Origin of the sequence: Pseudomonas maioricensis, assembly GCF_022790535.1 — a bacterium.
In the GTDB taxonomy this organism is placed as follows: Bacteria; Pseudomonadota; Gammaproteobacteria; order Pseudomonadales; family Pseudomonadaceae; genus Aquipseudomonas; species Aquipseudomonas maioricensis.
In genome coordinates this window covers 142,273-199,943 of record NZ_LOHG01000010.1, presented here as the reverse complement: position 1 = coordinate 199,943, position 57,671 = coordinate 142,273, and the positions used below count along the sequence as shown (strand labels likewise).

General features: G+C 56.7%; 43 protein-coding genes (1 of these 43 running past the window's edge). 18 read left to right on the top strand and 25 right to left on the bottom strand.

Translation table 11 applies throughout. The features are described 5' to 3' along the window. From AUC61_RS17210 to AUC61_RS17195, 4 genes are all read right to left on the bottom strand, one after another. Window positions 1-980 carry the 5' portion of an amidohydrolase gene (locus AUC61_RS17210; protein WP_122662126.1) on the bottom strand. The gene continues 859 nt to the left of window position 1, outside the view, so the window shows 980 of its 1,839 coding nt (coding positions 1-980); it begins with the start codon at window positions 978-980; its stop codon lies off the left edge, out of view. Between the two features lie 151 nt (window positions 981-1,131). Then, window positions 1,132-1,761: an antibiotic biosynthesis monooxygenase gene (locus AUC61_RS17205; protein ID WP_243247398.1), complete on the bottom strand. Its 630-nt coding sequence runs from the start codon at window positions 1,759-1,761 to the stop codon at window positions 1,132-1,134. Then, window positions 1,754-2,185, bottom strand: coding sequence for a DoxX family protein (locus AUC61_RS17200; RefSeq protein WP_243247397.1), 432 nt, complete (start codon window positions 2,183-2,185; stop codon window positions 1,754-1,756). The genes AUC61_RS17205 and AUC61_RS17200 overlap by 8 nt, the downstream gene beginning before the upstream one ends. A gap of 268 nt (window positions 2,186-2,453) precedes the next feature. Next, a complete protein-coding gene (locus AUC61_RS17195; protein WP_243247396.1) occupies window positions 2,454-3,371 on the bottom strand; it encodes a LysR substrate-binding domain-containing protein in 918 nt (305 codons plus the stop codon). Between the two features lie 375 nt (window positions 3,372-3,746). Between AUC61_RS17195 and AUC61_RS17190 the strand changes: the two genes are divergently transcribed. Next, window positions 3,747-5,066 carry an OprD family porin gene (locus tag AUC61_RS17190; RefSeq protein WP_243247395.1) on the top strand — a complete coding sequence of 440 codons (1,320 nt, stop codon included), beginning with the start codon at window positions 3,747-3,749 and terminating at the stop codon, window positions 5,064-5,066. On the opposite strand, the gene AUC61_RS17185 is transcribed toward AUC61_RS17190, so the two are convergent. Next, the gene (locus tag AUC61_RS17185; protein ID WP_243247394.1) at window positions 5,067-5,753 is read right to left on the bottom strand and encodes a helix-turn-helix domain-containing protein; all 687 of its coding nucleotides are present in this window, start codon (window positions 5,751-5,753) and stop codon (window positions 5,067-5,069) included. A gap of 238 nt (window positions 5,754-5,991) precedes the next feature. On the opposite strand from AUC61_RS17185, the gene AUC61_RS17180 reads away from it, so the two are divergent. Further along, the gene (locus AUC61_RS17180) at window positions 5,992-6,813 is read left to right on the top strand and encodes an alpha/beta fold hydrolase (protein ID WP_243247393.1); all 822 of its coding nucleotides are present in this window, start codon (window positions 5,992-5,994) and stop codon (window positions 6,811-6,813) included. Window positions 6,814-7,021: 208 nt separating this feature from the next. Here AUC61_RS17180 and AUC61_RS17175 read toward each other — a convergent pair whose 3' ends face one another. From AUC61_RS17175 to AUC61_RS17160, 4 genes are all read right to left on the bottom strand, one after another. Further along, window positions 7,022-12,565: a trifunctional serine/threonine-protein kinase/ATP-binding protein/sensor histidine kinase gene (locus AUC61_RS17175; protein ID WP_243247392.1), complete on the bottom strand. Its 5,544-nt coding sequence runs from the start codon at window positions 12,563-12,565 to the stop codon at window positions 7,022-7,024. Between the two features lie 9 nt (window positions 12,566-12,574). Next, on the bottom strand, window positions 12,575-12,937 hold the full coding sequence (locus AUC61_RS17170) for a response regulator transcription factor (RefSeq protein ID WP_243247391.1): 363 nt from the start codon (window positions 12,935-12,937) through the stop codon (window positions 12,575-12,577). Between the two features lie 97 nt (window positions 12,938-13,034). Beyond that, the gene (locus AUC61_RS17165) at window positions 13,035-13,649 is read right to left on the bottom strand and encodes a response regulator transcription factor (protein ID WP_243247390.1); all 615 of its coding nucleotides are present in this window, start codon (window positions 13,647-13,649) and stop codon (window positions 13,035-13,037) included. A 24-nt stretch (window positions 13,650-13,673) separates the two neighbouring features. Beyond that, complete coding sequence (locus tag AUC61_RS17160; protein WP_243247389.1) at window positions 13,674-15,248, bottom strand: ATP-binding protein; 1,575 nt, start codon at window positions 15,246-15,248, stop codon at window positions 13,674-13,676. A gap of 344 nt (window positions 15,249-15,592) precedes the next feature. On the opposite strand from AUC61_RS17160, the gene AUC61_RS17155 reads away from it, so the two are divergent. Together AUC61_RS17155 and AUC61_RS17150 are read left to right on the top strand one after the other, a co-directional pair. Continuing rightward, complete coding sequence (locus AUC61_RS17155; RefSeq protein WP_243247388.1) at window positions 15,593-16,498, top strand: LysR family transcriptional regulator; 906 nt, start codon at window positions 15,593-15,595, stop codon at window positions 16,496-16,498. 148 nt (window positions 16,499-16,646) lie between these two features. Then, on the top strand, window positions 16,647-17,846 hold the full coding sequence (locus AUC61_RS17150) for an MFS transporter (RefSeq protein WP_243247387.1): 1,200 nt from the start codon (window positions 16,647-16,649) through the stop codon (window positions 17,844-17,846). Between the two features lie 159 nt (window positions 17,847-18,005). Here AUC61_RS17150 and AUC61_RS17145 read toward each other — a convergent pair whose 3' ends face one another. The 3 genes from AUC61_RS17145 to AUC61_RS17135 all read right to left on the bottom strand — a co-directional run bounded on the left by AUC61_RS17145 (window position 18,006) and on the right by AUC61_RS17135 (window position 21,033). Next, the gene (locus AUC61_RS17145; RefSeq protein ID WP_243247386.1) at window positions 18,006-18,875 is read right to left on the bottom strand and encodes an AraC family transcriptional regulator; all 870 of its coding nucleotides are present in this window, start codon (window positions 18,873-18,875) and stop codon (window positions 18,006-18,008) included. A 131-nt stretch (window positions 18,876-19,006) separates the two neighbouring features. Further along, window positions 19,007-19,999, bottom strand: coding sequence for an MBL fold metallo-hydrolase (locus AUC61_RS17140; RefSeq protein WP_243247385.1), 993 nt, complete (start codon window positions 19,997-19,999; stop codon window positions 19,007-19,009). A gap of 128 nt (window positions 20,000-20,127) precedes the next feature. Continuing rightward, entirely contained in the window at window positions 20,128-21,033 is a 906-nt protein-coding gene (locus AUC61_RS17135) for a LysR family transcriptional regulator (RefSeq protein WP_243247384.1), read from the bottom strand. Between the two features lie 117 nt (window positions 21,034-21,150). On the opposite strand from AUC61_RS17135, the gene AUC61_RS17130 reads away from it, so the two are divergent. Then, entirely contained in the window at window positions 21,151-22,581 is a 1,431-nt protein-coding gene (locus tag AUC61_RS17130; RefSeq protein ID WP_243247383.1) for a mechanosensitive ion channel family protein, read from the top strand. A gap of 133 nt (window positions 22,582-22,714) precedes the next feature. Here AUC61_RS17130 and AUC61_RS17125 read toward each other — a convergent pair whose 3' ends face one another. After that, the gene (locus AUC61_RS17125; RefSeq protein WP_243247382.1) at window positions 22,715-23,755 is read right to left on the bottom strand and encodes a histone deacetylase family protein; all 1,041 of its coding nucleotides are present in this window, start codon (window positions 23,753-23,755) and stop codon (window positions 22,715-22,717) included. Window positions 23,756-23,786: 31 nt separating this feature from the next. Then, window positions 23,787-25,112, bottom strand: coding sequence for an MFS transporter (locus AUC61_RS17120; protein WP_243247381.1), 1,326 nt, complete (start codon window positions 25,110-25,112; stop codon window positions 23,787-23,789). A gap of 158 nt (window positions 25,113-25,270) precedes the next feature. Here AUC61_RS17120 and AUC61_RS17115 point away from each other — a divergent pair, with 158 nt between their 5' ends. Then, window positions 25,271-26,212: a LysR family transcriptional regulator gene (locus tag AUC61_RS17115; protein WP_243247380.1), complete on the top strand. Its 942-nt coding sequence runs from the start codon at window positions 25,271-25,273 to the stop codon at window positions 26,210-26,212. A gap of 63 nt (window positions 26,213-26,275) precedes the next feature. Here the strand turns inward: AUC61_RS17115 and AUC61_RS17110 are convergent, their stop codons facing one another. After that, window positions 26,276-26,605, bottom strand: coding sequence for a DUF2790 domain-containing protein (locus tag AUC61_RS17110; protein WP_243247379.1), 330 nt, complete (start codon window positions 26,603-26,605; stop codon window positions 26,276-26,278). 253 nt (window positions 26,606-26,858) lie between these two features. On the opposite strand from AUC61_RS17110, the gene AUC61_RS17105 reads away from it, so the two are divergent. Then, entirely contained in the window at window positions 26,859-27,068 is a 210-nt protein-coding gene (locus AUC61_RS17105) for a hypothetical protein (protein WP_243247378.1), read from the top strand. Between the two features lie 318 nt (window positions 27,069-27,386). Here AUC61_RS17105 and AUC61_RS17100 read toward each other — a convergent pair whose 3' ends face one another. The 3 genes from AUC61_RS17100 to AUC61_RS17090 all read right to left on the bottom strand — a co-directional run bounded on the left by AUC61_RS17100 (window position 27,387) and on the right by AUC61_RS17090 (window position 33,179). Further along, window positions 27,387-30,530 carry a CusA/CzcA family heavy metal efflux RND transporter gene (locus AUC61_RS17100; protein ID WP_243247377.1) on the bottom strand — a complete coding sequence of 1,048 codons (3,144 nt, stop codon included), beginning with the start codon at window positions 30,528-30,530 and terminating at the stop codon, window positions 27,387-27,389. 24 nt (window positions 30,531-30,554) lie between these two features. Continuing rightward, complete coding sequence (locus AUC61_RS17095) at window positions 30,555-31,889, bottom strand: efflux RND transporter periplasmic adaptor subunit (protein WP_243247376.1); 1,335 nt, start codon at window positions 31,887-31,889, stop codon at window positions 30,555-30,557. A gap of 66 nt (window positions 31,890-31,955) precedes the next feature. Continuing rightward, window positions 31,956-33,179: a TolC family protein gene (locus AUC61_RS17090; protein WP_422765459.1), complete on the bottom strand. Its 1,224-nt coding sequence runs from the start codon at window positions 33,177-33,179 to the stop codon at window positions 31,956-31,958. 320 nt (window positions 33,180-33,499) lie between these two features. Between AUC61_RS17090 and AUC61_RS17085 the strand changes: the two genes are divergently transcribed. Together AUC61_RS17085 and AUC61_RS17080 are read left to right on the top strand one after the other, a co-directional pair. Further along, complete coding sequence (locus tag AUC61_RS17085) at window positions 33,500-34,174, top strand: heavy metal response regulator transcription factor (protein ID WP_243247374.1); 675 nt, start codon at window positions 33,500-33,502, stop codon at window positions 34,172-34,174. Then, window positions 34,171-35,562, top strand: a complete 1,392-nt coding sequence (locus AUC61_RS17080) for a heavy metal sensor histidine kinase (protein ID WP_243247373.1) — start codon at window positions 34,171-34,173, stop codon at window positions 35,560-35,562. The genes AUC61_RS17085 and AUC61_RS17080 overlap by 4 nt, the downstream gene beginning before the upstream one ends. Before the next feature lie 21 nt (window positions 35,563-35,583). Here the strand turns inward: AUC61_RS17080 and nfsA are convergent, their stop codons facing one another. The 3 genes from nfsA to AUC61_RS17065 all read right to left on the bottom strand — a co-directional run bounded on the left by nfsA (window position 35,584) and on the right by AUC61_RS17065 (window position 38,949). Then, window positions 35,584-36,411: an oxygen-insensitive NADPH nitroreductase gene (nfsA, locus tag AUC61_RS17075; RefSeq protein ID WP_243247372.1), complete on the bottom strand. Its 828-nt coding sequence runs from the start codon at window positions 36,409-36,411 to the stop codon at window positions 35,584-35,586. A 566-nt stretch (window positions 36,412-36,977) separates the two neighbouring features. Then, on the bottom strand, window positions 36,978-37,988 hold the full coding sequence (locus tag AUC61_RS17070) for a hypothetical protein (protein WP_243247371.1): 1,011 nt from the start codon (window positions 37,986-37,988) through the stop codon (window positions 36,978-36,980). Window positions 37,989-38,148: 160 nt separating this feature from the next. Beyond that, window positions 38,149-38,949 carry an Abi-alpha family protein gene (locus AUC61_RS17065; RefSeq protein ID WP_243247370.1) on the bottom strand — a complete coding sequence of 267 codons (801 nt, stop codon included), beginning with the start codon at window positions 38,947-38,949 and terminating at the stop codon, window positions 38,149-38,151. Window positions 38,950-39,341: 392 nt separating this feature from the next. On the opposite strand from AUC61_RS17065, the gene AUC61_RS17060 reads away from it, so the two are divergent. The 4 genes from AUC61_RS17060 to AUC61_RS17045 all read left to right on the top strand — a co-directional run bounded on the left by AUC61_RS17060 (window position 39,342) and on the right by AUC61_RS17045 (window position 44,049). Next, entirely contained in the window at window positions 39,342-40,376 is a 1,035-nt protein-coding gene (locus AUC61_RS17060) for a LacI family DNA-binding transcriptional regulator (protein ID WP_243247369.1), read from the top strand. Between the two features lie 151 nt (window positions 40,377-40,527). After that, complete coding sequence (locus tag AUC61_RS17055; RefSeq protein ID WP_243247368.1) at window positions 40,528-41,898, top strand: MFS transporter; 1,371 nt, start codon at window positions 40,528-40,530, stop codon at window positions 41,896-41,898. A 25-nt stretch (window positions 41,899-41,923) separates the two neighbouring features. Next, window positions 41,924-43,279 (top strand): glucarate dehydratase, encoded by a 1,356-nt coding sequence (gene gudD / locus AUC61_RS17050; RefSeq protein ID WP_243247367.1) that lies wholly within the window; start codon window positions 41,924-41,926, stop codon window positions 43,277-43,279. Window positions 43,280-43,629: 350 nt separating this feature from the next. Then, on the top strand, window positions 43,630-44,049 hold the full coding sequence (locus AUC61_RS17045; RefSeq protein ID WP_243247366.1) for a GFA family protein: 420 nt from the start codon (window positions 43,630-43,632) through the stop codon (window positions 44,047-44,049). A 50-nt stretch (window positions 44,050-44,099) separates the two neighbouring features. Here the strand turns inward: AUC61_RS17045 and AUC61_RS17040 are convergent, their stop codons facing one another. The 3 genes from AUC61_RS17040 to AUC61_RS17030 all read right to left on the bottom strand — a co-directional run bounded on the left by AUC61_RS17040 (window position 44,100) and on the right by AUC61_RS17030 (window position 48,981). Then, window positions 44,100-47,186 (bottom strand): efflux RND transporter permease subunit, encoded by a 3,087-nt coding sequence (locus AUC61_RS17040; RefSeq protein ID WP_243247365.1) that lies wholly within the window; start codon window positions 47,184-47,186, stop codon window positions 44,100-44,102. After that, window positions 47,183-48,292 (bottom strand): efflux RND transporter periplasmic adaptor subunit, encoded by a 1,110-nt coding sequence (locus tag AUC61_RS17035; RefSeq protein WP_243247364.1) that lies wholly within the window; start codon window positions 48,290-48,292, stop codon window positions 47,183-47,185. The genes AUC61_RS17040 and AUC61_RS17035 overlap by 4 nt, the downstream gene beginning before the upstream one ends. A 74-nt stretch (window positions 48,293-48,366) precedes the next feature. Further along, the gene (locus AUC61_RS17030; RefSeq protein WP_243247363.1) at window positions 48,367-48,981 is read right to left on the bottom strand and encodes a TetR/AcrR family transcriptional regulator; all 615 of its coding nucleotides are present in this window, start codon (window positions 48,979-48,981) and stop codon (window positions 48,367-48,369) included. Between the two features lie 273 nt (window positions 48,982-49,254). On the opposite strand from AUC61_RS17030, the gene AUC61_RS17025 reads away from it, so the two are divergent. Then, window positions 49,255-50,472 (top strand): multidrug effflux MFS transporter, encoded by a 1,218-nt coding sequence (locus AUC61_RS17025; RefSeq protein WP_243247362.1) that lies wholly within the window; start codon window positions 49,255-49,257, stop codon window positions 50,470-50,472. Window positions 50,473-50,500: 28 nt separating this feature from the next. On the opposite strand, the gene AUC61_RS17020 is transcribed toward AUC61_RS17025, so the two are convergent. Then, window positions 50,501-51,493, bottom strand: a complete 993-nt coding sequence (locus AUC61_RS17020; RefSeq protein WP_243247361.1) for an aldo/keto reductase — start codon at window positions 51,491-51,493, stop codon at window positions 50,501-50,503. A gap of 665 nt (window positions 51,494-52,158) precedes the next feature. Between AUC61_RS17020 and AUC61_RS17015 the strand changes: the two genes are divergently transcribed. From AUC61_RS17015 to AUC61_RS17000, 4 genes are all read left to right on the top strand, one after another. Continuing rightward, a complete protein-coding gene (locus AUC61_RS17015) occupies window positions 52,159-53,484 on the top strand; it encodes an OprD family porin (protein WP_243247360.1) in 1,326 nt (441 codons plus the stop codon). Window positions 53,485-53,894: 410 nt separating this feature from the next. Next, a complete protein-coding gene (locus AUC61_RS17010) occupies window positions 53,895-55,169 on the top strand; it encodes an MFS transporter (RefSeq protein WP_243247359.1) in 1,275 nt (424 codons plus the stop codon). Between the two features lie 154 nt (window positions 55,170-55,323). Next, window positions 55,324-56,277 (top strand): 2-hydroxyacid dehydrogenase, encoded by a 954-nt coding sequence (locus AUC61_RS17005; protein WP_243247358.1) that lies wholly within the window; start codon window positions 55,324-55,326, stop codon window positions 56,275-56,277. Window positions 56,278-56,634: 357 nt separating this feature from the next. Next, entirely contained in the window at window positions 56,635-57,459 is an 825-nt protein-coding gene (locus AUC61_RS17000) for an HDOD domain-containing protein (protein ID WP_243247357.1), read from the top strand. Window positions 57,460-57,671: the final 212 nt, after the last annotated feature.

The following is a 57,671-nucleotide window of genomic DNA, read 5'->3' as shown; positions in this document are numbered from 1 at the left end:
ACGGGTTCCAGATCCTGCTCCATACCCGGTGGCAGATCAGGGCGTGGCTCCAGGAAGTCTTCGAAGTCTGCGGCCGAGAACGCAAGCATTTCACCGGCGCCGTTGTGACGCAGGAAGTCATCACCCTGATGCAACTTGACCGAACTGGTCCAGTTCTTGAAGTCAGCCAGTTCTTCTTTCGGCTTCTGGGTGAACAGGTTGTAGGCAATGCGCACCGTCAAATGCTTCTCACGGGCCAACTGCTCAATGACGGCGTAATCATCCGGGTAGTTCTGGAAACCACCGCCCGCATCGATCGCACTGGTGACGCCCAGACGATTGAGTTCACGCATGAACTGCCGCGTCGAGTTGACCTGATACTCAAGCGGCAGCTTCGGCCCTTTGGCCAGTGTCGAGTACAGAATCATCGCGTTGGGCTTGGCCACCAGCATGCCGGTCGGATCGCCATTGGAGTCGCGAACGATTTCGCCACCCGGCGGGTTTGGCGTATTGCGGGTGTAGCCAGCCACACGTAGTGCGGCACGGTTGAGCAAAGCACGGTCGTAGAGGTGCAGGACGAAAACCGGGGTATCCGGTGCTGCCTGATTGAGTTCTTCCAGGGTCGGCATGCGTTTTTCAGCAAACTGGAATTCGTTCCAGCCGCCAACTACACGCACCCACTGCGGGGTCGGTGTACGGTCAGCCTGATCCTTGAGCATGCGCAACGCGTCCGCCAGTGACGGCACGCCTTCCCAGCGCAGTTCGAGGTTGTAGTTCAACCCGCCACGAATCAAGTGCAGGTGGGAGTCATTGAGGCCCGGGATAACAGTGCGTTTTTGCAGGTCGATGACCTGAGTCGCACTGCCCCGCAGCGCCATGACTTCAGCATCGGTACCAACCGCCACGAAGCGGCCACCGCTGATGGCGACGGCGCTGGCCTTGGGTTTTTCACGATCGACAGTATGCAGTTGGCCGTTATAGAGAATCAGTTCGACGTTCATTGCAGTTCCTTCGACAGAGTATTGAGAGGCACCGGCATAGCCAGCGAAGGGGAAAGAGGGAAAGATCGCTGCAGCAGCGCTGAGCAACGTGCTTTTGGCCAGAAAGCGGCGGCGTTCCTGATCGGGGTCTTTATCGTCATTGCTCATCGCATCACTCCATGGGAGGCTGTTTCTGCGCGGCGTTCAGCCAAGGTGCAAACAGCCGGGTTGCGGCGGGCATCATCACGTAGCAAACCAGCAAGACGATGGTCACCGTGACCAATGCGGTGCTCACCACGTAGTTGGCGAGCAGCGGACTCAAAGCGAAAACCGGGCCCCAGATCAATGGGATCAACAGCGTCAGCGGACAGATGACCAGAAAGGTCACGCAGGCTTGTTTCCAGCGCGGCGGCTGCGGCGCGGACGCTTCGGACGCCGGCGTAAACCAGAACTCGTTGTGCGGATTGACTTCAGTCTGGTCGCCATCGGCGAGCATCGGATGGGCTTCTTTGACCAACTGGCTGCGCTCGTCAGAATCCAGCCAGCGCTGCATGGCATCGGTCGAATGAAAGCGTAGTACGCAGGTAAACAAATGCAGGCCACCCGAGTTGCTGCGGATCACGTCGACGCCCAAATGGCCTGGGTATCCGGATGCGATCCCGACAATGCGGCGCAACCACGCTTCGTAATCAGCTTCCATACCCGCGCGAATGCGGTGCTTGATCACCAGCGTCACAACCTCATTGAATGCTGGCTGGTTGACCACGACCGCTTCCTGGGCCAGAGAGTTTGAATCAGGCATAACGAACCACTCCGTTGAAACGTGCGTTAAGCGCGAGCCGTCCTGGCCCGGCGATAAACACAGAGGTAAAAATGATCAGTAGCAACCAGCCGAACTGACCCTGCTCCAGCGTCCACTCCGGGTGGACCACGATGAGGGCAACCAGCAACAAGAACAGAATGGGCAGGCAGGCAAGACGCACAAAGATCCCCGCCGCGATCAGCAGCGGGCACAGGACTTCGGCAAAGATCGCGAGAATCAGGGTCAACTGCGCGCCCATATGGAACGGGTCTTCGATAAGCGTCAGTTGGTTGTTGAAATCGAGCAGCTTGGGCAGGCCATGCACGGCCAGGAGAAAAGCAGCGCCGGTGATCCTGAGAAACAGCAGACCGAGGTCGCGGGCCCGGTTCTCAAGGGATAAATTTTCTAATGTCGAATCAATCATCACGCACCCACGAAATTGGGAAATGGCCAAGACAGCGGGTCTGCATGTACTGGCCAACTCTGGATTCGATAGTGCCGCGTTAAAGCTAAATGATAATTGAATGCTTGTGCTTTATTGGATCAGCCGTGCCCAAAAACACGGCCAGGGATGTTCGAGACAGCGACCCGCCATGTGGGAGCTGAGCTTGCTCGCGATGAGGCTGGACGCGATCTAACGTAAATCGCGTCCAGCCTCATCGCGAGCAAGCCCAGCTCCCACATAGACCGTCTCAACTCACGTCAGGGGTTTTGGACATGTGCTGACTGACGCGTGAGCGCAACCAGCGTTCAGCGGGATCATTGTCGTGCACCCCGCTCCAGACCATCGACAACTCGGCCGGGACAATCGGGAACGGCGGATCGTCAGCACGTAACGCGCAGCCTTCAACCAGAGCACAGGCAGCGTAATCCGGCACAGTAGCGATCAGTTCGGTCCCTGCCAGCAAGGCACGCAAGCCATTGAACTGCGGCACGCCCAGCACCACTTTGCGGGTGCGCCCTACTTTGGCCAGATCCAGATCGATGTTGCCGGACAGGTCCCCGGAGAACGACACCATTGCGTGAGGCCGTTCGCAGTACTCGTCGAGCGTCAGCGCACCTGGGCGAGAATCTCCACGCAGCACCTTGCAATCGATGTCGCGTAACTTCTTGCGTTTGGCATTGGCGGGCAAATCGGTGGTATAGCTGACGCCCACCGAGATCTCTCCCGACGCGAGCAATGCGGGCATCAACAGGTAGTTGGCGCGCCGAACCACCACGATGATGCCAGGCGCTTCTTCCCGCAGTTGATGCAGCAAAGGTGGCAGCAGACCAAACTCGGCGTCATCGGACAAGCCGATACGAAATACGTCACAACTGGTTGAAGGATCGAAATCCTTGGCGCGACTGACCGCACCGGAAATCGTATCCAGTGCTGGCTGGATTTCCTTGAGGATGTCCAGCGCCCGCACCGTCGGCTCCATTCCGCGGCCGCTACGCAATAGCAGCGGGTCGTCAAACAGATCGCGCAAACGAGACAACGCAGCACTGACGGCGGGCTGCCCCATGAACAGCTTTTCCGCGACCCGGGTCAGATTGCGCTCAAACATCAATGCTTCAAAAATCACCAACAGATTGAGATCGACTCGGCGCAGGTCATTGCGATTCATGGGAAAAGGTCCGGATCTGAGGAATGAAAATAGCCAAGGCTTACCTGATGGCAGGTAAGCACGGTTGTCGGCGTCCTGCCTTGTAGTTTTGTGCTTTATGTTACCTGCAATCGCAATTCCCGCAGGACATCACACCGCCTCCCTGACACCGGGCTGCCGCGCAGCAAACATTGGTGTCTGTAGGAGCTGCCGGAGGCTGCGATCGCGGTGTGTCAGGAGAAATGCATCGCAGCCTTCGGCAGCTCCTACAGAAAATGCATTTCAATCCAGTGGTTTGCATGTCGTTCATCCCATGAAAACATTTGCGCACACCCAATCAATTCCTCCCGCCCCACACCTGCCAGCCTGTGCGCCTCACAGAAAAAGGGCAGGCTTATGCACGTTCGTTTCACACTGGTTGCCGCGCTGGCAATCCTCGGCTCCACCAGAGCGATGACGGTCAGCGCTGAAGAGCATGGCTTTGTAGAAGATACGACCCTGAACCTGCTCTCGCGCAATTTCTTTCTGCACAACGACTACCGCACCGGCCATAACGGGCAAAGCTATCGCCAGGAATGGGCGCAGGGCTTCATCGCCAATCTGAAATCAGGCTTTACTCAGGGAGACGTCGGTGTCGGTATCGATGCTCACGCTTTTTATGGGCTGAAACTGGACGGTGGACGCGGACATGCAGGTGCCGGTCTGCTGCCGCTGGACAGCGATGGTCGTGCTGAACACGACTACTCCAGCGGCGGCGCAGCACTCAAGTTGCGTTATTCGAAAACAACGCTGAAGTTTGGCGAGATGGAGGTTGAAACGCCGGTGTTCGACACCGCAGACAAGCGCTTGCAACCGGAATACGCCACCGGCTTTTTCCTCGACAGCGAAGAAATTGAAGGCCTGCGAATGGTCGCCGGACACTTCACGGCCTTCAAGAATCAGAACGCCTCCAGCACTCACGACGACTTCGACGGTTACGGCGCAACCACGCGCAATAAGAGCATCAGTCTGGCCGGGATCGAGTTTTCAGGTGACGGGCCATTGGGCGGTTCGCTCTACGCGTCGCAACTGTCTGACACCTGGCAGCAGTACTACGGCAACCTGCACCTGAATCAAGCGCTTTCGGCCAACAGCTCTTTACTGCTGGATAGCAATGTCTACCGGACTCTGGACAGTGGCAATGCAGATGCCGGATCGATCAACAACACGGCCTTCAGCCTGTCGGCAAAATACCGCTTTGGCAGCCAGGCACTGACGGTTGCGTGGCAGAAAATCGACGGCGACAGCCCTTTCGACTTCGTGGGAGGCGACTCTATTTATCTGGCGAACTCAATCAAGTACGCAGACTTCAATGGCGCCCATGAACAATCATGGCAAGCACGATACGACCTGGATTTCGCGACGCTGGGAGTACCAGGGCTTAAATTCATGACCCGTTACGTCACCGGTGACAAAATCGATGGTACTCACGCCGCTCAGGGCGGGGCCTATAACCCGTTCGACAGTGATACCGGGCGTTACCAGCCCATTCAGGGCAAAGGCGGTCGACACTGGGAACGCGATATTGACCTCAAATACACCGTACAGTCGGGACCGGCCAAAGACCTGTCGCTGAACGTTTCCCATGTCTCTCATCGAGCCAATACGGCGCAGGCCGGGGACGATATCGATCGGCTTTATCTGGTTATCGAATATCCGCTGGACCTTCTCAACTGATCAACCCGCCTGACGGCCTTGCGTAGACAGGGAGCGTCTCCAGTTGAAAGGCGTCAGGCCTGCGACCCGGGTAAACACACGAGTGAAATGAGACTGATCGGCGAAACCACAGTCAAGGCTGATACGCGAAATGGAAATACTGGTCTCGGTCAGCAATGCCTTTGCCTTGTCCAGACGGACCTGCAGGAACCAGTCTCGCGGAGAGTAACCGGTGTTTTTCTTGAATGCCCGGGAAAAATGGCTGCGTGACAACGAGCACTCGGTAGCGATCTGGGCGATGGACAGGCCGCGATCCATATGGCTGGACATCATTTCCTTGGCACGGCGCTCCTGCCAGGGCGACAGGGCGACTTTCTCGCAAGGTTGCGGCGCGGCCTTGGGTGTTTCGAAGCGCGTGGACAAATGCGAACAAAGCACCAGCATCGCACGCTCGACAGAGTCGTCATGATCAGCCTGACGGTCACGCAAGGCTGGCAGCAGCGAGCAAATCAATCGGTAGGCCAACGGATCAATGCCCGGGGTTGTAACGCTGCTTTCCAGCAGTTTCAGACTCGCTTCACGGGTGGCGTCAACCGATGCAGACTTCATCAGTTCTTCTACGGCGGACGACAAGGTGTCGAAAGATGGAACCTGACTGACCGCAGCTTGTTCGATATGACGGATGGATAACGGGCTGAACGCATTCATTACAGACTCTCCTGCTCAGAGGTGTATGGCAGGGATCGAGTCTGGTGATGGCGACCCTTAAAGTCCTTTGCAAAACATTAAACGTTCTGAAGCGCAGGTTAATCAGCGCCACCCTGACCATCAGGCTCACAGGCAGGTTAAGAACGTTTCAGACGATGCCAAAGACTTGAACTGCATCGAAGCCTAACGTCAGGGCTCAACTTGCAAACCTTTGTTCAAGCCCACCCCGGAGAAGATCATGCCTACGATTACCACCACTGACGGCACCCAGATTTACTACAAGGATTGGGGCAGCGGCCAGCCCATCGTTCTGTGTCACGGTTGGCCGTTAAATGCCGACATGTGGGAATACCAGATGAACTTCCTGGCCGAAAACGGCTTTCGGGTCATCGCTCATGACCGCCGTGGATTCGGCCGTTCCAGCCAGCCATGGACAGGTTATGACTACGACACCTTCGCTGACGATCTGCAGGCGCTGATCACTTCGCTGAATCTCACCGACGTGACGCTGGTAGGTTTCTCGATGGGCGGTGGCGAGGTTGCGCGTTACATCGGCCGTCATGGCAGCGAGCGCGTTTCCAAAGCAGTGCTGGTGAGCGCGGTCACGCCATTGATGATTCGTCGCGAAGATCACCCGGAAGGCATGGACCCGGCTATTTTTGACGGTATCCGCTCGGGCGTACTGAATGACCGTGCAGCGTTCCTTGATGCTTTCGGCCCGATCTTCACGGGCAGTGATCAACCGGGTTCTTCGGTAGGCAAGCCCATGCTGGACTGGACGCAGGGCATGGCGCTGCAAGCCGGCATCAAAGGCACTCTGGACTGCGTCGGGGCATTCTCGGAAACTGACTTCCGTCCAGATCTGGCGAAGTTTGATGTGCCGACGCTGGTCATTCACGGGGACGGCGATGCAGTGGTCAATTTCGACGTCACCGGTAAAGCGGCAGCCGCGCTGATCCCGGGCGCGCAACTCAAGGTCTATCCTGGCGCACCGCACGCGGTGTACTTCACGCACAAGGATGAGTTGAACAAGGATTTGCTGGAGTTTGCGCGGGGTTGAATCAGCCAGGATCAGCTCTCATCAAAAAATATGACGACCTGATTTGGGATGCTTTTCTGTAAGAGCTCACGAGCACCGCGAGGCAGCGATGGCGTCCTGCCTGATGCACCGCCATCGCGGCCTCGCGGTGCTTATGCGCTCCTACAGGCCCAAACTTTGCTGCGCGACAACGCAGCGGCTGCATTCCGCTGATACAGGCGCTCAGGTCTCATTGCCCTTGCCTCACCACCGGCAAGGTAAACACAAACACCGCCCCGCTCGACCGTCCGGAAAACGCACGCAGCATCCCGCCATGGGCGTCGATGATTGACCTGCAGATCGCCAGCCCCATGCCCATGCCTTTTTCCTTGGTGGTGAAAAATGCATCGAACAACCGCTCCAGGTGCACCGGATCAATCCCGAAGCCATTGTCCTGAACACTGACTACAACGTACTCACCCGCCACGGTATCGCAACTGATCGCCAGTCGCCGCGGCCGGTCATGGAGATCGCTCATAGCATCCACTGCATTCATGATCAGATTCAGGATCACTTGCTGCAACTGCACGGCATCCCCTTCCACCTGCAACTGAGGTTCACTGACCGCCTTGTAGAGCAATACCTGACGCTGCTCAATCTCGCTGGCAGTCAACAACACGACCTGTCGAATCACTTCGTTGATGTACAACGGCTCACGATTGAGCGGGGCTTGCCTGGCCAGCGACTGCAACGCACGCACAATATCGGCAGCACGTTTGCCATCATTGACGATGTCCCCCAGCCCGGCCAGCGCCTCGTCGACCACCGGCACTTGCCGACTCAACCAGCGCATGCTGGCACTGGCATTGGAAACAATCGACGCCAGCGGCTGATTGATTTCATGAGCGATCGACGCCGCCAATTCACCCATGGTCGTTGCCTGGGACACCCTGCCCAATTCCGCACGGGCAGTACGCAAAGCAGTTTCAGTATTCTTGCGCTCGGTGACATCGCTGACCACACCGACAAAAAACTGATCACCGTCGGGCTCTCCGAGCAGTTCAAGGTGACGAACCGCGCCATCAGGCCTGACAATCCGGAACGTGTGCTCAAACGCACTGGAGCTGCGCAATGCCCGCGACAACATCGACGAGAAGGCTTGCAGGTCTTCGGCGTGAATCATCGGTTCCAGTTCGGGCAGTGAGGGCGCAGTGGCACTCACCGGCAGCCCCCAGACCGCGAACAACTCGTCGGACCATTGCGCCTCGTCGATGACCGGATCCCAGCGAAAACTGCCCGACTGGCTGATACGCTGACCCAATGCAAGCGTTGCCTTACTGGTTCGCAGCGCGGCTTCAATCTCCTTGCGACGACTGTTTTCCTCCAGCAACTCGGCATACAAACGAGCATTTTCCAGCGAGATGGCGGCCTGTCCGGCAAGCAGTTCCAGGACCGCAGTACGACTGGAAGTGAAGACACCCGGCGCCAGGTTGTTTTCCAGATACAGCACCCCCACCACCTCGCCCTGCTTGACCAGCGGCAGGCACAGCACAGAACGTATGAGGCGATCCCGGAAGTACTCGTCTTCGCTGAAGGCATGCGGCTGCATGGCGTTGTCCAGCACGATCAGCTGTCGGGTGCGCATCACGGTATAGAGCATCGACAGCGGCAGATCCCTGCCTGTTGGCATCATCACGGACAAATCGACGTCGATGCCCGACTCATTGGCTTTACCGGTGGCTCTGACCTGTGGCGCATCGTCGTTGACGAGCAGTAACAGTGCCTGCTGAGCCCCTGCATGGACAATCGTGTGGGTCAGCAGGGTGCCGATCAGCCGGTCCAGAACGATTTCCCCGGAGAGTGCCTGAGACGCCTTCATGACCGAGACCAGATCCAGTGACTCCTGCCCCACGGAAATACTGACCGAAGGCCGCGACAAAGATGCCTGCGCACGGAGAATGCCGCCGCGCGCTTCGAGGCCCGCTACCTTGCCCGATGCTCCCCAGCGGTGATAACAGTCACGCGCATTGCGGTAATGACTGCGTGCAGAGGTGTACAGCCCGCGAACATGATGAAACTCGCCTGCCAGCTCATGGGCCAGCGCCTGCACATGAACGAAGCCGCCATTGGCTGCAGCGGTGATCGCACCTTCATAGAGCGTCATTGCGGCAAAATCATTCCCCTGCACACGGGCCTTTTCCGCTCGCACCAACAAGGCCTTGTCCTTGAAATTCTGCGGGTTGAGGGCCGCCCAGCGCTCAAGTTTTTCCAGGTGCGGTGCCATGCGGTCGAGCACTCCCTCGGCGCCCTCCCCATTACGACAACCCGCAGCCAGATTCAATGCGCTGAAAAAATGCAGGTCGAACAGATGAATATGCGCAGGTGTCGACCACGCAAGGTTACTCGCCTTTTCCAGGCACTGCGCCGAACCGACGAAGTCGCGATAGATGTATCTGGAGATACCTTCGAACAACCACCACCAGAATGCTACGGGCGTCATGGCGCTGTCGCGGGCGCTGGCCAGTCCGTCCGGGATTGAGTCGCGGCCCTGACGCAGGGCGCCAATGAAACCGGCGAAGGTCATTAACGCATCTTCCACATCCCGAAAACGCACCCGCCGGGCGAAGTCCAGGCCTCTCTCGATTTCTTCTTCAATTTTTTCGAGGTACTCGCCCATCACCAGCAGGTTTGACACGACATGCACAGAGGCATAGCAACTCATGGTCAGGTTGCCCGCGTTGTAACTGCTGGCAAATGCTGATCTGGCGTAGCCCAGCGCATGCTCCAGTGGCTGGGTCCAGACGCTGACCTGATCCAGGGCAACCAGCGTTGCGCTTTCGGAGCTGGCATAGCCGTGACGCGAAACCAGTGTCCGTGCCAATTGCGCATACGCCGCCGCGTCTTCATAAGCTCCGTACTGGTGAGCCAGTGCCACGCCGAACCATCCAAGACCATGGGTCGCAGCCGGACAGACGCCATACTCGAGGGATAACAGGGCCATCTCGCACGTCAGGACAAACAGCAGGTCATCGTCGATAAACGAAGCCGGGGCGATCATGCTCGCCATCAGGCCCATGGCAGCCTCATAGGACACGTTGCGCATTTCAGGCAAGTCAGCCAGCGAGCTAATCTGCCGCGTACCCAGCACGTCCAGCAAAAATCGATAACGCTGCTCGACTTCCCGATCATCGATCTGCACCGGGATATGAATGCCAAACATCCGTAGACCTTCACCCGCCGTCCTCACTGCGTCCTGATAACTGCAGGTCAGCATCTGCAGTTCGACTTTCAGGCCGTAAACTTCTGCGCGAGGTACATGGGACTGAACCTGACAGAGCAACTCGTCGATAACCTCACTCGCCCGCTCAAACTGCCCATCCAGAATCAGGCACTGGGCGTGCACCATGCCCAGCTCGCGACTGAGTTCGGCATCGTCCTGCCAGCGCCAGTCAACGATCAATGACCTGGCCGTCAGCAGATACCCCAAGGCAGACTGAATCGCCGCAGACTCCATGGCCTGTTGTGCTGCCTGTACCAACAAAGCGCAGAACAGACGACGCTCGGCATCATCTATCGGCTCTAGTTGTATGCGCTGCAAGTGACCGGTAATACGGAATATCTGATCCGCACGCCCCCTGCCCTCAAGGCCGGCGATCAACAGGCGGGCAATGCGCGCATGTTCAGAAGGCCTTGCAGACAGAGGCGTCAGCTCATAAGCCGACTCCTGCACGCGATCGTGGTAGAACGCAAACCCCTGGTGATCCTCAACCACCAGGCCGGCCTCTATGGCAGGGTTCAGGTCGGCGCGCAGAGCGGCCTCATCTGCATGGCTTATCCGCGCCAGAGTCCACAAGTCGACGCTTGAACCCACGCAGGCCATCTGACCAAGCACACGCCGTGTCTGCGCAGGAAGTCGAGCAATCCGTACCACCATCAGGTCGATGACGTTCTCGGCATGTCGATGATCGCGAATACCCTCCTCACTCCAGTTCCACCGGCTGGCCCGAGGGTCAAAGCGGATCAGTTGCTCCTCCAGCAAAGTGCGCAACAACTGGCCAACGAAAAACGGATTACCGCCGGTTTTTTCGTGAATAAGCTCCGCTAACGGCGTTATCTGTGCAGCCTCAGCGTCCAGGGTCAAACCAACCCACTGCGCGACTGCATCCAGATCCAGTGCGCCTACGTGAATCTCTGTAAGCCTCGCAGGTGCCCGGCGCAACAAGCTGATGAAGTCGCCTAACAGGGAAGAATCACCGGCCTGACCGTCGCGGTAGGCAAGTATCAAAAGAATGTTTCGGTATTGCCCGGAACTGAACGACGAGATAAACGACAGGGTCGCGTCGTCAAGCCACTGCAGGTCATCAAAGAACAACACCAACGGCCGCTCGGGACTGACAAAACTGTTCAGAAAGCGCTGCAGCACGTAATGGAATAAATGCTTGGTTTCATTGGCGGGCAAATCCGGCCCTGGCGCCTGCGGCCCAAGAATGAACTCGATCTCGGGCACCAGATTTGCGATTAAACGACCATGCCCGGCAACCGCCAGCGCCAGCTTGTCACGCCACAGCTGCAACTCCTCCGTCGTCTCCCCCAGCACGCGCATGATCAGTGAGCGCAATGCCTGGGCCAGAGAAGCGTAAGGGCCATTGTGCGCCGTCTGGTCAAACTTTCCGGACGCAAATAACACCCGACTCAGGGCAAGATCCTGATGCAGCTGACGAACCAGAGTGGATTTACCAGCGCCGGTTTGCCCTGAAAGCAGCACTATTTCGCACAGCCCCGACTCGGCTACCCGGCTAAACGCCGCGTGCAGCGCCTGGTGCTCAACGGGCCGCGTCAGCAAGACGTGCGGTTCACTGCCTTGTTGTCGGCGATCCTTACCGGCAGGCTCAAACGCAGCGATATGCTGAAACTCACTCCACTGCGTCAGGCACTTGCGCAAGTCAGCCTCAAGGCTGCACGCCGTTTGATAGCGATCCGCAGGGTTCTTGGCAATCAGTTGCTCAATCACCTGACACAGTGGCACGGGAATCGAGTTGCGGAATTGCCGCGGGGACGGCGGCTGACGAGCCACATGGCAATACACCCACTCAACCGCGTCACTGGCTTCAAAGGGCAATCTGCCGGTCAGCAGCTCATAGAACGTCATGCCTAATGAATAAAGGTCGCTACGCTGATCCGCCTGCTGCCCGACACGTCCCGCCTGCTCGGGAGACATGTAGGCCAGCGTTCCGCAGATGGCATCGTCGACACTTGCAGAAGTGCCGGAGTGGACCTCGGTACTGACGCCAAACCCCGTGAGCCGCACGATGCCATCGGCGCCCTGAATCAGATTGCTCGGTTTGATATCTCTGTGCAACAGGCCGTTACCATGCGCTTGCCCAACGGCCCGGGCTGCGCCCAGTGCAAAGCGCAGGAAGCGATCAATGGATATTTTGCCGTCAGCGAGCTCATGCAGCGCCTGACCGCCAGGGTCATCACAGACCAGCAGCGGACCTTCGGCAGTATGCAGCACAGCTTGAGGGACCAATGCCCACTGCGGCTCAAGCCGGGGCGACAGGAAAAACTCGTGCTCGATACGTCGCTGACTGCTCTCCACCTGACGCGCCGAGGAGCGAAAAATCAGCCACTGGCGGTAGCAGCCCTGCACATGGACGCGATAACGATCAATTTCTCCGTCGACAAAGAGCAAGTCCCAGGACAAAAGCGACAGCCACTGCGGCGTGTAGCCTTCGGCTTGTGAATCGGCCTTGACCTGAACGCTGGGGCCTGGCGCTGCCCGGATGCTACTCATAAAAGACCTTTACTGGTGTTCAAGTGCCCGCTTTATCGCATCGAGTAACGCGTCTTCCGAGAAAGGCTTGCGCAAGAATCCCAAAGCGCCGGCGTCGAGTGTTCGACGAATGGTGCCCTCATCATCCTGGGCTGACATGCAAAACACCGCGACGGGGTTACCCGCCGCTTTCAACTCCTGAAGCACCTCCAGCCCTTGCATACCTTTCATCATCAAATCAAGAAATACGCAATCCGCTTCATCAATTGTTGAAGAAGCCAGAAACTCCTCGCCCGATGCAAAGCCCACAGAGGCATACCCCAAAGACTTGAGAAGATTACCAAGACCGTTTCGCACGGAAGCGTCGTCATCAACAACGCAGATGAGGATCATAAGCTCAACTTCATGACAGTAAAAGTAATAGAAACAGAGACTACGCCAATCGTCCAAAGTGGGTGATTGACTCTATGTATAATTGTGCTGTTATCAATCAACTCACCAGACTTAATTGTTCGTGCATCTTGACCAGGTCAATCAAGGTGCGCGCCTTCATCTTCGTCATAATGTGCCGTTTATGAACTTTCACCGTGATTTCACTGGTGCCCAGATCGCTGGCAATCTGTTTGTTCATCTTGCCGGTTACCAGCAGCGTCATCACTTCCCGCTCGCGCGGTGTCAAGGTATCGAACCGGCGCCTGACGCTTTCGACATGCAGGCGACTGACCAGATCGCCTTCGTCGTGCTCAAGCGCCTGACGCACAACCATCAGCAAATGGTCCGGCTCGAAGGGCTTGGTCAGGAACTCGTGCGCCCCCGCCTTGATGGCCTTTACCGACATCGGAATAGTGCCAAAACCAGTCATGAAAATAATCGGAAAACGATGGCCTCGCCGCAGTAGCTCCTCTTGCACATCAAAACCGCTGGACGTCGCAAGATTGACATCCAGTAGCAAGCACGTCGGCTGATCCTCAAAACGTTGCTGGAGAAACTCCTGGGCGCTGGCAAAACACTCGGTATTGATGTCGGCAGAATGCAGCAGGCGAGCCAACGACGTGCGAATCGCACACTCATCGTCGACTACATAAACCTTGGATGTTGCGCTCATATACAGATTTTCCGAAGCTTGATGCTATTGGCTTGTCGCCAGAATTCGTTGGTGATTGCGATGAAAATAGTCTGACTCGTGCTGACTGTGGGGCGCCCCCCAGGACGCAATCACCGGCATCGATACGGGACGCTCAGCGCTCTGCAGTCGTTCAGCACCCTGCCAGGCGCCCTGCGGTGAAACATTGTCGCCCGACAGCTTGCCGACTGCTTCCCTGAGCCAGCTGCGGGTAACGCGTAACAGCCGGTAAAACCGGAATGGCCCTTCGGCCACCACCAGCAACAAGGACTTCTGCGCCAGACTGACGATGCAGTCCATCACTCGCCCTTTTGGCAACACTGAGGTCTGGGCCATTTCGCACGCCTGGGCAAGGGTAAAACGCCCCTCCAGTCGCCCCAGGCGCTCCAGTACCGCACATTCGTCCGGGCTGAGCAAACGATAGCTCCACTCCATGGATGCCACCAGTGACTGATGCCGATCCGGCGCACTGCGCAGACCACCGGACAATAAATGCGGGTTAAGTTGCAGACTTTGCACCAACTCAAACAACCCCAGAGTGGCCGCCCTGGCAGCAGCCATCTCCAGCGCCAGCGGGATACCGTCCAGTTGCCGACACGTCTGCGCGATCAACTCAACACTTTGCTCATCCAGCGTCTGGAGGTGTTCAGCAGGGAAAAAGCAATCCAGGGCGCGCAGGCGAGTCATGAACAATTGTGCTGAGCTGCTTTGCAGAATGACTTCCCGACCAGCGCCCTGCTCCGGAATATCCAGCGGCCTCACGCTGAGTGTACGTTCGCCACCAATCCGCAGTGGCTCACGACTGGTGATGAGGATGCGTAACGATGGACAACTGCGCAGCAAATGCTCACTGACCGCTGCAACCGCTTCGATCAGGTGCTCGCAATTATCCAGAATGACCAGGCGGTTCTGCTGATCCAGGCACTCGACAATGGATTCAATCAGCGGCTGCCCGGGCAACACTACCAGATCCAGCGCAAAGGCCAGGGACTCAACGATACGCTCAGGGCTGACCACCTGCGCCAGCGGCACAAAGCAGACGTGCAGGCTTTCCGTCAGGGACAAGTGGTGAGCCACCGCAACCGCCAGCGACGTTTTGCCAATCCCTCCCGAACCTACCAGGCTCACCAACGGATCACCCAGCAATGCCTCGCAGACTTCTTCCAGTGCCTGTTCGCGCCCGATCAAGGCGACGTTATGGGGCAAATCACTTTTACGCAGCATCGCGCCACCGAAGCCGTTGCCGCAGGGTGCATCCGCATGATCTGTTGCAGATGCAAGCGCAGAATCATCCTCACCACCCACCAACATGTAACCACGACCGGGAATGGTCCGGATCAGATCGCGGTCTTCACCCAGGGCTTTGCGCAGCGCTGAGACGTGCACCTGCAAGTTGTTTTCTTCGACCACGGTGTCTGGCCAGACCCGCTGAAGAATTTCGTCCTTGCTGACCAGTCGGCCCGGACAGGAAATCAACAGCTCCAGAATATCGAACGCACGGGTGCCTACCCGCAGCGGTACGCCGTTTCTGAACACTTCTCTTAATTCAAGAGAGACGCTGGCTTGACCGAGACTGATCATTTTTATTCACGCTGTCCGTCGGGTGTCGGTAAGTATCCGGCGCAGGGATCAATCGCGATCAACGGGAATTTATCACTGGCGGCTCAGCGTATGTAAGCAGCTAATTCATTCTACCGATACTATCTATAAGGATAGGAACCCGACTAAATCAATAAACTTTAGTTGCGACTAAGCACAATCATACAAGTGTATGGGTTGAACTTGCAGATGAAGCACTATCATAGTAGCCATCCGCTATAAATGTAACAATTGGGCAGACCTGAGAACTTGTACGTCTGTGCCCTTATCAAGATCGCGATAATGTCCTTACTATTACCTGACTGCCGATTTCCGCTGGAGCGTCGATGGACAAGTTGTCAGCACTGAAAATGTTCGTCGAGGCCGTAGACGCCAAGGGCTTTTCCGCTGCGGCACGCAAGCTCGATCTCGCGACCTCTTCGGTCACCCGTATGGTCGATGCACTGGAGACAGAGCTCGGGGCCGTGCTGCTCAATCGCTCGACGCGCCAGGTCACCCTGACCGAAGCTGGTGCCCGTTATTATCAGAAAGCCCGCAAGATCCTTGAGGATGTAGCCGATGCCGACGCACAGATCATGGATCGCGGCGACGAGCCGGTGGGGCAATTACGAGTCTGCGTGCCGGTCGAGTTCGGACGACGTCTTATAGCACCGCATCTGGGGCGTTTTCTGGCCCGCCATCCGCATCTGGAACTGGACTTCAACCTCAGCGATGACCTGGACGACCTGCTGGGCGGGCGTTATGACGTGGCGATTCGTCTGGGCGCAGCCGCCCCTACCGATGAGCTGGTGTGCCGCAAGATCGGCGAGTTCAGCCGCTGGGTGGTCGCGAGCCCGGAATATCTGGCTGTAAACGGCCACCCCGTCAAACCTGACGACCTGCTTGAGCATGACTGCCTGCGCTTCAGTTACGCCGCCCACCGGCAGGTCTGGAGCTTCTTGCGTGACGGCGAAGCCCGGCAGGTAGAGGTCAAGGGTCGCCTGAAAAGCAGTAATGCCGATGTTCTGCGCAAGGCGGCTCTGGCGGGTGCAGGAATGGCTTTACTGGCCGACTGGCTGGTAAGCGCGGACGTAGACCAAGGCAGGCTGACCCGCGTACTCAGCGACTATGAAATCAACCCGGACCGTGCCCACTCAGCCATCAATGCGCTGTATTTACCCAACCATCGTGGTTCCCGGCGGGTAAATAGCTTCATCAACTTCCTCACAGAAGTCGTGGGCACGACGCAATGAACATACCGCGGTGCTTTTTGCGCAACGCTGTGTTGCGCAAGCCAGCGATTCTGCTCAGCCCACGGCTCGCTTAGAGTTGCAGCCATACCAAGCCGTTAGCCTGTCGCTACGGACTGACCCCATCCAGACAGAACATGAGCCAACCCGTATGAATCCCTCAGCAGCGTCATCCGCTCAAACGCCTCAGCACACCCTGACTCGCGGCCTCGTGCTGCTCTTCGCTTTTTGCTGCGGCGCCATTGTGGCGAACATTTACTATGCCCAGCCCATCGTCGAGCTGATTGCCCCCGACGTGGGTCTGTCAGCACACAGCGCCAGCCTGATCGTATCGCTGACCCAGATCGGCTACGCCCTTGGCCTGCTGTTCCTGGTACCTCTGGCTGACCTGCTGGAAAACCGAAAGCTGATGATCGGCACCGCAGTCGTGGCGACTGCCAGCCTCTTGGCCGCAGCCTTCAGCGAACACGCCAACGGGTTTCTGATGATCTCCCTGTTGATCGGCTTCAGTTCGGTATCCGTACAAATGCTGGTGCCGCTAGCGGCGCATCTGGCCCCCGAAGAAACCCGCGGGCAAGTGGTCGGCAATATCATGGGCGGTCTGCTACTGGGCATCCTGCTGGCCCGACCGCTGTCCAGCCTGATCGCCGACCATTTCGGCTGGCGCGCAGTGTTCATGACCGCGTCGGTGGTCATGCTGGCGATCATTATGGTGCTGGCCCTGACCATTCCCAAACGTACCCCGGATCACAAAGCCTCTTACGGGCAACTGCTGGGTTCGTTGCTGACCTTGCTGCGCACGCATTCGGTGTTGCGTCATCGGGCGCTGTACCAGGGTCTGCTGTTTGCCGCGTTCAGCCTGTTCTGGACAGCCGTACCGATTGAGCTGTCGAGGCAGTTCGGCCTTTCGCAAACCCAGATCGCCCTGTTTGCACTCGTGGGTGCCATTGGTGCCATTGCAGCCCCTGTAGCCGGGCGTCTGGCCGATGCCGGTCACACCCGACGTGCGTCCTTCCTTGCCATGAGCCTCGCACCCGTCGCTTTTTTGATTGGGCTGAGCCAGCCGGGTTACAGCGTGATTGGCCTGGCGATTACCGGGGTTTTACTCGACTTCGCGGTACAAATGAACATGGTACTGGGGCAACGCGCCGTCTACGCCCTTGACCCGGCCAGCCGTGGTCGTTTGAACGCCTTGTACATGACCAGCATCTTCGTCGGCGGTGCTATCGGCTCTGCCCTGGCGAGCAGCCTGTACGAACAGAACGGCTGGCATGGCGTTGTACTACTGGGTGCAGGCTTGCCGTTGATTGCGCTGGTTGTGTTTGTGGTGGCTGGCCGCCGTAAGGATTGATGTCCGGGGAATACCCTCTCCTGTTGGAGCGAGGCTTGCCCGCGAAGCACGATGACGCAGCCTTCCAGACCTGCCGCGTCGTCTGCTTCGCGGGCAAGCCTCGCTCCAACAGCAAATGCGACCTCATGCATGAAGCATCACTTGCCTGCTCATCCCCCTTCAAACCAACACAATCACCGAACCACGTTGATGACTGCGCCACACACTCGGAGTGACTCCCACCAGGCGAGTAAATACGCGGGTCAGGTGCGGTTGGTCCGAGAAGCCGCACGCCTGAGCAATGTTGACCAGGGACAGCACAGGCTTCGCCATCAACAACTCTTTGGCCTTCTCTACACGCATCTGCAACAACCAGGTGTGCGGTGCCACGCCGGTGGCCTGTTTGAAGGCTCGGGAAAAGTGGCTGCGACTCAGCGAGCACTCCTGCGCAATTCGCTCGACAGACAGAACGCTGCCCAGGTTGCTGGCAATCATCTCCTTGGCCAGACGCTCCTGAAGCGGCGTCAGGGTGGTGGTGAACTTGCCAGCAGTCGAGGCAATACGTCCGTATCGAGTGATGGAGTGCGCGCACATTGCCAACAATATGTGATCGATGAACAACTGGTTGGCAGCGGCAGGGTCGCGCAGCGCAGGCAACATCGCCTGAGCCAGGTGATACAGCACCGGATCCTGACCGCCCTGTTCATAGCGAAAGCCACTGATTAACCGGCCACCATTTTCCCGCTGATAATCATCAAAGGTCTGCCGCGCAATGTTGAAGCGCAGATTGTCATAAGACGCACGGTGCTGGCAGCGCAGTTCATCCCCCATGAACGGCAAAGACACGCTGCCCTGACTGTACCCACCGGCATAGCTCAGACGCCGGCCTCGCCATAGCCGATGCTCGGCAAAATCCTCAAGCTGGACGATGATCGAGAAAGCATCAAGACAGGGAATATCGATTATTTTCTCGGGATTCGGGCGCGCATCCACCACCCGCGTTGCGGAGAACTTTTCGCTATGCAAATGGGCAATCGCAGGGGCGCTCAAAATGACTCCTTCGGCTCATGGCGGATGGAATCGGTCACCCTACCCTATTGGCAAAGCAAAAAAAATCCAGAACCGACTCGAGGCTTGAACAGCTCGGGCAGGTTCCGGACGCAGTAGATAACGCGGGGGGTTTATTTCAACAACGGCACCTTGGCAGCGCGTTGATAAGGCCCGTATTCCACCGGCACCCATTCGAAATGTTTGTCCACTGCATTGATGTGACCGATACCCGGGAACGGCAGGTGTGCAGCCGCGGCCCAGATTTTCTGCTTGGCCACCATGCTGAACACCTGATCGCGGCTGGCAATCGCCTGCCTGGCGTTCACATCAAAGCTGATCGAGACTTCCGGGTGAGCAAACTGCACGGCGAGGTCATGGACAAGGTCGCCCATGAACACGATGCTTTGGCCTTGCGAGCTGAACAGGTAAGTGGTGCTGCCCGGTGTGTGACCTGCTTCCAGCGCGGTTTTAACTTCAGGCACTGGCGAGTCACCCGGTGTGAAGGTCTTGAAACGACCCGACACGAGATACGGCGCGATGGACTCCTGAGGAATTCTGAAAAACTCCCGCGCCTTCTCGGGTGCCCGGCTGATCGCCGTCGGGTCCAGCCAGTAATCAGCTTCAGGCTTGGCGGCGTACACCGTGGCATTGGCGAAGATCGGCTTCTTCTGGGCATCCACCAGCCCGCAGACATGATCAAGATGCAGGTGCGTCAGCAAAACAGTGTCTACCTGCTCGGGGCTGTACCCGGATGCCTTGATATTTGCCGAAAGAAAACCGGCAGTCTCGCCGATGCAGGCACCCGCGCCAGTGTCGACGAGGATCAGGTGTTTGCCCGTATTGATCAGGAAAGCATTGAACGCAGTTTGCACGCCCGGCGTCTCGATCGCCCGGCGCGCCAGCAACGCGCGGATCTGGCCGGGACTCAGGCCCTTGAGCAAATCGGGGGATAAATCGTTGTAGCCGTCGAACAGCGCGGTGACTTCGTAATCACCAACTGCCAGACGCTGATAACCCGGCACCTGGGTTTTCTGTTGAGGCGGAACCTCGGCACTGGCAATACCGGAAAACAATACAAGGCCCAGACTCAGGCCGCGCAACATCGGTGAAATGGACAGGGGCATGGGCGTTCCTCAAGACAAATATCCTTGTGTAGAAGCTGCGCCAAATGCGAGAAAGCATACGGCAGCCCCTACCTGTAGCCCGAATGATGACGGGCATGATTTGTCTTGAATTGCACCCTTGTGCTTGTTCAGTCAGGCGACACCAGGGATGGACACTGAGCCAGCGTTTCCTTGAGGAATTCGATCAGCGCCTGCACCGGCCGCGCACCCTGGCGATGCTGCGGGTACACCGCAGACAAAGCCAGCGGCGGCGTGCGGAACTCATTGAGAACGCGGACCAGATGCCCGGACTTCAACGCCGAACCAACGATGAACAACGGCAGATAAGTGATACCCAGCCCACCAATCGCAGCATCGCGCAGCAGTTCGCCGTTATTGGCGCGCATGCGCCCGCAAAGGCTGACCGTCAGCGGTTTACCGTTACGTTCGAAGCGCCACTGCACCTGGCGGCTGTGGCCGTAAGGCAGGCAATCGTGGTCCTTGAGCTCTTCCGGTTCGGCAGGCGCACCCCTTCGTTCCAGATAGTCAGGACTGCAACAGAACACCCGCTCGATCGTGGCAATGTGGCGGGCAATCAGCGTTGAGTCCTCCAGCACCCCGATGCGCAGCGCGAGATCGTAGCCTTCCCCCAGCAAATCCACGGAGCGATCACTCAGGTCCACTTCCACCGACACCTCGGGGTAGCGCTGCAGGAATACCGGCAATAACGGTCCCAAATGCTCAATGGCAAACGACAGCGGCGCAGTCAGGCGAATAGTGCCTCGCGGCTGAGTGTTTTGTCCGGCTATGCTCTGCTCCGCCTGCTCAAGATCAGCGACCAGACGCAATGCCGATTCGTAATACGCCTGCCCCAGCGGGGTGACGTCCAGCCGACGGGTCGAACGGTTGAGCAAGCGAACCCCGAGCCGCTCTTCGAGCTGCATCAGGCGACGACTGATGAATTGTTTGGACAGCCCCAGTTGGTCCGCAGCCGCCGTAAAACTGCCGGACTCCATCACCTGGGTAAAAATACGCATATCTTCGAACGGGTTCATTGTCGCTCACCGGTTGACAGTCAGACGCTTTCTACCAGCTTTATCAGCTCGATGCACCCGCTTAATCTGCGCTCACTGCATTTACCTCGCCGTCCTTTCTTTCCACAGGATCAGACCATGCCCGCATTTATTCAAAGCTACCCGTTGATCTGCAGCATGCTGCTGGTCCTGCTTGATCTGGCCAGCTGGAATCTGGTGCCTTATCAATACCGCCTACAGCGGGTTGCGGTTCGACTTGCGTTGTTTCTGGTGTACAGCGTGGTGATTATCAGCGCAGGCCTGAGCCCTCTGGACAGCGCTCCGTGGGAGGACGACAGCGCCCGCCATCTGGCCGCCACCGCACTGGAAATCGTCTGGTGGATTCTTGCTGCCCGGACGCTGACGGAAATCATCGGTGTTCTGCTGATGCGCCGTATCGGTCATAGCGGCCGTTTGCTGCAGGAAGTGATTGGCGCGGTGATCTTCCTGATCGCCATTGTTGCTGCGGCGGGTTACGTGATGCAGTTGCCCGTCAAAGGTCTGCTGGCGACATCCGGGGCGATGGCAATCGTGGTCGGTCTGGCGCTGCAAAGCACCCTCAGCGACGTCTTCTCCGGGATCATCCTCAATACCACCAAGCCCTATCAGGTCGATGATTCGATCAGCATCGACGGGGTTGAAGGCAAGGTCATTGATATCGACTGGCGTGCCACTCACCTGCTGACCGGCACAGGCAGCACAGCAGTGATCCCGAACTCGGTGGCCGCCAAAGCCAAAATCGTCAACCTAAGCCGCCCCAAAGACATGTTTGGCGTATCGATCAACATCATGGTCTCGCCACACATTCGCCCTCGTCTCGTGCTGGATGCGCTGGACCGTGCGCTGCAAGGCAGCAGCGCCTTGCTGCCCTTCCCCAAGGCACGTGCCGTGGTCAAGGAGGCCAGCCCAACGACTATCGAATACACCGTCACCGGGTTCATCAAGGACCTGGACAAGAAAAGTGAAGTGCGCAATCTGTTGTTCGACCTTGCCTATCGTCACCTCGAAGCGGCCGGCATTGCCTGGCAATCAGATGTGCTCGCCGAACCGGTGTCCCGCGCACGCACGTTGCTGGACGAAGTGAAAGTGTTCCGCGCCCTGAACACTGAAGAGAAAAACCATCTGGCACAAAGCATGGTTGCCAGGGAGTACGCTGCGGGCCAAGTGATCATCGAGGCAGATGAAGTAACAGACAGCCTGATGGTGATTGCCACAGGCGTGGTCTCTGCCGAGGTGTCCGACGGTAATAACTTTATCGAAGCCGGACGCATGGGCCCGAGTGAAGTCATGGGTGAACAGAGCATTCTTAATGACACTCCGTCCGAAGCCCGCTTTACCGCCCTGACCTCGTGCGTGGTGTACCGCATTGACAAGACCACGGCCCGGGAAACCATGGAACTGGAAGGCCAGATCAAAAACGCCCTGAAGAAACTCCAGGCCGTGCGCCAGCACAGCAGCCAGTCACTGCTAACAGAGAAACCGGCGGCCATCAAGAAAGGCAGTTTTCTGGGGTGGTTGCAGAAGCGGTGAAAGCAACACACATTTACCGAAATACAATCTTTGTGGGAGCAGAGCTTGCTCGCGATAAGGCTGGATGCGATTTGCTCTAGATCGCGTTCAGCCTTATCGCGAGCAAGCTCTGCTCCCACGGGGTTGGGGGGTGTCAGGCCTTGCGCACGGCATCCTTCCAGACCTGCGCCCCTTCAAAAAACGCATGGGCGTTGCTGACCAGCGTTTCCAGGTGGTAACCGCCTTCCTGCACGATCACGCATGGCAGGCCCAGGCTGCGAATCCGCTCACCCAGCTTCGCGAAGCCTTCACGCGTCACAGCCACCTGACTTTGCGGATCGAGTTCATAGATATCGAACCCCAAAGACAGCACCAGCACCTGCGCATCAAAGGATTTTACGGCGGCCAGTGACTGTTCGAGCTTGCCCATGAACACCGATTCGGGCGAACCATGGGGCATGGGGAAGTTCACGTTGTAGCCGACTCCAGCACCCGCGCCCTGCTCGTCTTCGAAACCGGCCACGCCCGGATAGAAGTTCTCCGGATTGCCATGAATGGACACATACAGCACATCATCGCGCTCGTAGAAAATCTCTTGAATGCCCTGACCGTGATGCATGTCGGTGTCCAGCACCGCGACCCGCTCAAAACCGTCCCGCAGGACCTGCGCCGCAACCGCCGCACTGTTGACGTAGCAAAAACCGCCCGCGGCTTCGGCACGGGCGTGATGCCCTGGTGGGCGGCACAGCGCATAGGCTGCAGGCTCACCGTCGAGCACCGCTTTGGCAGCGGCGACAGCGCTCTGGGCTGACCAATAAGCCGAACGCCAGGTACTTTCCCCGACCGGGCAACTGCCGTCCGCCAGATAACGCGCAGCCTTGGCGAGTATGCCGCGCAACGCATTAGGCTCACGCACGAAAATGTTCGACATCACCTCGTCGCCCCAATCGTCGGGCATCTGCTTCCAGTCGGCGTGAGCGTCTTTGAGGAAGGTCAGGTAAGCAGCGCTGTGCACCGCCAGCAAAGGATCCAGACCGAAATCGTCAGGCTGGCGGATATCAAACGCCAGCCCCTCGACGGCCTGCAAAAGATTCTGAGCCCGCTGCGGGACCTCCTGAGGCGTACGCATTTGCCCACGGGAGTAATAGCTTTTCGGGAAGTGCAGCAGTTGTTCCGGGTGAAAAAAGCTGAGCATGGGATGTTCCTCATTCAATAGGTCGAGCCGGTCAGGCTTCGCGCGCTGTTTCCAGTGAGAATGCCGTAGCGTGTCGCTTGGCCAGCGCCAATACACAGATCAGCGAAGTGCCTGCGATAAGGCTGTAGAACACCGCCATCGGCCACCATTGGCCAGGGTAGGAATGAGCCAGCCATGTGCCGATCAACGGGGTCAGACCACCCGCCAATGCACCGCACACCTGATAGGCCAGGGAAATCGCGGTGTAGCGAACGCGGGTTTCGAACATGCCGCTGACGTACCCGGCGATCACCGCGTAAAACGACGCCATGCACACCACCGCCAGGGCAATGCCGAGAATGATCAACGGCGCCTGGCCACTGCTGACCAGGATGAACATGGGATACGGCGAGGCCATTGCCAGAATCGTCACCCCACACAGAAAACGCGTCGCACCGATTTTTTCCGCAACCCATGCCGCCACCGGCTGGATGCAGAACTGGATGATAGCGACAACGAACAGACACTCCAGAATCAGCGAACGTGGCAAGCCCAACTGCTGGGTGCTGTAGGCAATCATGAAGGTATTGGTGAAATAGACGCCGGCAATGCCCAACGTGTTGGCGCCAATGCACAACAGCAAAGGACGCCATGAAGTTTTCAGCACCTCAAACACAGGTGCCTGAGCTTTGCGTCCGGATCTGGCGACCTCCAGCCGTGCCTGCTCTTTATCGTTGAGGAATTCAGGCGACTCATTGACGCCCAGACGAATTGCCAGGCCAACAATCAGCAAGGCTGCGCTGGCCAGAAACGGCAGACGCCAGCCCCAGCTCATCAAGTCTTCTTCGGGCAAGCGAGTCACGGCGCTAAACGCCAGCAGCGAAAGAATCAGGCCTGCCGGGCTGCCCAGTTGTGCAAACGACGCGAAGAAGTTACGACGGCCTTTGGGCGCATGTTCGCCCGCCATCAATACCGCGCCACCCCACTCTCCGCCAACGGCAATGCCTTGCACCACGCGCAGCAAAATCAGCAACACCGGAGCCGCAGCACCGATTTGCGCATACGTTGGGAGCAAACCGATACAGACCGTCACCACGCCCATCATCACCAGCGTGATAACCAGCGACTTCTTGCGACCGATACGATCGCCAATGTGCCCAAAGACAATGCCGCCCAACGGTCGGGCGAAGAAGCCCACGGCGAATGTCCCGAAGGCCGCCATGGTGCTGAATAGTTTGTCTTCGGACGGGAAAAAGAGCTGACCGAATACCAGAGCGGCAGCGGTGGCATAAATATAAAAGTCGTACCACTCGATCATCGTACCGATGAATGCGGCGGCGGCAGCCCGGCGTGGCTGCGCAGAAGCGGGAGGCTTCATGAATCAACTCCATTGGTTAGTATTTTTGGCAGGAGAAAGGGGTATTTCAGAGGCGCTCTGTCGGCGACTATGGACGGATTTTTTGCTCGGGAGGCATAATCAGTCAAATTTCTATTTGTTATTCGAACTATAAGCCGAAGTTATTATTGAGGCCGCTCGTGACAGACTCCTCCCGCGATATCCCTTCATTGCTCAACGACCGGCTTGACTGGAACCTGCTGCGTACCTTCCGGGTTATTGGCCAGGAACTGAGCATCAGCCGCGCCGCGGCCAGAATGCACCTGACCCAACCGGCGGTGAGCCAGGCCCTCAAGCGGCTGGAAGAACAACTCGGCTGCCAGCTCATTGCGCGCCGGGGCCCGCGTTTCGATCTGACCGAAGCCGGGGTGAAGATCTTCGCGTTGGCGGGTGAGATCTACGGCCAGGTTTCTCAGGTGAGCAATACCCTGCAAATGCCCGGTGATGAAGTAATCGGTAAGGTCCGTCTACTGATGATCAGCCGCATCGTTTCAAGCAACTTCGACAACTTCCTGACCGAGTTCCACCGAGAACATCCCCGCGTAGACCTCGAAGTTGACGTGATGCGCAGCTCTGACATTGTCAGTGCCTTGCTGGAGAGGACCGCGACAGTAGGCTTGAGCCTCAATCGACGCCCACAACCGCGGCTTGAGCAACGCCTGTTTCAGCGCCAACGCTATGTGTTTTTCTGCGGCCGGAATCATCCTCTGTACGGTCGCACCGACCTGAGTCAGAGCGATTTGCAGTCAGAAAACTTCGTCAGTTTCACCAGCGATCAAATCGGCGGAATGCTTTCGCCCCTGACCATTTTTCGTGATCAACAGGGGTTCAGCGGCAGAATTGTGGCGTCCTCTTCGAGCCTCGAAGAAATTCGCCGATTGGTGATCGCGGGGATTGGCCTGGGATGCCTGCCTGAGCATGTCGTGGCAGATGATGTGGAGCAGGGATTATTGTGGCGAGTACCGCCATTGGAAGGTGTTGCGGATGTCGACATTCATCTGCTGTGGAACCGTGAACAGCGCATGAGTCGGGCCGAAACGGTGTTTATCGAAGGGTTGGCAGCGCGGCTGGAAAACACGTGAAGCTTTTCATTTCATGTTTAGCGCAGCCGCGCCTGGTGACAGGTTTTGAATCAACCTCTCCCATCAATTTTTGTTTCTGCACTCATTCAGCGCTTGATATTTAACTGTCTTCAACGTGCCTGCGGAGTCCTCGTACGTCATCAATTGCGGATTAACGCCGCACGCAGTAGAAGCTGAAGACACACGGACGACTTTTTCAATATCCAGTTTCATACCATATTGATACTTGATAATACCTGGCGGCGTCTGCTTCTTCTCGGCGGCATAATTTCTAACAAATTCCTGATGCGCCTTGATAATCTTTGCCGACATCGGATCGTGCCCGCTGGAAGCATAGGATGTCATCGGAGCAAGCAGAGCAAGGCTGAGCAACAACGATTTAGCGATTTGCATTTTTTTCGTCTCGGTTTATGGGGTGATTACAAACTAACCGTAGACCGCTAACAACGACGTTGCACGCAAATGACGTTTTAGAAATCTTTCAATAAATGACATCACCGCACTGACACCAATAATTACAACATTGTAATTATTCACTCACCGCGCTGTTAGCTTCGACACTTACAATGGGCGCTAACACTGAGGCGCGTGACGCAGATTGCTTCAATGCCCCTCAGTGACTGCCCTTACACAAACGGTAACGACTATGAATATCATCAGATCAATCGCCTTCACAGTGATCGCCTTATCCTCTACCGTAGCACTGGCTCACGACGGAAGTGAACGCGCCAGTCCAGCGGCCGAAAAAATCAAGATCGCCCAGGAATTGAAATTTAACGATCAATTAAATAGCGAGGCGTCGCGACTTGTAAATACCGAGAAGCAGACCCCAGCTAATGAACCTGAAAAAGGTTAAGGATCAACTTAGGCTCCACTCTATTCACCTTTAGCAGCTGACAAGCTCCTTTGGTCAAGGTGAATCTTTAGCGCCCTTCGGGGCGTTTTTTTTGTTTCTGATAGACACATAATCATGACTCCCTCTATCAACACAACAGACACGGTACCTGTAGGAGTGAGCTTGCTCGCGATAGCAATCTTATTCGTAAAGAAAGTATCGCTAGAAGAAATGCCATCGTGAGCAAGCTCACTCCTACAGGGGCCGCGGGCTACACTTGACACATAAAAAAGCCCGCAACAGTCACCTGTCGCGGGCTACTCATTTACAACACTAATACTATGTCTGTTCTTCTTCCCGACGGTGCGCCCATTGATACAGCGCAGGCAGAACCAATAAGGTCAGCGCGGTCGATGACAGTATTCCGCCAATCACCACAGTCGCCAGCGGGCGCTGAACTTCAGCCCCCGTACCGGTCGCCAACGCCATCGGAATGAAACCCAGAGACGCCACCAATGCGGTCATCAGCACCGGTCGCAAGCGTGTCAAAGCCCCTTCGTTAATCGCGTCCCCCAGTGAACGCCCCTCCTCGCGCAGATTGCGGATGAACGAGATCATCACCAGACCGTTCAGCACTGCCACACCCGACAACGCGATAAAGCCAACCCCCGCCGAGATGGACAACGGAATGTCCCTCAGCCAGAGCGCCATGACGCCGCCGGTCAAAGCGAACGGAATACCGGTGAAAACCAGCAAGCCGTCCTTCAGGTTGTTGAACATCATGAACAACAATGCCAGCACCATCAGCAACGCTACCGGCACGACGATCTGCAGGCGCTTGGCAGCGGATTGCAATTGTTCGAACTGGCCGCCCCAATTGGTCCAGTAGCCTGCCGGGATCTGAACGTCGCGCTGAATAGTCTCTCCCGCCTCCTCGACAAAAGAACCGAGGTCACGGCCTCGGACGTTGGCACTGACAATGACCAGACGTTTACCGTTTTCCCGGCTGATCTGGTTAGGACCCAGCACCAGGTCCAGGTTTGCTACCTGAGACAGTGAAATAAAGCTGATCTGCTGATTAACGCTGCTTGCCGTCGCGGGCACCGGGATGAGCAGACTGGACAGCCCGGCCACGTCCGTTCGCAACGTTTCCGACAGTCGCACGACCATGTCAAAGCGACGATCACCCTCATAGAGAGTGCCCGCCTGCCGCCCGCCTACCGCGATGGCAATAGCGTCCTGAACATCGCCCACATTGAGGCCATAACGCGCGGCCTTGTCGCGATCAATATTGATCGTCAGTACCGGCAAGCCAGTGGTTTGTTCGACCTTGACCTCGGACGAGCCTGGTACCTTCTGCAACGTCGCAGCGATTTTCGCGGCAGTCTGATTCAAAACCGCCATATCATCGCCGAACACCTTTACGGCGACGTCACTGCGCACACCCGACACCAGCTCGTTGAAGCGCAACTGAATCGGCTGTGACAGCTCATAGTTACTGCCCGGCACTGTCGCAGCAGCCTGCTGCAACTCGGCAATCAGCGCCTCGCGAGACTTGCCGGGGTCTGGCCATTCACTCTGCGGCTTGAGCATGACATAGCTGTCGGAGATGTTCGGCGGCATAGGATCAGCAGCAATCTCTGCCGTGCCCGTTCGGGCAAACACCCGCTCGACTTCCGGCATTTTCTCGACGATGGCTTTCTCAAGGCGCTGCTGCATGTCCACCGATTGAGTCAGGCTGGTGCCGGGCACCCGAAGCGCCTGCAAGGCAAAGTCGCCCTCACTCAAGCTCGGTATGAACTCGCTGCCCATACGGCTCGCGGTAAAGCCGGACAGGACAATCAGCACAACGGCGAAGGAGAACGCTATCGAGCGATGGCTCAGAACCCATTTCAGAACAGGTGCGTAGCGCAGACGCGCGGTACGCATCACTACGCCCTCTTCTTCCTTGACCTTGCCGGTGACAAACATGGCAATGGCCGCTGGTACGAACGTAACCGACAGGATCATGGCGCCCAATAGCGCGATCACCACGGTGAAGGCCATCGGGTGGAACATTTTGCCTTCGACACCCGTCAGGGCGAAGATCGGTAAATAAACGACCATGATGATCAACTGACCAAAAATCAGCGGGCGGCGCGCTTCTTTGGCCGCTGCAAATACCTCATGAAAGCGCTCCGAACGGGTCAACATCCGTCCGTATTTCTGCTGCGCGTGGGCCAGTCTGCGGATTGCGTTCTCGACGATCACCACTGCGCCATCGACGATGATGCCAAAGTCCAGCGCACCCAGGCTCATCAGGTTGGCACTGACTTTGTTGGTGAACATGCCCGTGAACGTGAACAGCATGGCCAGGGGAATCACCATCGCGGTGATCAGCGCGGCACGGATATTACCGAGGAACAAAAACAGAATCGCGATGACCAGAATGGCCCCTTCGATGAGGTTCTTCTTCACCGTGGCAATGGCTTTTTCAACCAGGTTGGTGCGGTCGTACACCGTGATCGCTTCAACGCCTTCAGGCAGCGAACGGTTGATATCAGCCAGCTTGGTGGCTACCGCCTGCGAGACCGTGCGGCTGTTTTCGCCGATCAGCATGAACACGGTACCGAGTACCACTTCACGGCCATTTTCGGTCGCAGCGCCGGAGCGCAGTTCCTGACCGATACCCACATCGGCCACGCTGCTGACCCTGATCGGTGTGCCCTGAACATTGGCGATGACGATGTTGGCGATGTCCTGCACCGTGCCCAACTGGCCCGGCGCTCGAATCAGTAACTGCTCGCCGCCGCGTTCAATGTAGCCGGCGCCGATATTGGCGTTGTTGCGTTCCAACGCCGCAACCAGATCGTTCAGCGTGAGTTTGTAGGCAGCCAGTTTCTTTGGATCTGGCGCGATCTGGTACTGCTTGGCAAAGCCGCCGATGGTGTTGATCTCGGCAACGCCCGGCACGTTGCGCAGCTGCGGCTTGATGATCCAGTCCTGAATCACCCGCAAATCGGTCGGTGTGTAAGGCGTACCGTCTTCCTTCAGTGCGCCCTCTTTGGCCTCCACCGTCCAGAGGAAAATCTCGCCGAGCCCAGTGGAGATTGGCCCCATGACCGCATCGACACCTTCGGGTAACTGATCCTTGGCGATTTGCAGACGCTCACCGACCAACTGGCGAGCGAAGAACAGATCAGTACCGTCCTCAAAAATCACCGTGACCTGTGACAGTCCCGAGCGCGACAGAGAGCGGGTCTGCTGCAGACCCGGCAGGCCTGCCATGCTCGTCTCGATCGAGAACGTCACCCGTTGTTCTGTCTCCAGCGGTGAAAAACCGGGAGCCGAGGTATTGATTTGCACCTGTACGTTGGTGATGTCAGGCACAGCATCGATGGGCAGTTTCTGATAGCTGGCAATGCCGAGCCCTGCCATGAGCAACACCGCAAGCATCACCACGATGCGCTGCTCGATTGCGAATTGGATCAACCGTTCAAACATGACGTTGTACTCTTGCGAGGCAGATCAATGGGAGTGCTCAGCGGAGCCTTTACCCAGCTCGGACTTGAGAATGAAACTGCCAGCGGCGGCCACTTGGGTGCCCGCCGTCAAGCCTTGAGTGATTTCCACATAACCGCCGTCGCGCCTGCCGACTTTCACCGGGCGCAGTTCAAAGCCTTCAGCGTTGCGCACGAACACCGAGGCCTGGTCTTCAACGGACTGAATGGCAGACTCAGGCAGGCTCACGGCCGCGTTGGCTTTCTCGGCGGTCACATCAATCGAGACAAAGAGGCCTGGACGCCAGGCACCTTCAGGGTTGGCTAAAACCACGCGCACCGCAGCCGCGCGGGTCTGTTCGCCCAGCAGGTTTCCCACATAACTGATGCGGCCTTCGACCTGAGCATCGAGGTCAGGCGCACTGACCGTGACCGCTCGGCCCACAACGACTTTGTTCAGGTCTTTGGGCGCGACGCCAAACGTCGCCCAGACCCGCGATAAGTCGGAGAGCGTGAAAGCTGAAGTGGTGTCGTTAACCACCTCACCTATCGCCAGATGTTTCTCGACGACCACCGAGTCAAACGGAGCAATCAGTTCGTATCGATTGCCCGCTGAAGATTTCAGACTGGCGCCGATGGCACTCAGCTTCTGCCGTCCGTTGGCGTAACTGATATCTGCTTCCTGATAAGCCTGACGCGCCAACAGATAATCCTGCTCAGCAGAAATCTTGTCTTCCCAGAGCTTTTTTTCGCGCTGCATGGTCAGGCGGGCGAGTTCAAGACGGCGCTGCGCCGCATTCAGCTCACTGCGTTGATCGGAGATTTGCTGACTGGCGATCACGGCCAGCACCTGGCCTTTTTTCACCGACTGGCCAAGGTCAACCTTGACCTCTTCCACGACTCCACCTACCCGGGGTACGACGTGCGTGGTGCGGTCTTCGTCAAAGCGAATTTCGCCGGGGAATGTCACAGAAGTGCTCATCGACCGAGGTGCCGCGACGGCCAGTTCTATGCCCGCTGACTTGATCTGTTCTGCGCTGAGTTCGAGCTTGCCTTCTTCTTCGTGAGAGTCACCGGAAGCTTCGGCACCATGACCTTTTTCGCCGTGCTCTTCGTCGCTGTGTTTTTCCTCGCCGTGTTCTTCGTCAGCGTGGCCCTTCTCATCAGCCTTGCCGTCGCTATGGCTGTCATTCTCGGCGTGCCCCTTCTCGTCAGCATGCCCGTCTTCTTGCGCATGGTCGTGCTTTGCGTCCTTGGCCGCCTCAGCTGCAACGGGAAGCCCCTGGTTGCCCAGTGTCAGGCTGCCCAGACCAATGATTGCGACCACCGCCAGGGCAATGGTTATGCTTCTTTTGTTATCCATGGATGCTCCCGGCGATCACGTATTGATGTACACAGCGATGCGCCCGATAAGTGCGAAAAGTAAGGATTAAGGAGTGGCAGTGAATGCAGTGATGTCGCCGTAGATGCGCTCGACAGTCACTCTGGCGTCCGTGGCAATGGCCAGTGATTCAAGGTATTGGCTGCGGGCAGCAATCAACGTGCGCTGCGCATCGAGGACTTCCAGAAAGCCGAACTTGCCCATCTCGAAACCACGGGTAGCCGCATCCACTGCGCTTTTCGCCGAGGGCAGAATGACCTGATTGAAAGACTCGACTTCTTTACTGGCGGTCGCCCATTGGTCGAGCGCTGCCTGGGTCTGTGTCCGCAATCTGAGTTCTACCGCGTTGCGTAAATCGCGGGCCTGATCTGCCCGGCGCGAGGCGGCCAGGACGTTGCCCTGATTACGGTTGAACAGCGGAAGCGGTGCCGATAAACCGACGACATTCACTCGTTCACGGTCTTCGCGGCTGTACTGGCTGCCGATACTGACGGTGAGATCCGGTACACGCTGGGCTCGCTCCGACCCCAGAGCCGCATCCCGCTGCTCGATCTGGGCATGGGCCAGACGCAGCTCGGCAGATTGATTGATCGCCGTGAGCATCTTTGCCGCTGACGGTGATTTGCCCGGCGACAAATCAGCGTATTCCAGTCGATCAAACGACGAAACAGGCGAGCCAGTGGTGCGCGCCAGATCGCGATAGCTATTGGTTTTCAGGGTTTCGGCGCGACGCACCAGCAGGTCGGTTTCGGCCAGTTGTACCTGCGCACGCGTCACCTCAACGGGCGATGATTTGCCCGCACGCACACGCCCATCGGCCACTTCCAGACCCCGCTGAGCAAGTGCCTGGGATTGTCGTGCCAGTTCCAGACCTGTTTGCGCACGTACTGCGGTAAAGAACGCCTGAACGACTTCAGCACGCAGCTCGTTGCCACGCCGTTCCAGTTCGATCTGCGCAGCATCCTGTGACCGACTGGCCGCTTCGACGCGAGCACCGCGCTTGCCGCCCAGTTCCAGTGCCTGACTGAGCATGACCGTGGTGGTGCTGGTGTTGCGACGTGTGTCCTCCACCTCCCAGGACAACTCCGGGTTGGGCATCAGACCAGCCTGCTGCTTATCGCCCTCGGCTATGCCTATTTCCCATCGCGCGGCGGCAAGGTCAGGGTTTTCCGCGAATGCGGCCTCAATGGCCTGAGGCAGACTCAGGCTTTGCGCAAGCGCAACACCCGGCGCAACGAACGACAACAGGGCGAAGAGCCCGCCGACGGTCACTGCGTGTGCCATGGAAAAAGGTCTATACCCGTGCGCGCCAAGGGTTTTCCAGCTGCTCCTGTGCATTGTCCGAACCACCATCAAGTTAGATGCGGGGACTTTATGCAAAGGGAGTTAGCAACAGGATTGCTGAAAAATGACAATCCTGACATTTAAGAAAAATGGCAGTGCATCTTGATTACACTGCGCGACGGCGTGCTTGACCCTGAAGCGGCTACAGACTCCAGAATCCGCCGGATCCGGAATACTCCGACAAGGTTGCGCCCAAGAACGCGTCTGTCGAAACGGATATCACCCCCTATAAATCACAGGAAAACCCTATGCGAATCCTTGTTGTAGAGGACGAGCCGAAAACTGCCGAGTACATGCATCAGGGCCTGACCGAGAGTGGCTATGTCGTTGACCTGGCCGCCACGGGGCTTGACGGGCTTTATCTGGCCCAGCATCAAACCTACGACCTGATTATTCTGGATGTGAACCTGCCGGAAATGGACGGTTGGGAGGTGTTGACCCGTCTGCGCAGAAACAGCAATACACGGGTCATGATGGTCACCGCCCGAGGTCGTCTTGAAGAAAAGGTCCGGGGCCTGGAAATGGGCGCTGATGACTACCTGGTAAAGCCGTTTGAGTTTCCCGAACTGCTGGCCAGAGTTCGCACCCTCATGCGCCGCACCGAGCAACCTGGCTTGCCGGAGGTGCTACGAGTCGGCGACCTTGAGCTGGATCAGGGACGACACCGGGCTTTTCGCGGCACGCAGCGTATCGACCTGACCACCAAGGAGTTCGCCCTGCTCCACCTGCTGATGCGTCACAGCGGCGAAGTCATGTCACGCACGCAGATCATCTCTCTGGTATGGGACATGAATTTCGACTGCGACACCAACGTCGTCGAAGTCTCGATACGCCGTTTGCGGGCAAAAGTCGACGAGCCCTTTGAGCAAAAGCTGATCCATACCCTGCGTGGTGTGGGGTATGTACTGGAAGTACGCGAATGAAACCCACGCGGTTGTCGACCCGGCTGGGTCTGGCCGTGACGGTGATGTGTGCAGTGTTGGTATTGGTCATGGCGACATTCGCTTACGCCTCCATCTCCCATCAGCTGGATTTACGCGCCAGAAACGGCCTCCAGGAAAAGCTGGAGCAAATCGACCATAGCCTGTCGGAGGGCTTCAGCACTCCCGCAGACGTAGTACTGGCACCTCATCACTTGCGCGATCAGATTGTCGGGCACGACGACTTCACCCTGACGATCCTCGATTCGGGCACCCCGAGAAAACGCTTGCTGAGCCTGGGCGAAGACGAACAAATGGTGCTGCCAGAGCCCTTCACCGAAGACGCCCGGGATGAGTTCCAGCGGGTTGAATCCTCGGCAGGTCACGAGATATTGGTTGCCAGCAAACAGGTGCGCCTCAAAGGCGGCCAGAAGGTGCTGGTATTGCTCGCGCTCGACAGAGAAAACGATGCCTTGCTGCTCGGCGCCTATGTGAAATCCACGCTTATTGCCTTGCCACTCATTCTGCTGCTGGTAGGCGGTTGCGCGTGGTGGATCGTGCATCGCGGGTTGAGACCGCTGCGCGCATTTCGCAAGGTTGCGCACAAGGTATCGGCCCGGGATTTATCACACCGCATGAAAGCCGCCGGGCTGCCTGACGAACTCCGCGACCTGGCCCACGCCGTCAATATCATGCTCAACCGGCTGGCTGAAGACATTCAGCAACTGGCGCAGTTTTCGGATGATCTGGCCCATGAACTGCGCTCACCCATGAACAACCTGATGGGCAAGGCGCAAGTCACGTTGTCCAGAGAACGGCCACCCGAGGAATACAAACAGGCGCTGGAGTCCTGCACTGAAGAGCTTGAGCGTTTATCCCGTATGGTCTCCCAGATGCTGTTTCTGGCCAGCGTGAGCCAACCCTCAACGCTATTGGCCTTCACTGCAGTCGATCTGGCGGAGGAAGCCAGCAAGGTCGCAGAACTGTTTGCCCTGTCGGCAGAAGAAAAAGAGATGTCGCTGGTGGTTCAAGGCAGCGCCACAACGCTGGGAGAACGACTGATGATCCAGCGGGCGATCTCCAATTTAGTCTCCAACGCCATCCGCCACGGCACACCCGGCAGCACAGTGAACGTTACCCTCAACAGCCACGCCAGCGAGGTCACCCTTGCAGTGAGCAATACCGGCGAAGGCATCGAAGCCGAGCACCTGCCCCGGCTGTTTGACCGTTTCTACCGGGTACACGCCAGCCGCTCGCGGCAACAGGGCGGCACCGGTCTGGGGCTGGCGATTGTTCGCTCGATCATGAGTGTTCATCAAGGTCAGGTAACGGTCGAAAGCGAGCTGGAACGGGTGACGACGTTCAGACTGGTTTTTCCGCGAGCGAAGTAAGTCATCAGCAAGCCGAGCCTGCTAGCGCAGGCCGAAACCCAACTGCTGCAACGCCCTGACCAATTCTTCACGCCCATGCAGGCTGGAAATACTGCGCAAGCGATTCACGACTTGCTCCGACCAGCCCGCAGCCTTCATACCCTCCTGCTGATAAAACGCGCCGAGGCGCTGATCATATTGCTCTACCGAGGACTGTTCAGACTTCGCGCTGTAGCGCTCGTGGTGCAAGACCGCCGCCTGGGGCAAGCGCGGCTTTACCTGTGCCGGACGTTCAGCGTCGGGATAACCCACACACATACCAAACACCGGGTACACCTGAGGTGGCAGCTCCAACTCCTGCGCGACACTTTTGATGTCATTGCGTATTGCACCGATGTAAACACTGCCCAGCCCCATCGACTCCAGTGCAACCACCGCGTTCTGGGCGGCTAACGAAGCATCGATAGTGCCCAGCAACAGACTCTCGATATAAGGCAGCGCCTGGAGCTCGACGCCAGCGCGTTCCGCCACTCGGGACACTCTGGAGAGATCGGCCAGCCAGACCAGGAACAGCGGCGCCTGGCGAATGTAGGCCTGATTACCGGCAAATTCCGCGAGGCGCGCTTTGCGCGACGGGTCCTGAACGGCGATCACGCTCCATACCTGCAGATTTGATGAACTCGCCGCCGACTGCGCGGCAGCGATCAGCGCCTCAAGCGTTCCTTCTGGCAGTGGCTTGTTGTTGAAAGCGCGGACGCTGCGATGACTTACCAATTGATCGAGAATCGGGTTCCAGTTTTCGGGGATTTTTGTGTTTGTATCTGCTTCGCCGTAGCGCAGAGCCAGGCCGTTTTGTTTGGCGTGTGTCATGAAATCTCCCAATAGGCTGCAACCGGGCAGAGCCTTTGATGAACGAGGGGCTTTTAATCTGGAGATAAATTAGCACGCGAGGAAAAGCGCGGTTAGACGATACCCGCGGATGGCAACGGCGAGTGATTGCTATAGCGTGAGCTTGGTTGGGGTATTGCGTTTCATTTGACCAGGCATTTGCACTGGACCTTAGCAAGCGGTTGCATTGGACTTGGCTAGCGCTCTGCGTCTCACTGACTGGCAGCAGTCGGCCAAAAGTATGGATTCGCGACCTGAGTTTTCCAGGGTACGAAGGGCCCTTTGCGATGGGGACGCTCCCTGACGCCCGCATTAGTCCTTCAAAGGCCGTGGTGGATAGCGTCACCCGCAAGCATTCTGCGGCATGTATCGCGCTGGCGGCGGGCGCCCTGCTCGATGCGGATCTGTGCACACCATACCGGGCACTGAGCCAGCCAGGCACGAATAACGCCCATTCAGCCAACTGCGGCTCAGATGGTTCGTCGCACATTTGCCCTAGGCGGACATCCCAAAGCGATCCTACTTAGCAGGACATCTACAAAACTAGCTCACCCATCGATCCCATCTTCATAGAACTCTATATATCGTTGTCGAGCGTCTCCCAGCACCGCGGCAAAATGCTCATCAAAATACCCGCGCGAATACAACCTCATCCCCGGAACTATCGGCTCGGAAAACTGAAAGGTGCTCTCCATCATGGCCGAAAAATCTTCACAAACTAAGAGGGTTTTAAACGCAACCATCCCAAGCGCCGGCATTAGAGGAACCAGATCGTTTGTCACTTTATCGGCCTCTCTCCAAACCTCCATATCACCGAAAGGCTTAAAATTTAAGTTGACGAGGTACCCGTCTTCACCCGAAAAAATAGTTTGAACCTGTGAGCCGTTATGAACAATATTGTCACGAAACCTTCTGATCTGAAGAAAGAAACCCGCATGTCTAATGTAAAAATCTGCCCAAGGCTCAGGCAGCCCGAATCTAGCTTGAAGTTCTTCCTTGCTAGTTAAACGGCCTTGATACATAACCATTTCACGAAAAGACCCACGCAAAGGTTTCTTGGCAGCCAAATAATCTACACACAAAGTTAATTTACCCCAAAGCTCGCAAGCAACCTCCTGAAGCAAATCAATCATACTTCGGCAAATGGAGAAAAAATATTCAACTTCGGTCACCACCATACGTGCGTCACCATGACCTAGCACATCTTTTGTTTTATGTATGTGTGATATCTTAGCCAAGCTTGCCGAAAGATTACAGAAATCGTCATACAAACCAGCAAATGCCTTACTTACTTCTATATAGCTTGCCTTCTGTGCTATAAAGTCTACAAAATGAAGATAGATATCTGACTCACGCTCGGCGAACTCTCCAAAATAACATCCCTCTGCGGGCCAACCATGGCTCTCAATATATCGCCCATCACCTAGGGAAAACCATATGCGCCACTCGCCGCCTACAAAAAAAGTAAGCGTACGGCAAAATTTCCCACCTGCATGAGACAGGTCAAAAAACGGAATTTCGTCGAGCGTAACTATCAATCCTTTTGACATATTGTTCACTGATCTCACTACGCTAGAGGAACGCGATATCTAATGGGGCAGGCTTATCGTAATCAATGTTAAATGATATCTATCTAAAATCTGCGTCCCGTGAAATCCTAGCCGACACACTTCTCATTCAGCCTAAGCATCCATATTATTTCAACAAATTAAAAACTGATTACTCCTCAGGAAGATCAAATTCTTCAGAGAAAATCCCCTGATAGATCCTCCCTTTAACTTCAGATGGGTCCTTGACTTCAACTGGGCCGGACATCTCAAAAAAAGCAATTGGCGATCCTACGTACCCTTGGCTGCGTACGTACAATTGCAGGCCAAGTGAAGTGGGTGTGATATCTGCCTTGGTGCTATTAACGTCAAATCCATTTTCAATGACTCCAAGTTGCCGCAGATGATCAAGCTCCCTATCAAGTTGGTGCATATCCGTGACATTGGTAATCCTTACAATCTCCATCGCCTCTACCCTGAGATCTCCAGCCATTATCCAACCACTTGGCGCTATGAAGACTTTAGCGTTTTCGCAGGCATATTTAAGCACCCTCACCTGGCTAGACGTTAACTGCGAAAGAAGATTGAGGAAAATCAAATTGCTTTCGTCTTTTCCCGATTTGGTGCAGGAAGAAACTAATAGCCCAGCCCAAAGCGATAGCACTACATCGTCATCTGTCCAAGACGAATCCTCTACAGCTTTAAATGCTATTTTGGGATGAGCGGAAAGCGTTTCTTGGAAGGGTATTCCCTCCAAAATTTGGTTAGCTTTGGCAGCCATTTTTGCGGCATTGTTAGATCGCCAGTTGCCGACTTTATCTTTCAATAATAATCCAAACTCCTCGGCAGCAGGCAGGCATATCCGACTTAGTAAAGCCGAAACTCCTTGCACAGTGCCTTCTGTCATAGTCTTGACAGATTCGGAAAGAGGTTTGGCGCCGAGTATATCCAGGCTTTTATTGTTTTCAGTCATAACTTTCTCTTGATCGATGAGGATCATACATAATTGAAAATTCATTGCCGCTATTCGCAGTGCGAAGGTAGTTGATCGAGCATCGTTGCGCTAGCTCCAGATTATCCTCCTTTCGGAAGGTGATCACTTCTGAGCGTCTGCTCTTGGCAAATTTCTGCCGCTAAAGAACACGCAGTCTGCTAATCAAATCCAACGCAAATGACTGGTCAAGTCAACGCAATTATACCCCTACCCTCAGAACAAGCACATGCTCAAGCCCACCTCCCCAGCTAAAGTGCGTATTTGCTGGATCCCCCCCCGTTTCGTACACTGCCCACCTCTGGGGAATACCAATTTTCAGCACGGGTTTAAACACCGGGTGCCCCCACCCTCCAAAAGCACGCGGGAAAACAGTGGCAAGGAAATCAAGAAGGGAGCTTGTGGACCCGGCAGACGCGGCGGATATGCCGGTCACCGTGATCGATGTCGCGAAAGCTGCAGGCGTATCGCCCATCACCGTCTCGCGCGCCATTAACCGGCCTGAGTTGGTCAGCGACGCGACTCGCGCCCATGTGCTCGAATTCGTCAGGACGATGGGCTACGTCCCGAACCTGCTGGCCGGCAGCCTGGCAACCAGCAAAAGCAAGCTGGTTGCGATTCTTCTTCCGACCATCTCCCATTCGATTTTTGCCACGGCCGTACAGGCGATGATGGACCGTCTGACCGATGCAGGTTATCAGTCGCTCCTGGGCCCGACAGGCTACTCACCCGAGAAAGAAGAAGCTTTGCTGGAAGCTATTCTGGGCCGCAGACCTGACGGCATTGTGTTGACCGGAACACTTCATACTGCGGGCAGCCGACAGCGTCTGGCGTCGGCGGGAATCCCGGTTGTCGAGGCATGGGACCTGAGCGAAACATGCCTGGACATGCAGGTTGGTTTCTCACATGAAGACGTCGGCAAAACCGTTGCAGACCATTTTGTCGCCAAAGGTTATCGGCGATTTTCAGTGATCACGGTGGATGATCCTCGTGGCATTCGTCGTTGCAACAGCCTGATCGAGCAACTGAAAAGCCATCAGATAGAAGATGTCCCCGTCGAAATTCTTCCCCTGCCCGCCACCTGGGAAGTCGGACGTGAAGGCCTGAAGCGGTTACTGCTTCGTCAAGATCGCCCCGAGCTGGTCTTCTGCAGTTCCGACACCGTTGCGATGGGTGTTCTGGCACAGGCTGCTGCCTCAGGGCTTCGTGTACCGGAAGACATTGCAGTTCTGGGTTTCGGCGACACGACCAACAGTCGCTTTGCACATCCCGCCCTTTCGACGATCAGCGTGAACTCCTCAATCATGGGCAGTGAGGTCGCAGAAGCTCTGCTACGGCGTTTTTCTGGCGAAAACGCTCAGACACGTATCGACAGCGGCTTCACCCTCATCGAACGCGCCAGCACCTGAATTTCCATTTTTAACGAAAATCTTCCAAACAGCGCTTGAATGATAACGTTATCTGCGAAATGATAACGTTATCGTTATACGACAACAGACGTGTTGACTGCCGACGATTACCTATCTACCCGCATAAAAATAATTCGTGGGAGCGTCAGACATGCAAGAACAAAAGAAAACCCGCGCCCGGTATTTGATCCTGCTCATGCTGTTTCTGGTGACAACGATCAATTTCGCCGACCGCGCGACCATCTCCATCGCTGGTTCCAGTATCCAGAAAGCTCTAGGCATTGATGCCATCACGCTGGGTTACATCTTCTCCGCCTTTGGCTGGGCTTATGTGCTCGGGCAAATCCCCGGTGGCTGGCTGCTGGACCGGTTTGGCTCAAAAAAAGTCTACGCCGGCAGTATTTTCACTTGGTCATTCTTCACTCTGTTGCAGGGCTACATAGGCGAGTTCGGGATTTCGACTGCGGTGGTTCTGTTGTTCCTCCTGCGCTTTACGGTCGGCCTCGCCGAAGCCCCATCCTTCCCCGGTAACGCCCGCATCGTAGCCTCGTGGTTTCCTACGAAAGAGCGCGGCACCGCATCGGCAGTGTTCAATTCCGCGCAGTACTTCGCGACCGCGCTGTTCGCACCGCTGATGGGCTGGATCGTTTACAGCTTCGGCTGGGAACACGTATTCATCGTGATGGGCGCGCTGGGCATCGTATTTTCGATTGTCTGGATGAAGGTGATTTACAGCCCCAAGGATCACCCGCTGGCAAACGAAGCAGAAGTCCGCTACATCGCCGAGAACGGCGGCCTGGTTGATCTCGACGACAAGCGCACGAAGAAAGACAGCGGTCCGAAGTGGGACTATATCCGCCAGTTGCTCTGTAACCGGATGATGGTCGGCATCTACCTTGGCCAGTTCTGCATTAACGCGCTGACGTACTTTTTCCTCACCTGGTTTCCGGTTTATCTCGTTCAAGAACGCGGCATGACCATCCTCAAAGCCGGGTTCATCGCCTCACTGCCGGCCATTTGCGGTTTCCTCGGTGGCGTATTGGGCGGTGTGTTCTCCGACATGCTGTTGCGTCGTGGCAACTCACTGAGCGTCGCGCGTAAAACCCCGATCGTCCTGGGCATGTTTCTGTCCATGTCGATGATCATCTGCAACTACGTGGACGCTGACTGGATGGTGGTGTCGTTCATGGCGCTGGCCTTCTTCGGCAAGGGTATCGGCGCGCTGGGCTGGGCAGTCATGTCTGATGTTTCACCCAAGCAGATTGCGGGTTTGTCAGGTGGGATTTTCAACACCTTTGGCAACCTCTCCTCGATCTCCACACCGATCATCATCGGCTACATCATTGCGGCTACCGGCTCTTTCAAAATGGCCTTGGTGTTCGTCGGTGTTAACGCGTTTATCGCCGCGATCAGTTACCTGTTCATCGTCGGTGACATCAAGCGAATCGAACTCAAAGGCTTGCCCGCTCAGCCGGAACCGCCACAAACCTCACCGGCTGTTATCGCCAAGACCAGCCACTGAGCCTCGCGAATAAGGAATTCGAATAATGAACGCATTAACCTCAAGCTCAACCACCCGTGGCGCCCCCGTCATCACGGAACTTCAAGTTGTTCCGGTTGCCGGTCACGACAGCATGCTGCTCAATCTGAGCGGAGCCCACAGCCCCTACTTCACCCGTAATGTGCTAATTCTAAAGGACAACGCCGGGCGTATCGGGGTGGGTGAGGTGCCAGGCGGCGAAGGTATCCGGCAGACGCTGGAAGACGCTCGCGCTTTGCTGATCGGCCAGTCGATCGGCAACTATCAGAGCCTGCTGAATCAGGTTCGTAGCAGCTTCGCGGATCGTGACTCCGGTGGTCGGGGTCTGCAAACCTTCGACCTGCGCATCACGATTCACGCAGTCACTGCCGTGGAATGCGCACTGCTCGATCTGCTTGGCCAACACCTTGAAGTGCCAGTAGCGGCATTGTTGGGCGAGGGTCAACAGCGTGACGCAGTTGAGATGCTGGGCTACCTGTTTTACGTGGGCGACCAGACCCGTACTGACCTGCCCTACCGCACCGAGCCGGACAGCGAAAGTGCTTGGTTCAGGGTGCGTAACGAAGAGGCCCTGACACCGGAGAAAGTTGTCGGTCTGGCCGAAGCCGCCTACGAGCGCTACGGTTTCAAAGACTTCAAACTCAAGGGTGGCGTGCTTCGCGGCGCTGAAGAAATCGAAGCGGTAACGGCGCTCTCGGAGCGCTTCCCCGAGGCACGCATTACCCTTGATCCGAACGGCGCCTGGTCGCTGAAAGAAGCCATCGCCTTATGCCGCGATCAACATGACGTCCTAGCGTATGCCGAAGACCCGTGCGGCGCGGAAAATGGCTACTCGGGGCGTGAGGTCATGGCCGAGTTTCGTCGCGCGACCGGGCTGCGCACCGCCACCAACATGATTGCCACCGACTGGCGCCAGATGGGTCATGCCATTCAACTTCAATCCGTGGATATTCCGCTTGCCGACCCGCACTTCTGGACAATGCAAGGTTCAGTGCGTGTCGCCCAGTTGTGCAACGACTGGGGGCTCACCTGGGGCTCACATTCCAACAATCATTTCGATATTTCCCTGGCGATGTTTACCCACGTGGCAGCCGCCGCGCCAGGCAAAGTCACCGCCATCGATACGCACTGGATCTGGCAGGACGGTCAGCGTCTGACCAAAGAACCGCTGACCATCAACGGAGGACTTGTCGCGGTACCGAAGCGTCCGGGGCTAGGAATCGATCTGGACTGGGACGCTCTGGCTCAGGCAAACGAGGTGTACAAAGGCATGGGCCTCGGCGCACGAAACGATGCGGTCGCGATGCAATATCTGGTTTCGGGCTGGGAGTTTGATAACAAACGGCCTTGTCTGGTGCGCTGAGATACAGACTTTGGGACCGGCTTTAGCCGTGAGAGCGTCAGTTCCCCCCCGCAAAAGAATGTTCACCCGATACGACGCTTGCGGCTAAAGCCACTCTTATCAAACGAACTACAACCATCTGATTTGGAATGGTTTCTGTTAGAGCTCACGAGCACCGCGAGGCAGCGATGGCGTCCTGTCCGATACACCGCCATCGCGGCCTCGCGGTGCTCGTGCGCTCCTACAGATCCCGCGTTTGCTGCGCGACAGCGCGGAGTCGAAGACGGTGCGGCCACTCCTACGGCCACCGCGAATCTCTCGCATACAAGCAAACGGGCTATCCTTTCGGATTACTTTGGGAGGAACAGACCGTGATCAAGAAAGTTGGCCCGACTGAAATCAAACCCAAACACCGCGCAGCCTGTCATTGCGGCGCGGTTGTGCTGGAGCTGGATTTACCGAATGGCATTGTCGACCCCAGGCGTTGTGATTGTTCGATGTGCCGCCGTAAAGGTGCCATCGTTGCCACGGTTGCGCTGGACGGTATCAAGGTCATTCAAGGCCAGAGCCAGCTCAAGCTTTATCAGTTCAACACCCGGACGGCACAGCATTATTTCTGCGGCAACTGCGGTATCTACACCCATCACCAGAGACGCTCATCTCCGGATCAATACGGCTACAACATTGGTTGCCTCGAAGGTGTGAATCCTTACGACCTGGGGCCGGTGAAAACCAGCGACGGCGTCAATCATCCTGCCGACCGTGAACCACCGACCAACGCACCGGGCTGAATGCGCCGAGTCATCAGCTAGATGACCCGGGCCGCTGGCCTTGCCTGACTTCACGGCGCAAGCCGTTGTGCTTGCGGCTCCCCTTCTGGACGGATCTTGAACCAGATGGAGTACATCGCAGGTAGAAAGACCAGTGTCATGACGGTGCCCCCCAGGGTGCCGCCAATCAGGGTGTAAGCCAGAGTGCCCCAGAACACCGAATGAGTCAGCGGGATAAAGGCAAGGATCGCCGCGAGCGCCGTTAGCAATACCGGGCGTGCTCGCTGGACGGTTGCTTCAACCACCGCATGGAAAGGATCAAGCCCTTCTTTTTCGTTCTGGTCGATTTGCCCGATCAGGATCAATGTATTGCGCATCAGGATGCCGGATAGCGCGATCAGCCCCACAAGCGCATTGATCCCGAACGGCTGGCCGAACAAGAGCAAAGTCGGCACCACGCCAATCAGCCCAAGTGGCGCGGTCAGAAATACCATTACCATCGCCGACATCGATCGCACCTGCAGGATGATGATCAGTAACGTGATCGCAATCATGATCGGAAACAGGGGGGCCAGCGCCACTGTCGCCTTCGCTGACTCCTCAATAGAACCGGCCTGCTCGATACGGTACCCATCAGGAAGGCTGGCGATGATGGGCTGCAGGTCTTTCATGATTCCGGCGGACACGTCCGGCGGCTGCAGATTCTCGGCGATATCCCCCCGTACCGTGATGGTCGGCACACGGTCACGGCGGCGCAAAATGGGGTCTTCCATCCGAACGCCCACTTCACCAATCTGGGACAGGGGAACGCGCTGTCCTGCCGAACCCACGAGCGTGAAACCCTCGATCTTCGCCGGGTCCAGGCGGATATTGCCTGCTGCCCGCCCCATCACTTCGACCGAGCGGATGTCTTCGCGCACAGACGTAATGGGGACACCCGAGAGCAGAAACTGCAATTGCTGGGCAACTGCGCTGGACGTTAGCCCGACTGCCTGCAACCGATTCTGATCCAGAGAAAAATGCAGGGTTGGCGTGCGTGGTCCCCAATCACTGTTGACGGTCCTCATCATCGGGCTTGCCATCAAGACGTTCTCTACTTGCCCAGCGATCGCGCGCAGCGTGTCGGGATTTGGCCCCATGACCCGGTACGCAACGGGAAAAGGTGAGTAAGGGCCGAATACCAGTTGCGTCACCCGCACGCGCGCCTCAGGCGCCAGGCCCTGGGCAACCGCTTCGCGAATAGTGTGTTTGAGAGACTCGCGGGCATCCTGACTGTCGGTCAACACCACGATCTTGGCGAACGATGGATCAGGCAGCTCTGGTGCCATTGCCAGGTAAAAACGCGGCGAACCCTGCCCGATGTAAGACGTGACGATCTTCGCGGCGTCCTGCTTTTGTAGCCATGTTTCGATTTTCGCCGTGGTAGCGCTGGTTTGCTCGATAGAGGTGCCATAGGGCATCTGCACTTCGATCAACACCTCTGGACGGTCCGAGGTCGGGAAGAATTGTTTTTTAACCAGCCCCATGCCGAAGATCGCCACGGCAAATGCAATGATGACCGCGCCAGCCACCCACCATTTGCGGGCGATGACACGGGTTAGAATTCGTCTGAAGCGATTGTAGTGAGCAGTATCGTAGATAGCGGCATGGCCGCCTTCGACCGGCGTGATTTCAGGCAACATCTTCACGCCCAGATAGGGCGTAAAAACCACTGCGACGACCCACGAAGCGATCAGCGCAATGCCCACGATCCAGAACATATTGCTGGTGTATTCACCCGCCGTTGACTGAGCAAAACCGTTAGGCATGAAGCCGACAGCGGTCACCAGTGTACCTGCCAGCATTGGCGCCGCCGTGTGGCTCCAGGCATACGCTGACGCCTTGATGCGGTCATAGCCCTCTTCCATTTTTACCACCATCATTTCGATGGCAATAATGGCGTCGTCCACCAGTAGCCCCAGTGCCAGGATCAGTGAGCCAAGGGTTATACGGTCAAAGTTCTTGCCCGAGGCCTCCATCACCACAAATACAATGGCCAGGGTGAGCGGCACAGCCGCCGCAACCACTACACCCACCCGCCAGCCCATGCTGAGGAAGCAGACCAGCATCACGACCAGCAGCGCGACGAAGAACTTGACCATGAACTCGTCAACGGCCGAACTGATATTGACCGACTGGTCGGTGACCTTCGAAAGCGTCATACCCAGCGGCATACTTGCATTGATTTTCAGCGTCTCGGCATCCAACGCTTTCCCGAGGTCCAGACCATTCCAGCCCTCACGCATCACAATCCCCAGCAAGAGAGCCGGTTCGCCCTGATTACGAACCATGAACGTCGCCGGGTCTTCGTACCCACGCACAACGTTCGCAACATCTGCAAGCTTCAGGGTTTTAGCCTGAACGACGATGGGCGTATTACGAATTTTCTCCAGCGTGTCGAACGCTCCGTCCAGACGCAAAAACACCTGTGGGCCATTGGTTTCAATCGAACCGGCAGGCGTCAAAACGTTCTGGCTGTTGAGTGCCGAAAAAATGTCCTGAGGCGAGATGCCCAGTGTCGCCAGCCGCTCATGGGAGAACGATACAAAAATGCGCTCCGCCTGCTCGCCAATGATGTTGATCTTCTTGACGCCAGGTACGTGCAACAGACGCTGACGCAACGATTCGGCGTCGCGGACGAGTAACCGCTGGGGCTCACCTTTTGCCTTCAGGGCAAAGAGCGCGAACGTCACGTCCGAGAACTCATCATTGACCATCGGACCGATAACACCGGCCGGTAAGTTTCTTGCCGCATCACTCAGTTTTTTACGGGCTTGATAAAACTCTTCCTGCACTTGGGAAGGCGGCGTTTTATCCAGGAGTGAAACCATGGTGAACGCCAAACCTGGACGGGTGTAGGTCTCGCTGCGGTCATACCATTTAAGCTCCTGCATGCGCTTTTCGAGCGGCTCTGCGACCTGATCCTGCATCTCCTGCGCGGTAGCGCCTGGCCAGGCAGAAATAATCGTCATCTGCTTAACGGTAAACGGCGGATCTTCTGCACGTCCGAGCTTGAAAAACGAAAGAGTGCCCGCCACTCCTATCAGAAAAATCAGGAACAGCGTGATGGACCGCTCGCGAACGGCGAGTGCCGAGAGGTTGAAACGCCCGTTACTCATTGCTTTGCCCCGGCAAAGGCATTCGTGCCTGATTGCAACATCAGCACCTCTTGCCCGTCGTGAAGCAAGTGCGCACCCAGCGCCACGACCTGCTCTCCGGGCTTGATACCACCGCTGACTCGCGCCGACTCGTCACTTACACCAAGTAACTGAATGGCGCGCCATGACACCGTAGCGGGTACGCCTGAGATGACCCAGACACCCGGCCCTTTGCCTGAGTCATGGATAGCCGCAACAGGAACCGCAAGCGTTGGCCCGGCCGCCCCTTCATCAGCGATGCTGAGGGTTACCGTAGCACCCAGCGGAGCATTGGCGTGCGCGCCTTCAAGCACATACCGAGCTTCGAAAGTACGAGTGAGTGGATCTGCAGCGTCAGAAAGAAGTCGCAACTTCGCGGGGATGACGTTTGTGTCATTACCGTACAACTTTGCCTGGCCTTGACTCCCCAAAGCCGGACGCAAGGTTTCGGGGAGATACACGACCGCCTCCCGCTGACCCGTTTTTGCCAGCCGAACGACCGCCTGCCCTGCGCTGACGACCTGACCCGGTTCGGCCAGGGTCTCGACGACAACTCCATCGGCATCGGCCAGCAACACCGCATAGCCTGCTGCGTTGCGAGCAACGTTGGCCTGGGCTTGTGCTGCACTCAGTTCTGCCTTGGCAGTGTCGGCCAAGGACTTGATCCGGTCATAGGACGATGCAGAGATTGCGCCAGACGCGATCAGATTTCGATTACGGGCTTCGTCAGCGGCCGTCTGCCGTGCGCGTGCTTCGGCGGCCGCGACAGCTTGCTGTTGAGCCCGAAACTGGAGATCAAGATCCACAGGGTCCAGGCGCATAAGGGGCTGACCGCGCTTGACGGTCTGGCCCGTATCAACCAGGCGCTCCAAGACTTTCCCGGATACCCGAAAGCCTAAATCGCTCTGAACTCGAGCGACCACCACCCCCGTAAATGAGCGCGATGGATCAACAGCGCTGGTTACGGTCGCGGCCCTTACCAGCGGAGGTTGGTTGCGCGGGTCGCGTACGTTCGAGGACTCGCCGCATGCCGCCAAAAGAAAAGGCAGCAAGCAGACGATAAGGATTGCGGGGCTGGGACGGAACATGGGATCCCTTACTTCGGTAAGTGAGCAGGAATCCAATTCTCTGTTTAGTGACCAATTTAGTCAATGGTCACAATTCAGGGTGCAAGACTTCGCAGTATCAGCGCGGACAGAAGCACAGGGGCCGTCGTCACGATGTCCAGGTTGTACTGCAATTGCACGGGACTGATGTAAGGACGCATCACCAGATGAATGGCTTGAACCGCCTCGTCCAGCGGGGTCTTGCGCTCAAACTCTCCCGACTCTCGCCCCTCCAGCACAATCTGCTGAATCAGCACACGCAAGCGTTCGTCGTGCGCGGCAGCTGAAGGCCACTGATCGCGTGCCGCAACAGAGGCGATGTCATACAGTTTGCGGTCATGGAAAAACAGGTCACTACCGGCCTCAACCAGTGAGCGGAACAGGCGTCGCAGCTTCTCTGAAGCTGTGGGCGCATCCTTGATCGCGGCATCCACAATGCCCATGATCATCGCGAGGCGATTGGAACAGATCACCTCACCTATGGCCTGCTTCGAATCAAAGAATTTGTAGATATAGGCCTTGGAAAAACCGATCGCTTTGGCGAGGTCAGAGACGGTGGTTTTCTCGTATCCGTAGTGTCCGAAATGTTGCATAGCCGCTTCCACGACCTGATCACGAACGCTGTGATCAGATGGCCCGCGGGGCGGCGGGGTCTTGATTGAATTAGTCATATTTCCAGCTTAGCTCTGTGAGCGCTCATTGACAACATGTGACCAGATCGTAATATGGTCACGGAGTTGACCAGCTCAAGAAATTTAAATACGGCTGCTTGGTTGCTACGCACGCTCAGAAGTACCGGGCTGTTTCAGGGTGCACAGCAGGCCCAGATTAACATCGTCCAGCAGCCCAGGCATTGCAACGCTGCGGGACTCGAATACCCAAGCGGGAATTCTGCCTGGGAGGTTCAACAACCCGTTACTCACATCAGGTTCTCGAGATCCACTATGGAAACCAGGCACGCGTCGTCAGTTACCGAAATGCAAGCGGCACACTCCAGCCAACCGCTGACCGGCAGACTTGTGGCATTGCTGGCAGGCCTGGCGGCTATCAGCATGCTCTCCACCAATATCATTCTCCCGGCATTTCCGGCGATCGCCCAAGAGCTAGGCGTCACCGAACGCGATCTCGGCCTGACGCTTTCCAGCTTCTTCATCACATTCGCACTCGGCCAGTTGGTAGTGGGGCCACTTGCCGACCGTTACGGGCGAAAAAAACTTGTACTGGGCGGACTCTTCATCTTCGTACTGGGTACCGTCATCAGCGGTCTCGCCAATACGCTAGATATACTGATAGCAGGACGCGTTATTCAGGCCTTGGGCGTGTGCGCAGCCTCTGTGCTGTCACGCGCAATCGCAAGGGATCTGTTCCAGGGCGAGGCTCTTGCCCGCGCCTTGTCTCTGACGATGATCGCCACCGCCGCAGCCCCGGGTTTCTCACCATTGGCGGGTAGCGTGCTGTCCGATACGCTCGGGTGGCGTGCAATTTTTATCCTTGTTGGCCTCGCCGCCACTGCACTTGCTTTCTTTTATGCCAGGGGTTTGGGAGAAACGCATCCCGTCGAGCACCGGGTAGCGCATTCAGCCAGAAGCGTCTTACGTGACTATCGGAGATTAGCGCTGGATAAGCGGTTCATCTTGCCGGCACTTTCGATGAGCCTCTTGATGAGCGGATTGTTTGCCTCATTTGCTGCGGCCCCCGCTATTTTGATGAAAGGGATCGGTCTGACGTCATTGCAGACCGGACTGTACTTCGCGTCTACCGTCTTTGTCGTATTCGCAGCGGGCATGGCCGCACCGCGCCTCGCACACCGCTATGGTCCTCGAAACGTAGCGTCGGCAGGTATCATCTGTGCCTTGACTGGCGGCGGTCTTCTGCTCGCAGGCCCTGCCCATCCGAGCCTCAGCTGGTACGCACTTTCGATGGTTACCTTCCTGTGGGGAATGGGCCTGGCCAACCCGCTCGGAACAGCGCTCGCCATGGGGCCGTTTGGCAAAGAGGCGGGACTGGCGTCGGCTCTGTTTGGCTTCGTTTCCATGGGTGCAGCGGCAATCACCACCTGGCTGGCTTCCGTGTTGCCCTACACGCCGGTGACGACACTGGGTGGCATTCAGATCACGGCATGCCTGATTGCACTGATCCTGTTTCAAAGAAGCAGGCCGTGACGCCTGCCCCGGTCGCAGCGGCCCAGATTCAAGCAGGAGATTCAGCGCCGGGAAGAATCAGTTTTTCCCGGCGAAGGGTCTCCCAGAACTCTTGAGGAATTTTGACGCTCATCGATTCAGCGTTAGCTTTGACCTGGCCAGGAACACGCGCACCTGGAATGATGGCCGACACTATTTTCGGTGCGGCCGCAAATTGCAAAGCCGCGGTGCGTATATCGATGCCGAACCTGTCGCACACGGTCGTTAGCCTGGCTCGTTTTTCGAGGACCCCATCGGGCAGTTTGGTGCTGAAGTTATAACGATTGCGGCCGCCGAGAAAACCATCATTCAGCGGTGTCCCTACTACGACCGATATTCCTTTGCGAGCCAGAGCGGGAAAGGTTTTTTCAATCGCGAAGGCGTGATCAATAATTGAGTACTGACAGGCTAACAATATGATGTCTGGAGTTGGAACACTGGATTGCGCGGACAGTATTGCTGCATCAGGCGCATTGATACCAAATCCCCAGGCACCAATAAGACCCTCCTCCCTCATTTTGGTCAGTTCTGCCATCGCGCCTCGGGTCGCTATTTCATAGTTCTTTTGCCAGGCGCCTGGCAGTTCAGTGTTATCCGGCCCCAAGTCATGAATATAGACGATGTCTATTTTTGCCAAACCCAATCGTTGCAAGCTGTCTTCTATTGAGCGACGTGTACCCGCAGCGGTGTAATCATATTCATAGCGAAATGGCAGAGGTTCCGTCCATAAGGAGTCGTCTACTTTAGTAGCGGGGCTTGGCTTGAACACACGCCCGACCTTCGTAGACACGAGGTATTCATGACGGGGTTTACCCCTCAAGAACTGGCCCAGTCTATGTTCGCTGAGTCCATAGCCATAAAAAGGCGAAGTGTCGAAATACCTTACCCCCGCGTCCCATGCCTGTTTCAGCACTGCCTGAGCCTGATCATCACTGATGGGCGCAAATATATTGCCTATTTGTGTACCGCCCATGCCAAAGCGAAAAGGCGTGCGATAACGCATTCCCTCGGCCCCTGCATTTACCGGCAACGCAGAACTCTGTAGTGGCCCTCGAGTCGGTAATACATACCCCCGATCCATTGGGGAAGATTGAGCCACTCCGGATGCAGGTTTGGCTTGATCGGCCGACGCTATACCTGGGAGTGCAGCCAGCGCAACAGCGCTACCCGCAAGCTGTATAAATTCCCGACGCTGCATGATGGACATCCCCGAAATAAATAGTGCGGCTGCCTTGGTCCCTGGCCTGTAAATGAAACCTTATAAATGCAGACCAGCTGTTCGGCATCTGAATAGATACTACTCATCGCCCCGTCGTTTTGAAGTACTTACAAAAAGGTAAGCGCAATGATTGATTAAAACATTGTTGGGTTTTTGTAAGTTTATATGTCTAAGACTTCGACACCTTATAACGTAGGCATCGACTACGACGTCGTTTTCTGACGTCATCAATTCCTGACAAAATCCAGAAGGACGCGTAAGGGATCTTACGGTACTGAACGTTAACGTCGCCCCCCGCCTAAAATCAGCGCTTTATTTCATATTTGTAATCTTTCAACCATCTCGCCGTTACCTTTAATTCGTCAAGATTACGCCCCACTGGCAGCGCTCGGATGTATATAAAAAGCCAGGTCGACACATAAAAATCTGCCGATTTTAACGGAGCGAACATGACTAACATCAAGAAAATAACATTGGCCGTTTTATCGGCCACAGCCAGTGTTACACCGCTTGCTGCCTTCGCCGAGGAGCAAAAAGAAGGTTTCATCGAAGGCAGTACGCTGACCGTGCTGAATCGCAGCTTTTACATGAACCGTGATCATCGCAAAGGCGAGTCTAGCCCTACCGGGAATGGCTATTCCGAGGCCTGGGCACAAGGCGTGATCGGCAAATTCGAATCGGGTTTTACCCAGGGCACCTTTGGCATTGGTGTCGATGCTTTTGCAATGCTGGGCATCAAACTTGATACCGGGGATGGCCGAAACGGTGGACGCAGTTCGTTCGATGTTCTTCCGGTCGATGGTGACGGCAAGGCCGTGGACGACTACAGCAAAGTCGGCGGCGCACTGAAAGCCAGAGCATTCGATACCATCGTCCAGGCCGGAGATGTTTTTCCATCAACCCCGGTGGTTTCGTTTGGCGACTCGCGACTCCTGCCTGAAAGCTTTCGCGGCGTAACGGCGACCAACACAAGTATCAGCGGTTTAACCCTTCAGGGTGGTCGCCTTCACTCAATGAGTCAGCCAGCCTCCAGCAGCATGCACGATAACTTCGCCACGTTTTATGCAGGCTCAGTAAACGCTCCGTGGGTCGCCTACTTTGGTGGAGATTACCAAGCCACCGATCGGCTGAGTCTCAGCCTGTACACCAGCCGGCTGAAAGACGCCTGGGATCAGAAGTACGCTTCCACCTCTTACACCCTGCCCCTCTCTGATGAGTTGGCGCTGACCGGTAGCCTGAACCACTACAACGCCACCGACGAAGGCAAAAAACTTCTGGGTGAATTCGACAACGACATCTGGAGTGCAAAAATCGGTCTCCAGTACGGTGCACATACGCTGGCTCTCTCTCACCAGCGAAATGAAGGCGACGACGATTTCGATTACCTCAGACAGTCTGACTCGATCTACCTGGCGAACTCCATTCAGTACAGCGATTTCAACTCACCCAAAGAACGCTCGTGGATGGTCACCTACAACCTCGACATGACCACATTCGGGGTGCCAGGTCTGTCGTTCATGACGCGTTATGGCAAGGGTACCGATGCCGACTATTCCAATGCGAACAGCACCTATATGCGCCGCGATTCTGATGGCAACCCACTGACCGATCAGAAGCGCTGGGAGCGGGATATAGAAGCGAAATATATCGTCCAGACCGGCAACCTGAAGGACCTGTCACTGCGCGTGCGACAGGCCACCACCCGTGCGACGGCATTTGAGTCGGACCTCGATGAGGTCAGGGTGATTGTCGAGTACCCGTTGAGCGTTCTGTGAAAAAGAACGTGAAAGTTTAGCAACACCGCCTTGGAAGCTCCCGCTCTGCAATCAAGGTGTTTCAGGCGCTCTAACGAGCGCCTTTTTTTGTCAGCACCTTCTGCAGCACTGAAAACCTGGCCCTGTAGGAGTGACCGGGGTGGCGTTCCACCTTGCTCGCGATCCGTTTTCCTGGTCGACGAATTTATCGTCTGAACCGACGCTATCGCGAGCTACTGGATTGAAATGCATTTTCTGTAGGAGCACCTAAGGCTGCGAGGCTTTTATCCTGATACGCCGCGATCGCAGCCTTCGGCAGCTCCTACAGGTCCTATGTTCGCCGCGAGACACATCCATTGATCCGGCGCAGCTATCGGGTCACAAAAAGCGTCTAGGCTGCAGGTTACCGCCCGCCCAACAAGGCCACTCTCATGCCTCCTGCGTCATCCGCAAGCCTGCCCCTACGCTCCGAACCGCTGCACATGGGATTCGTCATCGCCTGGCTGTTCTGCGCCCTCTTCTACTTTGTGCAATACGCGCTGCGCTCGGCTCCGGGCGTGATGATGCCGGAACTGACCGAAGCGTTCGGCCGTGACGTCGTGGCGGTCAGTGCACTGGTCGGCCTGTATTACTACACCTACTCGATTTTCTCGATTATTGCCGGTGCAGCCCTCGACCGGTTAGGCGCCAAATACGTGATCCCGGCCGGAATCCTGATGGTCGCACTGGGTGCTGCTCTGTTCGGGCTGGGAGAATTGCAGGTCGCGCAAATGGGTCGTCTGCTGCAAGGTGCCGGGTCGGCGTGTGCTTTTATCGGCGCGGTGTATCTGGCGACCCATGGCTTCCCGCCCCGTTATCTGGCGACTGCTGTCGGCTTCACTCAATGCTTCGGCATGATGGGCGGTTTCGCAGGGCAATTTGCCGTGGGACCGATCATTCATGGGACTATCCCGTGGCAGCAATTCTGGTTCATTGCTGCCGGCTGCCTGTTTGTCATCGCTGTTCTGGTGCTGTGCATGACGCCCAAAGGTCACGATCCACGGCCTGAAGGGAGCAGCAATTCGCTGGGTTCAGTGTTGACGCCCTACAAGCAGGTCTTGAGTAATCCCCAGTCGTGGCTGTGTGGTTTTACGGCAGGCCTGTTGTTTCTGCCGACGACCATCGGCGACATGATCTGGGGCGTACCGTTTCTACGTGACGGCCTGGCGGTCAGCTACAGCGAAGCAGTGAACCGCAGCAGCATGATCCCTTTGGGCTGGGTGATTGGTTGCCCGCTACTCGGCTATATTTCCGACCGCATTGGCAGACGCAAACCGGTACTGATCGGCGGAGCGTCGCTGATGCTGCTCGCCAGCGCGGCGATCCTGTATTTGCCTGGCGGGATTGCCCCGCCTTATCTGTTCGGTTTGCTGCTGGGTATCGGCTCCGGTGCGGCAATGATTCCTTACTCAATCATCAAGGAAGTCAACGCCGACAACGTCAAGGGCAGCGCGACCGGCGCCATCAACTTCCTGGTGTTCACTTTCAGCGCCCTGTTGACACCAGTGTTCGGCTATTTGCTGGCTCGCATGGCCATGGGCGGCGCGTTGACCTTACCGATATTCCAGGCTGCAGGTGCCTGGTTGCTGGGCGGTATCGTGCTCGCTATCTTACTGGCCTTGTTGATTCTGGAAACCGGCCCACGAGGGCGGCAAGTCGCTGGCTAGACGGATTATCTGAACCCTTCGACAGGCCTCGGTTCGAACATTCGGGCTTGAATGACGACACTATGCGTATATGATCAGAGCGTAGTTGTACGATGACATATGACGCTAAGCATGCCTTCATGTTTTTCAAAAATAAAATGACGAGCGATCCACTATGACTCAAAGCAAAGCCGAAGTACTGGTCTGGGGCCAAATGCACGCCTCTCTCACTCAGGCACTGGCTCGGGACTTTACCGTGCACAACCGTTGGGAGATCGCCGATCTGGAATCCTGGCTCTCCACCCACGGCAAGAACATCCGCGCCATCGTTACCAGCGCAGTCTATGGCACCGACAATCAGGTGCTTGAGCGCCTGCCCAACCTTGAAGTGGTCACCAGCTTCGGCGTAGGTTACGACGCAATCGACACCGACTATCTGTCGGGTCGGGGCATTAAATTCAGTAATACTCCGGACGTTCTGAACAAAGCTGTCGCCGAAACTGCACTGGCATTGATGCTCTGTGTGAGCCGCAAGATCAGCGAAGCTGAACGTTTTGTCCGTGCAGGCAAGTGGCCAGAGGGCAAGTTCCCGCTTGGCCGTGATCTGGCAGGCAAGACCTGCGGCATCGTCGGGCTGGGGAAAATTGGCAAAACCATCGCCACTCGCGCAGCGGCGTTCGACATGAATATCGCGTACTTCCGTCGCGGCCAGGCCTATGCGGATGTCTCCTACACCCATTACGCCGACCTCCACGAATTGGCCAAGGTCAGCGATTATCTGGTGGTGATCGTGCCGGGCGGTGCCGATACCGAGAAGCTTATCAGTGCCTCGGTGCTCAAGGCGCTGGGTGCTGATTCTTTCCTGATTAACGTGGCGCGAGGTTCGGTGGTCGACGAGAAGGCCCTGATCGCCTCGCTACAAGCGGGTGAAATCGCCGGTGCAGCACTGGATGTATTCGAGGACGAACCCAACGTGCCTGCCGAGTTGATCAGTATGGATCAGGTTGTACTCACCCCGCATATCGGCAGCGGCACCTATGAGACCCGCCAGGCCATGGCCGACCTGGTGTTCGCCAACCTAAGTCGTTATATCGATGAAGGCAAGCTGGTTACGCCGGTGTCGGGTTAAGCATATTCCGATGACGCGGTAGAACTGACTGTAGGAGCTCACCGAGGTTACGAGGCCAGCGATGGCGGTGTGTCAGATAAACCGCGATCGCTGGCCTCGTAACCTCGATGAGCTCCTACAGGATTTAGGTCAACGCTGAAATTGCACCTTGTTTGATAGGAGCAGAGCTTGCTCGCGATCAACGATGACGCGGTACGCCTGATTTACCCGGTCGCCCTTCGCGGGCAAACGCCCGCAGATTGGCGCGCGTACCTATCGGATTTGCCTACTGTTTCACGCATTTAACGATCGTTGGCCGTGCAGGCTCGCCAAAATCACCTATCGTTCTGTTTCAGGTCGAAAAAAGGTGAGTCTTCCATGGATATTGAAACGCTGTTCACCAAGTTACCCAGTCTGCCCAGCATTCCCAAAGTCGCGCAGGACTTGATCCAGCAGTTCGACAGCCCTTCTTCCAGCCTGGAAAGCATCGCTCGCAACATCGAAAAGGATCCGGTGATTTCGGCGAAAATTCTGCGACTGGCCAACTCTTCCAGATTTCGCGGTTCACGTGAGTCATCAAGCATTGAAGACGCGGCGATGCGTCTGGGGTTTAACACGCTGCGGACGCTGGTGCTGGCTTCGGCAGTGACGGGAGCGTTCAAGGCCGGGCCAAGCTTTGACCTGAAAGGGTTCTGGCTGAAGAGTTTTCAGGTAGCGGGTATTTGCCGGATTCTGGCCAAGCAGAGCGGTGAGGATGCAGAAATCGCGTTTACCTGTGGCGTGATGCATGACATCGGCGAACTGCTGATTCAAACCGGTGCACCCGAAGTCGCCGAGCGGATCAATGCCGCGAGCAAGACCGGTACGCCCGGCCGTGCCGCCAATGAAACAATGCAACTGGGTTTTGGCTATCCCGAAGTCGGTGCCGAACTCGCTCGTCGCTGGCAGTTGCCGGTGGTCATTCAGCAAGCCATTGCCTATCAGGCGAAACCGCTTCAGGCGCCAGCCAACTCTCCCCTGCCCCGTATTGTGGCCCAGGCGATGCTGATTTCCGACGCGCTCGAAGCCCATGGCGGTGCCACGCCTGAAGCGCAACAGGCAGTCACCGGGCCGCTGACTGAGGGTGTGAATCTTGACGCGCTGTTCGCCGCACTGCCAGCCGTGCTGGAGGCGGACAAGGCGTTTGCAGAGTTGTTGAATTGATATGAAACCCTATCCAGATACCTACTCTGAACAGGGCTTCAATGCCACCAAACTTCTTGGACGTATTAGCAAGCACAGCAGGGAATCAGCATCACTTCCGGTGCCCTTGAGTCTGGTTCCGTCCTGACGGTCGGGTCACTTTTGTTTCGACAAAAGTAACCATTTGCGCTGACGTACGGCCGATGCTTCGCAGGGGTACCTTCGACTCCGGC

Bases quoted from the DNA above. Each gene is read 5' to 3' on its own strand.
- AUC61_RS17205 (WP_243247398.1), bottom strand. From the start codon at position 1,761: ATGCCTGATTCAAACTCTCTGGCCCAGGAAGCGGTCGTGGTCAACCAG.
- AUC61_RS17200 (WP_243247397.1), bottom strand. From the start codon at position 2,185: ATGATTGATTCGACATTAGAAAATTTATCCCTTGAGAACCGGGCCCGC.
- AUC61_RS17195 (WP_243247396.1), bottom strand. From the start codon at position 3,371: ATGAATCGCAATGACCTGCGCCGAGTCGATCTCAATCTGTTGGTGATT.
- AUC61_RS17190 (WP_243247395.1), top strand. From the start codon at position 3,747: ATGCACGTTCGTTTCACACTGGTTGCCGCGCTGGCAATCCTCGGCTCC.
- AUC61_RS17185 (WP_243247394.1), bottom strand. From the start codon at position 5,753: ATGAATGCGTTCAGCCCGTTATCCATCCGTCATATCGAACAAGCTGCG.
- AUC61_RS17180 (WP_243247393.1), top strand. From the start codon at position 5,992: ATGCCTACGATTACCACCACTGACGGCACCCAGATTTACTACAAGGAT.
- AUC61_RS17175 (WP_243247392.1), bottom strand. From the start codon at position 12,565: ATGAGTAGCATCCGGGCAGCGCCAGGCCCCAGCGTTCAGGTCAAGGCC.
- AUC61_RS17170 (WP_243247391.1), bottom strand. From the start codon at position 12,937: ATGATCCTCATCTGCGTTGTTGATGACGACGCTTCCGTGCGAAACGGT.
- AUC61_RS17165 (WP_243247390.1), bottom strand. From the start codon at position 13,649: ATGAGCGCAACATCCAAGGTTTATGTAGTCGACGATGAGTGTGCGATT.
- AUC61_RS17160 (WP_243247389.1), bottom strand. From the start codon at position 15,248: ATGATCAGTCTCGGTCAAGCCAGCGTCTCTCTTGAATTAAGAGAAGTG.
- AUC61_RS17155 (WP_243247388.1), top strand. From the start codon at position 15,593: ATGGACAAGTTGTCAGCACTGAAAATGTTCGTCGAGGCCGTAGACGCC.
- AUC61_RS17150 (WP_243247387.1), top strand. From the start codon at position 16,647: ATGAATCCCTCAGCAGCGTCATCCGCTCAAACGCCTCAGCACACCCTG.
- AUC61_RS17140 (WP_243247385.1), bottom strand. From the start codon at position 19,999: ATGCCCCTGTCCATTTCACCGATGTTGCGCGGCCTGAGTCTGGGCCTT.
- AUC61_RS17135 (WP_243247384.1), bottom strand. From the start codon at position 21,033: ATGAACCCGTTCGAAGATATGCGTATTTTTACCCAGGTGATGGAGTCC.
- AUC61_RS17130 (WP_243247383.1), top strand. From the start codon at position 21,151: ATGCCCGCATTTATTCAAAGCTACCCGTTGATCTGCAGCATGCTGCTG.
- AUC61_RS17125 (WP_243247382.1), bottom strand. From the start codon at position 23,755: ATGCTCAGCTTTTTTCACCCGGAACAACTGCTGCACTTCCCGAAAAGC.
- AUC61_RS17120 (WP_243247381.1), bottom strand. From the start codon at position 25,112: ATGAAGCCTCCCGCTTCTGCGCAGCCACGCCGGGCTGCCGCCGCCGCA.
- AUC61_RS17110 (WP_243247379.1), bottom strand. From the start codon at position 26,605: ATGCAAATCGCTAAATCGTTGTTGCTCAGCCTTGCTCTGCTTGCTCCG.
- AUC61_RS17105 (WP_243247378.1), top strand. From the start codon at position 26,859: ATGAATATCATCAGATCAATCGCCTTCACAGTGATCGCCTTATCCTCT.
- AUC61_RS17100 (WP_243247377.1), bottom strand. From the start codon at position 30,530: ATGTTTGAACGGTTGATCCAATTCGCAATCGAGCAGCGCATCGTGGTG.
- AUC61_RS17095 (WP_243247376.1), bottom strand. From the start codon at position 31,889: ATGGATAACAAAAGAAGCATAACCATTGCCCTGGCGGTGGTCGCAATC.
- AUC61_RS17085 (WP_243247374.1), top strand. From the start codon at position 33,500: ATGCGAATCCTTGTTGTAGAGGACGAGCCGAAAACTGCCGAGTACATG.
- AUC61_RS17080 (WP_243247373.1), top strand. From the start codon at position 34,171: ATGAAACCCACGCGGTTGTCGACCCGGCTGGGTCTGGCCGTGACGGTG.
- nfsA (WP_243247372.1), bottom strand. From the start codon at position 36,411: ATGACACACGCCAAACAAAACGGCCTGGCTCTGCGCTACGGCGAAGCA.
- AUC61_RS17065 (WP_243247370.1), bottom strand. From the start codon at position 38,949: ATGACTGAAAACAATAAAAGCCTGGATATACTCGGCGCCAAACCTCTT.
- AUC61_RS17055 (WP_243247368.1), top strand. From the start codon at position 40,528: ATGCAAGAACAAAAGAAAACCCGCGCCCGGTATTTGATCCTGCTCATG.
- gudD (WP_243247367.1), top strand. From the start codon at position 41,924: ATGAACGCATTAACCTCAAGCTCAACCACCCGTGGCGCCCCCGTCATC.
- AUC61_RS17040 (WP_243247365.1), bottom strand. From the start codon at position 47,186: ATGAGTAACGGGCGTTTCAACCTCTCGGCACTCGCCGTTCGCGAGCGG.
- AUC61_RS17035 (WP_243247364.1), bottom strand. From the start codon at position 48,292: ATGTTCCGTCCCAGCCCCGCAATCCTTATCGTCTGCTTGCTGCCTTTT.
- AUC61_RS17030 (WP_243247363.1), bottom strand. From the start codon at position 48,981: ATGACTAATTCAATCAAGACCCCGCCGCCCCGCGGGCCATCTGATCAC.
- AUC61_RS17025 (WP_243247362.1), top strand. From the start codon at position 49,255: ATGGAAACCAGGCACGCGTCGTCAGTTACCGAAATGCAAGCGGCACAC.
- AUC61_RS17020 (WP_243247361.1), bottom strand. From the start codon at position 51,493: ATGCGTTATCGCACGCCTTTTCGCTTTGGCATGGGCGGTACACAAATA.
- AUC61_RS17015 (WP_243247360.1), top strand. From the start codon at position 52,159: ATGACTAACATCAAGAAAATAACATTGGCCGTTTTATCGGCCACAGCC.
- AUC61_RS17010 (WP_243247359.1), top strand. From the start codon at position 53,895: ATGCCTCCTGCGTCATCCGCAAGCCTGCCCCTACGCTCCGAACCGCTG.
- AUC61_RS17005 (WP_243247358.1), top strand. From the start codon at position 55,324: ATGACTCAAAGCAAAGCCGAAGTACTGGTCTGGGGCCAAATGCACGCC.
- AUC61_RS17000 (WP_243247357.1), top strand. From the start codon at position 56,635: ATGGATATTGAAACGCTGTTCACCAAGTTACCCAGTCTGCCCAGCATT.